We start from the raw sequence: 55120 nt of genomic DNA, 5'->3' as shown, positions 1-55120 counted from the left end.
TTGTCGATCGCGAGGCCCTCGAACTGGTGGAACACCGGGGTGTGCGTCGCGTCGAGCTCGTCGGTGCGGAACACCTTGCCCGGGCACAGGACGTAGATCGGCAGCTCGCGCTCGAGCATCGAGCGCACCTGCACGGGCGATGTGTGCGTGCGCAGGAGCAGGTGGGCCTCGGGCGGCTCGACGAAGAACGTGTCCTGCATCTCGCGCGCCGGGTGGTCGGGCTTGAAGTTGAGCGCGTCGAAGTTGAACCACTCGGACTCGACCTCGGGGCCCTCGGCGATCTCCCAGCCCATGCCCACGAAGATGTCACTCACGCGGTCCTGGAGGGTCGAGAGCGGGTGCCGGGCGCCCGCACGACGGCGGCGCGGGGCCGCCGTGACGTCGACCGTCTCCTCGACGAGGATGCGGGCGTCGTTCTCGGCCTCGAGGACGGCCTGGCGCTCGGCGATGGCCTTGTTGACGCGCCCGCGGGCGCCGCCGACGATCTTGCCGGCCGCGGCCTTGGACTCCTTCGGCAGCGAGCCGATGGCGCGGTTGGCCAGGGCGAGGGGGGACTTCTCCCCCGTGTGCGCGATGCGGGCGGCCTTGAGCCCCTCGAGGTCCCCGGCGGCGGCGATGGCCGCGACGGCGCGCTCGACGGCGTCGGCCACGGCGGCCTCGTCGACGGGATCGGGGACACTCTGGGCGGTCACAGGAACCTCAGACTCGGTGGAAGGCGGTGTTGTCTCGGGCACCCGTCAAGTCTAGTTCACGGCTACGATGCCCCTGTGCGCCTCGGGAGCCGGGCACGGGCCGTGCTCAACACCCTGAACCTCTCGACGCCGCTCGGCCTCGCGCTCGCGGCTGGCTCCCGCACGCGCCTGCGGCGCGGCCCCGAGGGGCTCTTCATCGCCGAGGGCTACCGGCCGAGTCTGCCGGCGGCGGCCGCGTTCGTCGTCGGCAACGTCGTCTTCACCCGCGGGAGCGCGCGCAGCCTCCTCGACCGCCCCGCGCTGTTCGGGCACGAGGCGCGGCATGCCACGCAGTATGCCGCGTGCCTGGGCCTTCCGTTCCTGCCGCTCTACGCCGCGGCCGCCGCCTACTCACTGGCCCGCGCGGGCAATCCGGGCTCGCGGAACCCCTTCGAACGCCACGCCGGCCTCGACGCCGGCGGGTACGCCCCCGCGGTCCGCGGGCCAGGCCGGCCCCGGGCCCGCCGTCGAGCGCAAGGAGAACCATGAACGAGACCCACGGCACGGCCTCCCCCGAGCAGACGACGCCGGGCGGCCCGGGCGGCGCGGTGACCGCCCTCGGCACCGGGACGGCCCAGGCGGTGCCGGACATCGCCGTCGTGCGGGTGGGCACGGAGTCCCGCTCGGCGCGGCTCGGCCACGCGTTCGGCCGGGCCTCGGCGTCGGTGCGGGCCCTCGTCGACGCGGCCCTGGCCGTGGGAGTGGCCCACCAGGATCTCGCGACCACCGGGCTCGGCGTGCGGAGCGAGACGGCCTGGCAGGAGGGGAAGGGCCCGCACGTTGTCGGCTACGTCGCGACGACGGCGATGACCGTGACGGTCCGCGACCTGAACGCCGTCGGCGGGCTGCTGGATGCCCTGGTCGCCGCTGGCGGCAATGACCTGATGATCCATGGGCTCACGCTCGAGCCCTCCGACCCGGCCGCGGCCCTCGCCGCGGCGCACGACGCCGCGTGGCGGGACGCGCTCGGCACCGCCGATCGCCTCGCGCGGCTCGCCGGGCGGCGCCTCGGGGCCGTCATGACCATCGACACGGCCCCGCCTTCGCCGGGCGGGCCGATCCCGCTGCGCCAGGTCACGCTCGCGGCGTCCGCCGAGGCCATGCCTGTGGAGGCGGGCATGACGGAGGTCTCGGCGACGGTGACGGTGACCTGGGAGCTCGTGGACTGAGTCTGCGGCGTGGAGGCTTGACAGGCATTCGAAGATAGATTCGAATACTGGACATGCGATGGAACACGCAGACGGTCGCCGAGCCCCTCCCCGGGGCAGACGGCGGCCTGCCGGCCCAGCCGCCCCTGCTTCCCCTTGCGGGCGCGCTGCGCTCGGTCAGGACGCCGGAGTTCCACGGCATCACCTTCCATGAGGTCGCCGCAAAATCGGCGCTCAACAAGGTCCCGCCGGCGTCCTCCATGCCGTTCCGCTGGACCATCAACCCCTACCGCGGATGCAGCCACGCGTGCGTGTACTGCTTCGCCCGCAAGACCCACACCTACCTCGACCTCGACGCGGGGCTGGACTTCGACAGCCAGCTCGTGGTCAAGGTCAACGTCGCCGAGGTCCTCGCCGCCGAGGTCTCCCGCCCCTCGTGGGGGCGGGAGCATGTCGCGCTCGGCACCAACACGGACCCGTACCAACGCGCCGAGGGCCGCTACGCTCTCATGCCCGGAATCATCCGCGCCCTCGCCGACTCCGGGACGCCGTTCTCGATCCTCACGAAGGGAACGCTCCTGGCCCGGGACATCCCGCTGCTGAAATCGGCCGGGACCCAAGTGCCCATCGGCACGGGCATCTCGCTCGGGCTGCTCGACCATGAGCTGCAGGCCTCCCTCGAGCCGGGCACGCCCGCGCCCGCAGCGCGGCTGCGTCTCATCTCCCGGCTGCGCGAGGCGGGGCTGCCGTGCGGGGTCATGGCGATGCCGATCCTGCCGTGGCTCACCGACTCCGAGGAGCAGCTCGACGCGCTCATGGCCGCCCTCGCCGCGGCGGGCGCGACGGGCGTCACGGCCGGCGCGCTCCACCTGCGCCCCGGCACGAAGGAGTGGTTCCTGGGCTGGCTGGCCAGGACCCATCCGCGCCTCGTGGGCCGGTACCGGCGGCTCTATGGCTCCGGGACCTACGCGTCGGCGGAGTACCGCACGTGGCTCGGCAAGCGGGTCGCGGCCGCCAAGGCGCGGCACGGCTTCGGCCGGAACGAGGGCTTCGGGCACCGCCAGCCGGGGATGCAGGCGGCGGGGGCAGCGTCGGAGCATCCCGCCCCGGCCGCCGAAGCTGCCCAGGAGACCCTGTTCTGATTCCGGCTACGTGTCCCGGGACACCTGGCGCAGGAGAGCGTCGACGATCGGGAAGTCGGCCGGGATCCAGGGCAGGGACGTCAGGGCGTCGGGACCGAGCGCGACCCAGCGCAGCTCGTCGTGGTCCTCGAGCGCCTCGGGCGTGCCGTCGACGACCTCGGCGAGCCACACGCGCATCGCGGCGCGCCCGTTGAGCGGCCACCCCTGGGCGGTGGGGCCGGGGACCTCGTCGCCGAGCTCCACGGCGACGCCGAGCTCCTCGCGCAGCTCCCGGTGCAGGGCCGACGCCGGCTCCTCCCCCGGCTCGACCTTGCCGCCGGGAAACTCCCACAGGCCCGCGAACGCGGGCGGCGCCGTCCGGCGCGCGGCCAGCAGCCGCATGGGGCGAGCGAGCGAGTCGACGAGTGCGCCGCCCACGACCTGCACGACCGCGGCCCCCTGCTCTGGCCGTGCGGCGTCTGCGGCTCTTCCCTCGGCGAGTGTCCCATCGGCCGGTGTCAGGTTCTGCACCGCACCAGTCTAGGCAGACCGCGATCCGGCCTCCCCGCCACCCACGATGCGGGTCACCTCCCAGCGATGCGGGGTCACGTCCCACCGATGCGGGGTCACCTCCCGGGAATGACCTCGCCTCCCGTAGGGTTGTCACAGCATGAGGGCCGACGGCGATCCTCGCCCCGGCGCGCCTGCCACCGGCGCCGCGCCCAGACACCCTCCCAGCAGATCCCGAGGAACGCCACCGTGCCAACCCCCGAACCCACCGTGACCACGCCTGCCCAAACCGTCCCCGCCGCCGCAGGCAGCAGCGCCGTCGGCCCCAGCCGCCTCAAGGCCCCGAGTCAGAGGCTCCTCGCCCCGAGGCCGCTGTTCTGGGCCATGCTCGCCCTGGGCCTGGGAGGCTTCGCGATCGGCACCGTCGAGTTCGCCACGATGGGCCTGCTCAAGGAGATCGAGCGCGGCCTCACGATCGGCACCCCCGAGGCGGGCCAGCTCATCTCCGCCTACGCCCTCGGCGTCGTCGTCGGCGCCCCCGTGCTCGCAGCGGTCGGGGCGAGGCTCCCCCGCAAGTCGCTCGCCCTGGGCCTCATGGGGTTCTATGCGGTGGCCAACCTCGTCTCGTTCGCCGCCGCCGACTACGGCGCGATGATGGCCTCGCGCTTCGCCGCTGGCCTCCCGCACGGCGCGTACTTCGGCACCGCAGCTGTCATCGCGGCCTCGCTCGTGGCCCCCACGAAGCGCGGCTGGGCCATCGCGACGGTCATGTCGGGTCTCACCATCGCGAACGTCCTCGGCGTGCCCGCCGCGACCTGGATCGGCCAGGCCTTCGGCTGGCGCCTCCTGTTCGTGGCCACGGCGGTCATCGCCGCCGCGACGGTGGCGATGATCGCCGCGTTCGTCCCGTTCGAGCCGGCCCACCCCGAGGCGAGCATCCGGCGCGAGCTCTCTGCACTGCGCCGGGTCCAGCTCTGGTTCGCCCTCGCCGTCGGCGTCGTCGGGTTCGGCGGGTTCTTCGCGACCTACACGTACATCGCCCACACGATGACGTTCGTGGCCGGGCTTCCCGAGGCGTCCATCCCGCTCGTCGTGGCCCTCTACGGCCTCGGCATGGTCGTGGGCAACATGGTCGGCGGCCGGCTCGCGGACCGCTCCGTCCTGGGCACCATCTACAAGGCCCTCGCCGCCGTCGCCGTCGTCATGGTCGTCTACGGCCTCGCGGCGCCGTGGTGGCCGGCCGCCCTCGCCATGGCGTTCGTGGTCGGCGGCTCGGGCTCGGTCCTCATCCCCGCCCTCCAGTCCCGCCTACTCGACTCCGCGCCCGGCGCCGCGACCCTCGCGACGTCGCTGAGCCACTCCGCGCTCAACGTCGCCAACGCGCTCGGTGCCTTCCTCGGCGGCGTCGTCATCGCTGCCGGCTGGGGGTTCACCGCGCCGGCCTACGTCGGCGCCGTGCTCGCCGTCCTGGGCCTCGGCATCATGCTCGTCGGCGGCCGGCTCGAGCGCCGCTACCCCGTCGGCTGACAGGGGCGCCCTCCGCGCCACCGCATGGACGACGACGGCGGCCGCCCGGGTGGGCGGCCGCCGTCGTGCGTCTGGTCCCGTGAGCAGCCCGGCTGCTACACGCTTGCGTCCCGGTGGATGTCCGGCTCGAGGTAGATGACCCGGGCGCTCGGGACCTCGGCGCGGATGCGGGCCTCGGTGTCGTCGATGGACCGCGCGATCTCGGCTCCGCTCGCGCCGGGCGCGATGCTGATCTTGGCGCCGACGAGGAGCTCCTCGGGGCCCAGGTGCATCGTGCGCAGGTGGATGATGCGCGTGCCGTCGGACTGGATCGCGGACTCGATGCGGGCGATGTCCCCCGCCGCGGCGGACTCGCCGAGCAGGAGCGAGCTCGTCTCGACGGCGAGGATCGCGGCGATCACGACGAGCAGGAGGCCGATCATCGCGGTGCCCGCCGCGTCCCACACGCCGTCGCCCGTCACGAGCGTCATCGAGACGCCGAAGAGCGCGAAGACGAGGCCCAGGAGGGCGCCGAGGTCCTCGAGCAGGATCACCGGGAGCTCGGGCTGCTTGGCGTTGCGCACGAACGCGACCCACGACTGCGAGCCGCGGACGTGGTTGGACTCGATGATGGCCGTGCGGAAGGAGAAGATCTCGGCGATGATCGCCCCGACGAGCACCGCGACCGGCACCCACCACCACACGCCCTCGATGGCGTGCGGGTGCTGGAACTTCTCCCACGCCTCGTAGAGGGCGAAGAGGCCGCCGACGCTGAACAGGACGATCGAGACGATGAACGCGTAGATGTAGCGCTGGCGCCCGTACCCGAACGGGTGCTCGGGGCTGGCCTGCTTCCTGGCGCGCCTCCCCCCGACGAGCAGGAGGATCTGGTTGCCGGAGTCGGCGACCGAGTGGATGGACTCGGCCAGCATCGAGGACGATGCGGTGAGGATGAACGCGATGAACTTCATCACCGCGATGGACAGGTTTGCGACAAGCGCCGCGACGACGGCCTTGGTTCCTCCGCCAGCAGCCATGGTCTGTGCCTTCCCCGCAGGGGCGCCCCGCTGCGGGCGCCGTGGTCTGTGATCGGTACCAACCTACCCGCTCGCCGCCCCGGCCGAACCGCTCGGCTCGCGGCCCCGCGGGCCGGTGGGCCGTGGCTCAGGGGCGGCGTTGGCTCCGGGCGCTCGCGTAGAGGCAGACGGTCGCGGCGGTGCCCACGTTGAGGCTCTCGGCGGCGCCGTAGAGCGGGACGGCGACACGGTGGTCCGCGAGGGCCTTCTCGGCGTCGTCGAGGCCCTGCGCCTCGTTGCCGAAGAGCCACACCGTGGGGTCCTCGAGCCGGTAGGCGCCGTCCGCGGCGGTGCCCGCGCCGTGAGCGCCGGCGGGGCCGGCGGCGGGGCTGCCGGCCGGGCTAGTTGTGCGGCGGGCGGCCGACTCGTCCTGGAGGGCGTCGAGGTCGAGCGGTCCCCCGCCGTCGGCCGCGAGGATCCCGAGCCCCGCGGCACGGGCGGCGGCGGCGAGCTCCTCCGCCTCGATCCCGAGCACGACGGGGACGTGGAAGAGCGAGCCTGCAGTGCTGCGCACGGCCTTGGGGTTGTAGATGTCCACGCTCGAGGCGGTCAGGACGACGGCGTCGGCGCCGGCGGAGTCCGCGGCGCGCAGGATCGTGCCCGCGTTGCCCGGGTCCTGCACGCGGCACATCGCCGCGAGGAGGCGGGGACGGCGGGCCAGGACGTCCTCGAGCGGGACGTCGAGCATCCGGCACACGGCCACGATCCCCTGCGGGTTCACGGTGTCCGCCATGGCGGCGAGGACGGCGTCGTCCGCTCGGCGCAGGCGGCCGGTGGCCTCGGCGAGTGCGGAGATCTCCGGGTGGCGCTCGAGGCAGGCGTCGCTCGCGTAGAGCTCGTCCACGACGGGCTCGGCGCCCGCCTCCCGCCGTGCGGCGTCGAGGCGGAGAGCCTCGCGCACCGTCTGGGGCCCCTCCGCGAGGAACTGGCGGCGGCGGGTGCGCGCGGAGCGTCCCGCGAGCTTGGCGACGTCGCGCACGCGGTCGGCGCGGGGGTTGGTCATGGTCTCGCTCGGTGTCACGGACCAACTCTAGTCGGCAGGGCGGGACGGGCTCAGACGGCAGGACGCCCGCGCAGCGCTGCTGCACGGGCGTCCCGGAAAGTGGCGGCGCACACGAGGCGCGCGGACGGCTACTACGCCTTGGCGGGCGCGTTGACGTCGGCCGGGAGGGCGTTCTTGGCGACCTCGACCAGGGCCGAAAACGCGGTGGCGTCCGAGACGGCGAGCTCGGCGAGCATGCGGCGGTCAACCTCGACCTCGGCGGCCTTGAGGCCCTGGATGAGGCGGTTGTAGGTCAGGCCGTTGGCGCGGGACGCAGCGTTGATGCGCTGGATCCAGAGGCGGCGGAAGTCGCCCTTCTTCTTGTGGCGGTCCTGGTAGCTGTACACAAACGAGTGCAGCAGCTGCTCCTTGGCCTTGCGGTACAGGCGCGAGCGCTGACCCCGGTAGCCGGACGCGCGGTCCAGGATCGTACGGCGCTTCTTGTGGGCGTTGACCGCCCGCTTCACACGTGCCACGTGCGTACTCCTTCGAAAGATCTCTCCCAGTGACCCGGGCGCCGCGCGCCCGACCGGGATGGCTGTGGTGGCCCGTCAGAGGGCCGGTGAGTGGGAAGAAATCAGATGCCGAGCATCCGCTTGATGACCTTGGCGTCGCCCGGGAAGACGATCTTGTCCGCGGCCAGGCGGCGGGTCAGGGTCGTGGGCTTGTGCTCGAGGTAGTGGCGGCGGTTGGCCTGCTGGCGCTTGAGCTTGCCAGAACCGGTCAGCTTGAAGCGCTTCTTGGCGCCGCTGTGGGTCTTCATCTTCGGCATGGGAACCGATCTCCTAACGTTCCCGCGGCCCGGGGGGCCGCGGCTCTCTCTGGCGGCCCGCTCGCACGGGCCGACTGGTTGCTGCCCGCCCCCGGCCTGCGCCGGCGGCGGTGGACTGGCCTGACCGCCGCGGGAACCGGAGTTCCCGCGGCAGCGGCCGTGTCGGACTAGTTGCCCCGGCGTCCACCCGACGGCCGCGGGGCCGACGGCTTGGGCGCGGAGGGCTTCGGTGCGGCCGCCGACGGGCGGGGTGCACCGGGCTTGGGTGCCGCGGGCTTCGGCGCGCCCGGCTTGGGCGCCGAAGGACGCGCGGCCGACGGCGCGGGGGCCGGGGCCGGGGCGGGCGTCGGCTTGGGCTCCTCCGCCTGCTTGGGCTCCTCCGCGGGCTGCGGCTGGGCCGGCTCCTCGGGAGCCTCGGCAGCCTCGGCGGCCGGAGCCTCCTCGGCAGCAGGGGCGGGAGCCTCCTCGGCAGCAGGGGCGGGTGCCTCAGCCGGAGCCTCGGCGGGCGCCTCGGTCTCGGGAGCCTCAGCTGCCTCCTCGACTGCGGGTGCCTCGGCGGAAGCCTCCGCCTGAGCCTCCTGGTAGGCCGCGGCGGCGGCGAGGAACTCGGCCGGGATCGCGTCCCCGAGCGACTGCGTCATCGGCGCCTGCTCGGCGGTCACGCCCGCAGCCTTCGCGGCCTCGGCCTTCGCCTTGTCCGCGGCGCGCTGGGCCTGGCGCCGGGCCTCGGCCTTGGCCTCCGCCTTGTTCTTGAGCGGGCCGATCACCATGACCATGTTGCGGCCGTCGATCCGTGGGGCAGACTCGACGGCGCCGACCTCGGCCACGTCCTCGGCGAAGCGCTGGAGCAGGCGGATGCCCATCTCGGGGCGCTGCTGCTCGCGGCCGCGGAACTGGATCATGGCCTTGACCTTGTCGCCCGCACCGAGGAAGCGGAGGGCATGGCCCGTCTTCGTCTCGTAGTCGTGCTTGTCGATCTTGAGGCGGAAGCGGATCTCCTTCAGGACCGTGTTGGTCTGGTTCTTGCGCGCCTCACGGGCCTTGACCGCCGCCTCGTACTTGTACTTGCCGAAGTCCATCAGCTTGCACACCGGGGGCTTCGCCTGGGGTGCTACCTCAACGAGATCAAGGTCTGATTCCGCGGCCAGGCGCAGCGCATCCTCGATGCGGACGATGCCGACCTGCTCCCCTGCCGGACCGACAAGGCGCACTTCAGGGACGCGGATTCGCTCATTGATGCGTGGATCGCTAATGTTCAAGCTCCTGTACGTGTCAAGACGTTCCCCGGCAACAAGGAAGGCCCCCGATTGCCGGTGCAATCGGAGGCCTCGGAAGGAGCGCGCCCCCGCAGGGACGCGACGCGCGGAGCCACACATGTGCCGCTCCGGCCAACCTGAGTACCCGGCAGCTCTCCCGGGCTGGGCCCGGACGCCGACAGGTGGGAGAGATCTCCGCTTGCAAACTGTCTGTCAAGTGTACAGGGTGAACGCACGAATGCCCGTAACGGCACACGGCATCAGGCCTGGCATGCTGTCGGGGGGCGTCCACCGCTGGAAACACAGAAATAACGACATCCAGTCGGTCTGTGCCAAGCTTAGCAGCATGAGCAGCACCACCCCGAATCCCCCGTCAGGCACGGCCGCCGACGGCGAGCACCGCCACAGCTTCGACTCCGCCCCCGCGCCAGCGGGGGCCGGCGCCCCGGACGTGAGCGCGCAGGTGCGCGACATCGCCGAGGTCGCCGCCGTCGAGGTCATCACGACCACCGCAGTGCACCTCATGAGCGCAGCCGCCGTGAAGGTCGGCCTCGCGGAGGGCCCGGAGGCGGACGGGCTCAAGGACCTCGACGAGGCGCGCAAGCTCATCACGGCCCTCGCGGGCCTCGTCACCGCCGCGGCGCCGGAGATCGGCTCCCAGCACGCCGGGCCGCTGCGCGACGGGCTCCGCTCGCTCCAGCTCGCCTTCCGCGAGGCCTCCGTCATCCCCGACGAGCCGGGCAAGGGCCCGGGAGAGAAGTACACGGGCCCCGTCAACTGACGGATCCCCGCGCATACCCACGGCGCACGACGGCGGGCACGCACCCGCCGTCGTGCGCCGTTCCTGTGCCCGGCTCAGGTGCCCCGGCTCAGGCGCTCCGGCTCACCGGCCCGGTCGCGACGCGGCTCCGACGCGCGGACTGCACGGCGAGGCCCGCGACGCAGGTGAGCGCGCCGGCGGCGCCGATCCCGGCGAAGCCGGCCCAGGGCCCGAGCGCGTCGACCATCGCACCGGTGAGCGGGGAGCCGACGGCGGTCCCGGCGGTGAGGGCGGAGCCGTACCAGCCCATCGCCTCGCCGCGGCGCTCCTCCGGGACCAGCTCCGCGACGCGCTCTGAGGCGGCCGAGAGGGTCGGGGCGCACACGAGCCCCGGGAGGATTGCGAGGAGGGAGAGCGTGACGGTGTCGTGGGCGAAGCCCATCGGGATCGTCAGCAGGCTCATGACGAGCAGCAGCACGATGGGCGGGACCCGGCGGCGCATCGCCCCGTAGACGATCCCGCCGACGAGCGAGGCGAGGCACCAGAAGAAGAACACGACGCCGAGCGAGGGGCTCTCCCCGTGCCCGCGCAGGAGCGCGACGATGGCCACGTCGGTGCCCGAGAGGACCATGCCGGCGCCCGCGGCGACGGCCATGACGACGCCGACGGCGATCCCCATCCAGCCCGTCCCGGCGCTGCCGCGCGCGCGGCGCACGAGCCGTGCCAGGCCCGAGGCGCCGTCGGCCTGGCCCGCCGCGACCTCGGCGGGGGCGGGCTCCTCGGCGGACTCGAGGCTCGAGGCGAGATCGGCGTCCACGTCCCGGGCAGGGTCCGCGGCGCCGGGCTGGCCCGAGCGGGTGGGCGGGTCGAACCACATGAGCGCGAGGCCGGCGAGGGCGCCCGCGGCCCCGACGGCGGTGAGCCCCCACACGCTCGAGGCCTGGGCCGCGAGCGCGGCGGCGGCCGGGCCGACCATGAAGGTGACCTCGGTGCAGATCGAGTCGAGGGCGAAGGCGCTCCGGCGCTGGGCGCCCTGGGTCATGACGCCGAGGGACTGCCGCACGACCGAGAAGACGGGGAGCGCGAACAGCCCGCCGGCGAACGCGGCGACGAGGAGCCACGGGTAGTTCAAGTGCGGCGCGACGCCCCAGACGGCGGCCTCGGCCACGACGGAGGGGATCAGCGCCTTGCGGAGCCCGGCCGTGTCGACGCGGCGGCCGCGCCACGGGGCGCCCACGGCGATCCCGATCGTCAGGAGGGCGGCGGCCGCGCCCGCGGCGGCGAAGCCCAGGCCGAGGGTCGAGACGACATGCAGGGTCAGGAGGACGCCGGCGGCCGAGTGGGGCAGGCGCGCGACCATCGCCACGAGCAGCAGCTGCCTGATCCGGGGCGTGCGCCACAGCCGGCCGTACTGCCCGAAGTCCATCTCTCCCCCTGCGTGAGTCGCTCCCCGCCCTGCGGCGCGGGAGCCGGGGGCGGATCAGTCCTGCGCCGGGCGGAGCTTGACCTCGAGCGAGTCGACGGCCTCCGCGAAGCGCTTGCTACCGGCGAGTCGGCCGTGGAGCTCTGCCACGGTCTCACGCACCGTCTCCGATGGCAAACCGGGCGCGAGGGCGAGGGTCAGCCGCAGCTCGGGGCCGGGCCCGCCGCCGGCGAGGACCCTGCCGGCGGCGTCCCGCGAGGCCACGCCGGCGCCGGCGGAGATCTCCACGCCGCGCACGGGCGCGAGGCCCTCGACGGCTCGCCCGACCTCGGCGACGAGCTCGGGGTCGGCGTACGACGGTGTCCACGGCCGCTGCTGCGCGAGCGCCCAGACGGCGGGGCGGCGCAGCACGAAGGTGAGCTCGGCCCCGGGGTCGAGCACGAGCAGCTCGGCGCCCTCCGAGACGGCGGAGAGCGCGGCCCGGGGGGCGTAGACGGCCACCGGTCGTGCCTCGGGGTGCCACGCGGCCAGCCGCTCGACGCTCGTGAAGGCCGGGAGGGCCTTCCGACCGTCGGGGGCGGTGAGCGTCACGAGCGCCATGTCCGCCTCCTTGTCCTCGGCGAAGCCGTGCTCGCCGAGGCCGCCCTCGGCCAGAGAGGCGACGACGGCCACGAAGACGCGGGCGGAGGCGAGCGCGCGGTGGACGCCGGCCTCGTCGCCCTCGCCCGCCACGAGCGCGGCCAGCGCTGCGGCTACCCCGGCGTCGACGAGGCCGTTGTCGTCGTCGAACTGGTGCAGGGGGTTGCCCTCCCCCGCGAGGTCGCGGCCGGCCCAGGGCTGTCCCGCGGAGTCCGTGCCGGAGCCGGCCCTGGCCAGAGCGGCGGCGATGTGCCCCGGCAGGTGCCTCTGCTTCTGCCCGTGCCTGTTGTCCCCGTGCCTGTTATCCCCGGGCCGGGGGGCGCCGTCGTGCGCCATGCTCAGCGGCGCCCGGCGACGTCCAGCGCCTCGGGGAGCGTGAACTGGCCGGCGTAGAGCGCCTTGCCCACGATCGCGCCCTCGACGCCGAGCGGGACGAGCTCGCGCAGCGCGCGCAGGTCCTCGAGGCTCGAGATGCCGCCCGAGGCCACGACGGGGCGGTCGGTACGGTCGCAGATCTGCGTCAGGAGCCCGAGGTTGGGCCCGCGCAGGGTGCCGTCCTTGGTCACGTCGGTCACGACGTAGCGCGCGCAGCCGGCGTCGTCGAGCCGTGCGAGCGCCTCCCAGAGGTTGCCGGCCTCCTGCGTCCAGCCGCGGGAGGCGAGGGTCGTGCCGCGCACGTCGAGGCCGACGGCGATCCGGTCGCCGTGGCGGGCGATCGCACGGGCCGTCCACTCGGGGTTCTCGAGCGCGGCGGTGCCGAGGTTGACGCGGGCGACGCCGAGGTCGAGGGCGGCCTCGAGGGAGGCGTCGTCCCGCAGCCCGCCCGAGAGCTCGACCTTGAGCGAGAGGCTGTCGACGACCTCGGCGAGCAGGGCGCGGTTGTCCCCGCGGCCGAAGGCGGCATCGAGGTCCACGAGGTGGACCCACTCGGCGCCGGCCTCCTGCCACGCGAGCGCCGCGTCGAGCGGCGAGCCGTAGTTGGTCTCGCTCCCGGCCTCGCCCTGGACCAGGCGGACGGCCTGGCCGTCCACGACGTCGACGGCGGGCAGCAGCTCGAGGACGGACTCCCCAGCAGTCATGGTGTTCTCCCTCTCGGGTCGGTGCTGCCTCACGCGGGCAGCGTCAGCAGGTAGGCGGCGACGAGCGCCGCGGCGGCGAGCACGCCGAAGCTGATCCAGGTCCACGGGGGCAGGCCCTGGCGCCGGAAGGACACCACGCCGCCCACGAGCAGTCCGGCGAGGCCGAACAGCAGCACGGACCACATCTCTAGGAGGCCGCCTGGCCGGCGGCCTGCGGCGCGGGGTGGGTGCGCAGGGAGTGGACCCAGTTGCGCAGGAGCCGCGCCCCGGCGTCGCCGGACTTCTCCGGGTGGAACTGGGTGGCGCACAGCGGGCCGTTCTCGACGGCGGCGATGAACCGCGCGCCGTGCTCGCTCCACGTCACGAGCGGCGGCGCCATCTTCGGCTGGGCGACCTCGAAGTCCCACGTCTGCACGCCGTAGGAGTGCACGAAGTAGAAGCGCTCGTCCTCGACGCCCGCGAAGAGCTTCGACCCCTCGGGCACCGAGACGGTGTTCCAGCCCATGTGCGGGACGACCCGGGCGGGGAGCAGCTCGACGGTGCCGGGCCACTCGCCGAGGCCCTCGGCCTCGACGCCGTGCTCGATGCCGCGCTCGAACATGATCTGGAGCCCGACGCAGATGGCCAGGACCGGGCGCCCGCCGGCGACGCGGCGGCCGATGATCCGCAGCCCGTCGACGGCCTTGAGCTCCTCCATGACGGTCGCGAACGCGCCGACGCCGGGGACGACAAGGCCGTCGGCGTTGAGCGCGTCCTCGGCCTTCGAGCTCAGCGTGACCGCCGCGCCCGCCCGCTCGAGGGCGCGCACGGCGGAGCGGACGTTGCCGGAGCCGTAGTCGAGCACGACGACGGTCGGGCGGCCCTCGGGGTCCGGGGCCGGGCCGCCGAGGGTGTGCGGGTCGACGACGATCCCGCCGGGCGCGTCGACGGGCGCCGCGGGCAGCGAGTCGTCGGCGGGACCGGTGCTCACAGGGCCCCCTTCGTGGACGGGATCGCGTCGCCGATGCGGGGGTCCGGCTCGACCGCGGCGCGCAGGGCGCGGGCGAAGGCCTTGAACTGGGCCTCGACGATGTGGTGCGGGTCCCGGCCGGCGAGGACGTTCATGTGCAGGCAGATGCCGGCGTGCAGGGTGATCGCCTCGAACACGTGCCGCGTGAGCGAGCCGGTGAAGTGCCCGCCGATGAGGTGGTACTCCTGGCCCGCGGGCTCTCCGCCGTGGACGAGGTAGGGGCGGCCGGAGACGTCGACGACGGCGTGCGCGAGCGCCTCGTCGAGCGGCACCGTGGCCTCGCCGAAGCGCCGGATGCCCGCCTTGGAGCCGAGGGCCTGCTTGAGCACCTCGCCGAAGGTGATGGCGATGTCCTCGACCGTGTGGTGCACGTCGATGTGGGTGTCGCCCGTGGCCTTGACCGTGAGGTCAATGAGCGAGTGCTTGGACAGGGCCGTGAGCATGTGGTCGTAGAACGGGACGCTGCTGGAGATGTCGGAGCGGCCGGTGCCGTCGAGGTCCAGCTCGACGAGAACCGACGACTCGCTCGTCGTGCGCTCCATCCGCGCCGTCCGCTGCGCGGGCAGGGCGGTCTGCAGCTCGATGCTCATGGGTATACGTCCTTCACTGGATGAGGGGGTCTTCCCCCATTCTAGGCGTGGCGGCGTGCCCGCCCCGCCCGGGCCGCTGGCTCGTGCACTCGACCGCCCTATTCGGCGAGGAGCTCCTCGAGCCGGGTCAGGAACGCGCTCGTCTCCGACTCGGTCCCCGCGGTGATGCGCAGGCTGCCGGGGATGCCGACGTCACGGACGATGATGCCGGCCTCCAGGAGGCCCTCCCAGACGCGGCGCGGATCGGCGAAGCCCGAGACGAAGACGAAGTTCGAGTCCGACGCCGCGGGGCGCAGGCCCAGCCGGGTGAGCTCCGCGACGATCCTGTCGCGCTGGCCCTTGATCGCCTCGACCTCGGCCATGAGCGAGCCGCGGTGCCGCAGCGCGGCCAGCGCCGTGGCCTGCGTGACGGCCGAGAGGTGGTACGGGAGGCGGACGAGCCGGAGGGCGTCGATGACCTCGGGCGCCGCGGCGAGGTAGCCGAGGCGGGCGCCCGCGAGGGCGAAGGCCTTGCTCATGGTGCGCGTGACGATGAGGCGCGGGCGGTCCTCGAGGAGCGTCAGCGCGGAGCGCGTGCCGGCCTGGGCGAACTCGGCGTAGGCCTCGTCGACGATCACGACTGTCTGGCTCCCTTCGCCCGCGGCGTACACCTCCTCGACGACGTCGAGCCCGAGCGCGGTCCCGGTGGGATTGTTCGGCGAGCACAGGATGACGATGCTCGGGGCGTGCTCGCGGACCTGCCGGGCGGCAGCCTCGGCGCTGAGGCCGAAGTCGGCCTGGCGCTCGCCCTTGATGTACGCCGTGCCGGTCCCGCTCGCCAGGAGCGGGTACATCGAGTACGTCGGGGGGAAGCTCAGGACGGAGCGGCCCGGGCCCCCGAACGCCTGGAGGAGCTGCTGGAGGACCTCGTTCGAGCCGTTCGCGGCCCAGACGCGGTCGGGGCCGAGCCCGTGGCCGAGGTACTCGGCCAGGGCCTCGCGGAGCTGCGTGAACTCCCGGTCCGGGTAGCGGTTGAGGCCGCCGGCGACCTCGCGGACGGCCTCGACGATCGCCTCCTGGACGTCGGCCGGGACCCCGTACGTGTTCTCGTTGACGTTGAGCTGGATGGGAACGTCGATCTGGGGCGCCCCGTACGGGTGCTGGCCGCGGAGGTCGTCGCGCAGGGGCAGGCGGTTCAAACGTTCGAGCTGGTCGTCCACCGGTCCAGCCTACGCCAGCTCCGCGGGCCGGCCGCATTCATGACCGGGGCCTCCAGGGCTCAGCCGGCGACCGGGACGAGGAGCTGCTCGCCGGGCACGACCCGAGAGCCGCCGAGGTCGTTGAGCTCGCGGATCTGGCCGATCGTGACCCGCGGGTCCTGGCCCGGGGCCGTCCGGGCTGCGATCGTCCAGAGGGACTCGCCGGGCCGGACGGTGACGGTCACCGCCTGGCCCGGGCCGGCCAGTTGCTCGTCGCTGGCATGCGCTGGGGCCATGAGCGCCGCCCACAGGGCGAGGACGGCGAGGGCGAGCAGGCTCAGCGGGATGACGATGAGGACGATGCGGCCCCGGCGGGTGAGCCGCAGCCGGGGCGGCCGAGCGGCCTCGTGGTGGCGGGCGACGGGCGGGATCGCGTGTGCCATGGTCTGCCTTCCCCTGCGTCCGGCCCGCGCCTGCCCCCCGCCAGGAGAACAGGATCCCGATGCTCGAACACAGCTTTTCGAACGGATCTTCGAACGTGATGGACCTTTCTTAGCAGGTGCCGTCGAATCCTGTCCAGACTCGGTCGAACACATGTTTGAAAGGCTCGGCCTCGTGGCCTACGGTGGGAGGAGCACCGGGCCTCCGCCCAGCTGCCGCCCTCCCGGCGGGAACACTGCATCTGATTGCATCGTGCCGAGGGGGTCCGACAGTTCTCGGCGGACCCGGCGCCGGACGGGTGGAAGAGGCCGTGGCGCAGCGCGCGGGCGGCGATCAGGGAGGCAGGACGGATGGCACCACGGACGAAGGCGGCCAAGGGGCTCACGGCGCGCCAGAAGAGGATCCTCGAGACAATCCAGCGTTCCGTCCAGCACGTCGGGTACCCGCCGTCCATGCGCGAGATCGGGGACACGGTGGGCCTCGCGAGCCTGTCCAGCGTGACCCACCAGCTCACCCAGCTCGAGAAGCTGGGCTACCTGCGCCGCGACCCGAAGCGGCCCCGCGCGATGGAGGTCCTCATGCCGCTCACGCTCGACGAGGGCGAGCTCAGCATGGCCGGCGAGGTCCCGGCCGGGCTGCGCGGCGTGGACGGTGTCCCGGTCGAGGAGATGGCCGGGGCCGCGGACACCGCGATGGTCCCGCTCGTCGGCCGGATCGCCGCGGGCGGCCCCATCCTCGCCGACCAGGTCGTCGAGGACGTCATGCCCCTCCCCCGCCAGCTCGTGGGGTATGGCGAGCTCTTCATGCTGCGTGTCAAGGGCGACTCGATGATCGACGCCGCCATCTGCGACGGCGACTGGGTCGTCGTCCGCCGTCAGGGCAGCGCCGAGAACGGCGACATCGTCGCGGCCCTCCTCGACGACGAGGCCACGGTCAAGACCTTCCGCCAGCGGGACGGGCACACGTGGCTGCTGCCGCAGAACACGCGCTACGAGCCGATCCTCGGCGACCACGCCACGGTCATGGGCAAGGTCGTCTCGGTCCTGCGCTCCGTCTGATCCCGCTCCCCGAGAACCTCTTCCCCGAGGACCCGCTCAGCCGGCCGCGGCGAGGCGCTCGAGCGCGCTGAGCACGACCTTGCGGTCGGTCGTGCCCCACAGCGGGGGCAGCGCCCCGCGCAGGAACCCGCCGTAGCGCTCGGTCGCGAGGCGCGAGTCCAGCACGGCAACGACGCCGCGGTCCGCCGTCGAGCGGATGAGCCGCCCCGCGCCCTGCGCGAGCCGTACGGCCGCGTGCGTCGCGGAGACCGACATGAAGCCGTTCCCGCCCGCCTGCGCGACGGCGCGGGAGCGCGCCGTCATGAGCGGGTCGTCGGGCCGCGGGAACGGGATCCGGTCGATCACCACGAGGCGGCACGAGGGGCCGGGCACGTCCACGCCCTGCCATAGCGACATCGTCCCGAACAGGCACGTGTCCGGCTCGGCCGCGAACTGCTTGACGAGCGCGCTCATCGACGAGTCGCCCTGGCACAGGATCTCCGTCTCGAGCCGGCCCCGGAGCTCGTCGGCCGCCTCCTCGGCGGCCCGGCGCGAGGAGAACAGGCACAGCGCCCCGCCCCGGGACGCGCGCAGGAGCGCCTCGAGCTCGTCGAGCGCCTCGGGCGAGACGCCGCGGCCCGGCTTGGGCAGGTGCCGCGCGACGTAGAGCATGCCCTGTTTCGGGTAGTCGAACGGGGAACCGACGTCGACCCCCGTCCAGCTCGGCGCGCCGGGGCCGAGCAGGCCCAGCCCCCCGGCCGTGGGCTCGAACGCCGAGCCGATCGCGAGGGTCGCGCTCGTGAGCACGACCGTGCGGTCGGCGAAGAGCCCGTCGCGAAGCCTTCCGCCCACGCTCAGCGGGGCGATGTTGAGCATTGCCGGGGCGTCCTCGTCCGGCGGCGCGTAGCCGGCGACGGGGTCGAAGGTCCCGGCGCGCGTGACCCAGACGACCTCCCTGTTCGCCTCGGCGTCCAGGATCCGCTCGCACACGTCCACGAGCGCGGCGAGCCGGGAGCGCGCGACCTGCCGCCCGCCGTCGGCCGTGTTCTGCCCCTCGCCCGGTTTCGACTCCGACAGGGCGACTCGGCACGCGTCCCGCACGAGCGCGACGTCCTGCGCCTGCTCCTCGGTGAGCCCGCGCGCGAGCAGCCCGGTCGGCGCGGAGGCGAGCGAGAGCTCGAGGCCGGCGGCCGCGGCGTGGATGGCCTCCACACCGATCCCGCAGTGCTTGCGCGCGCTCGAGGCCGCGGCCGTGACCATGGCGGCCGAGAGCTGGGCGCTCACGGCGCCCGTGACGCGGTCGGCGAGCTCATGCGCCTCGTCGACGACCACGACGTCGTGCTCCGGCAGGACGTTCAGGCCCTCGAAGGCGTTGATCGCGAGCAGCGCGTGGTTCGTCACGACGATGTCCGCCTCGGCGCCGCGCTGGCGCGCGAGCTCGCTGAAGCACTCTGCCGCGAAGGGGCAGCGCTGGGCGCCGAGGCACTCGAGCGCCGAGACGGACACCTGCCGCCAGGCGCGGTCGGACACGCCCGGGACGAGCTCGTCCCGGTCTCCGGTCTCCGTCTCCTCGGCCCACTCGCGCAGCCGCTTGACCTCGCGGCCCAGCTGCGACGTCGGCGCGGCGGCCGGGTGGACGACGCCGGCCTCCTCGCCGAGGCTGAAGAGCGCGCCGTCCGCCGGGTCGTCGGTCGGGAAGCCGCCCTCGAGCTTGTGCCGGCACAGGTAGTTGGAGCGGCCCTTGACGAGGGCGACGTCGACGGGCCGGTCGAGCTGCGGGGTGATCGCCTCGAGCAGCCGCGGGAGGTCCCGGCCCACGATCTGGGCCTGGAGCGCGAGCGTCGCGGTCGCGACGACGGCGGGACGATCGCTGTGCTGGGCGTGCGCGATGAGTGGGACGAGGTACGCGAGCGACTTGCCCGTGCCCGTGCCCGCCTGGACGAGCAGGTGCTCGCCCTCCTCGATGGCGCGCGCGACCTGCCGGGCCATCTCGTGCTGGCCCTCGCGCTGTGCGCCCCCCATGGCCGCGACGGCGGCGTCCAGGAGGCGCACGGCGAGACGTTCGGCGTCGGCCGCGGGCACAGCGTCGGCCGGGGGCACAGCGTCGGCCGGGGTCAAGGCGTCGGCCGGCGCCGGGGCGGGCGCCCCGGCAGCACCGGTCCCGGCCTCAGCCATCGACGGTGAACGGCGCGAGCTCGGCGGCCATCTCCTCGCGGACCACGGCCTCGACGCGCGTGCCCTCCTCGGCGTGCTCGATCGAGCGGATCTCCGCGCTCGACTCGTGCAGCCGGTTGAGCACGTCGCCGCGGCTGTACGGCACGAGCAGGGTCAGGACGACGTCGGGGCGCGGGATCGCCTCGCTGATCGCCTGCCGCAGCTCCTCGATGCCCTGGCCCGTGCGGGCCGAGACGACGACGTGGTTCCGCTCGCGCCGCCGCAGCCCCTCGAGCACGATCGGGTCGGCGGCGTCGGCCTTGTTGAGCACGATGATCTCGGGCACCTTGCGCGCGTCGACCTCGGAGAAGACCTCCCGCACGGCGGCGATCTGCCCCTCGGGGTCGGGGTGCGAGGCGTCGACGACGTGCAGGATGAGGTCGGCGTCCGCGACCTCCTCGAGCGTGGACCGGAAGGCCTCGACGAGCTGCGTCGGCAGCGAGCGGACGAACCCGACCGTGTCGGCGAGCGTGTAGGGGAGCCCATCCGGCGTCTCGGCCCGGCGCACGGTCGGGTCGAGGGTCGCGAAGAGGGCGTTCTCGACGAGCACGCCCGCGTCCGTGAGCCGGTTCAGGAGCGAGGACTTGCCCGCGTTGGTGTAGCCGGCGATGGCGACCGAGGGCACCTCGTTGCGCTTGCGGTTGGCCCGCTTCGTCTCGCGCGCCGGCTTCATGCCGGCGATCTCGCGGCGCAGCTTGGCCATGCGCGTGCGGATGCGGCGCCGATCGAGCTCGATCTTGGTCTCGCCGGGACCGCGGGAGCCGATGCCGCCGCCCGCGGCGCCGACGCGGCCACCGGCCTGGCGGGACATCGATTCGCCCCAGCCGCGCAGGCGCGGGAGCAGGTACTCGAGCTGCGCGAGCTCGACCTGCGCCTTGCCCTCGCGGCTCTTGGCGTGCTGGGCGAAGATGTCGAGGATGAGCGCGGTCCGGTCGATGACCTTGACCTTGACGATGTCCTCGAGGCCACGGCGCTGGGACGGGGCGAGCTCGGAGTCCACGATCACGGTGTCCGCGCCTGTCGCGGCGACGATGTCGCGCAGCTCGAGCGCCTTGCCCGAGCCGACGAACGTGCCCGGGTCCGGCTTGACGCGGCGCTGCACGACGCCGTCGAGCACCTCCGAGCCGGCGGTCTCGGCGAGCGCGGCCAGCTCCCGGAGCGAGTTCTCCGCGTCCTCGAGCGTGCCCTCGGTCCACAACCCCGCCAGCACGACGCGCTCGAGGCGCAGCTGCCGGTACTCGACCTCGGTGACGTCCTCGAGCTCCGTCGAGAGGCCGGCGACGCGGCGCAGGGCGCGCCGCTCATCCAGGTCCCGCTGCTCGCCGTCGTAGTCGCCGTGCTCGGTCGTCAGGTCTGAGATCGCGAGGGCGCGGCCCCCGACGCCGCCCCTGCGGGAGCCGCTCCCGTCGCCGGTGCCGTCGTCCGAGGACCGGCCGTCGTCCGCGGATCCGCCGCGGTCGGGCCGCCCGGCGCCCTTGGCCGCCGCGGCCTCCTCCTTGGCGAGGATGCGGTCGATGACGGCCTGGATGTCGGCCGGGCTGAGGTCCTGGGCGGCGCTGCCGTCGGACGGGACGCGCGGGTCGTGCTGGTTGTCGGTCATGGTCTCCTTAGCGGCGGATGCAGTTCCAGAATAGTGCGGGCGCCCGGCGCCGGCATGGTCAGAGGGAGGGGTCTGTGGAGAGACCCCTTCAGTGGGATGCGGTGTCACGCGGATGCTCCTGGGACGATGTTCTGTGCGCTGCCGGAAAGGGTGCATCGGAGCGCGGGGACGTGCGGGCGGCGGCCGGCCACGGGGGCGGCTTGGGTGCCTCGCGGCGGCGTCGTGGACGGCATGGGCCGGCGACGCCGTGGCGTCAGATGAACAGGAACATGCGTTCCAGTGTACCGGACGCCCCCGGCTGCCTAGCCCCGGCTGCCTAGCCCCGGCTGCCTAGCCCCCGGCTGCGGCCCCGGCGCGCCGGGGGGCATCGGCCGTGACCGGCGGTCGGGTGTGCCGGGGCCGGGCACTACGCTGGATGCCTATGGAGCCAGCGCACTACTTCAACGCCGAGCCGGGCGTCCCCGACGTGAGGCGGCCGCTCGCCGTCGTGCTCGAGGGGCGCGAGCTCACCCTGCGCACGTCGGCGGGCATCTTCAGCCCCGACGGCGTCGACAAGGGCACGGCTGTGCTGCTGGCCGAGGCCCCGGACCCGGCTCCGGAGGGGAACCTGCTGGACATCGGCTGCGGCTGGGGGCCGATCGCCCTGACCCTCGCGATGCGCTCCCCGGGCGCGCGAGTGTACGCGGTGGACGTCAACACGCGCAGCCTCTCGCTGACCGAGGAGAACGCCCGGCTCGCGGGCCTCGGCAACGTCCACGCGTCCCTGCCGGAGGACCTCGACCCCTCCCTGCGGTTCGCGACCATCTGGTCCAACCCGCCCATCCGGATCGGCAAGCAGGCCCTGCACGGGCTCCTCCTGCTCTGGCTTCCGCGGCTCGAGGCGGGCGGGGAGGCGTGGCTCGTCGTGCAGAAGAACCTCGGCGCGGACTCCCTCGCCCGGTGGCTCGCCGAGGAGCTCGGGGACGCGTACGACGTCGACCGGCCGGCGACGTCTAAGGGCTTCCGCGTGCTCCGGGTCACCCGCCGGAGCTGACGCGCCAAGGCGCGCCCGCTCCTTCCCCTCGCCGCGGATCCGTACTAAGACGGGAAGCGTACTGAGACCGGAAGCCGTACCGATCCGTGAGGGGCAGTCCATGCGTCTGAACAACATCGCCATCCCCGTGTCCGACCTCGCCTCCGCCAAGGCCCTGTACTCGACGCTGCTCGGCGCCGAGCCGTACGTCGACGAGCCGTACTACGTCGGCTTCAAGACCGACTCGGTCGAGGTGGGCCTCGACCCGAGCGGCCACCGTGCCGGGCATACGGGACCCGTGGCGTACTGGGCCGTCGAGGACCTGCGGACCGCCCTCGAGGGGCTCGTGGCGGCGGGCGCCGAGGTCCTTGCCGAGCCGCGCGACGTGGGCGGCGGGCGGCTCGTCGCGAGCGTGAAGGACTCGGACGGCAACCCCTTCGGGCTCATCGAGGGCTGAGATGCGCGAGGGGTCCGTCCCGCCGGCCGGCGGGACGGACCCCTCATGCTTCAGCGTCAGGCTCAGCCGAGCGTGCCGTGGGCGACGATGACGGCGGGGCCGGAGAGCTCCACGTGCTCGCGGCCCCCGGACCCGGGCACGAACGCGACGCCGACCGTGCCGCCGGGGACCACCACGTTCCATCGGTCGGGGGCGCCCGCGCCTGCCCAGTGCCGGATGGCGACGGCGGCGGCGCACGCGCCGGTCCCGCAGGACTGCGTCTCGCCGACGCCGCGCTCGTGCACGCGCATCGTGATGGTCCCGACACCGCCGGAGACGAGCGGCTCGGCGGGGACGACGAACTCGACGTTCGTCCCGTGCGGCGGCACCGGGTCGACGGCGGGCGCCGTGTGCAGGCCGAGCCCGGCCAGCTCGGCGTCCGTGGCGAGGGCCACCACGGTGTGCGGGTTGCCCATGCTCACGCTCAGGGCGGGGCGCGGGACGTCGAGCCCGACGGCCGTGACGAGCGAGTCGCCGGCGTCGGCCTCGGCCTGGGCCGGGAAGATGAACTCCCACGGGCCCATGTCCACCGCGAAGCCGCCGTCGCGGCGCTCGATCCGCTTCACGCCGGCGCGCGTGCCGATGGCGAGGATCTCCCCCGGCGCGAGCTCGACGAGGCCCTGGTCGAGCAGGAACGCGACGAACGCCCGCACGCCGTTGCCGCACATCTCGGAGAGCGAGCCGTCAGCGTTGCGGTAGTCCATGAACCACTCGGCCGCGGGCTCCTCGGCGAGGACGGCCCGCCCCTCGGGGAGCTCCGCGGAGCGGATGGCGCGGATGAGCCCGTCGGCGCCGAGGCCCAGATGCCGGTCGCACAGGGCCGCGGCCTCGGCCTCGCCGAGCACCCGCTCGCCCGCGGGGTCGGCGACGAGGACGAAGTCGTTCCCGGTGCCGTGGCCCTTGGCGAACGGCAGTCCCGCGAGCTGCGCGAGGACGGCGGCGCGCTGCGCGGGCGCGGTGGAGGGCGAGGAGGTCGCGGCGGGGGAGCTCATGGGTCCAGCCTACCGGCCGCGTCTCGGGCGTCGGCGTTGACGGCTGCCCGGCGCTGGGCCTCGTCGGCGGCGCGCACGATGTCGAGCGCCCGCCCGGGCGTGTCCGGCGCGAGCGCGTCGAGCCAGTGCACGCGGGGGTCGGCGCGGAACCACGTGAGCTGCCGGCGCGCGAACTGCCGCGTCGCGACGATCGTCTCCTCCGCGGCCTGCTCGACGGTCGACTCCCCGTCGAGGACGCGCAGGAACTGGCCGTAGCCGAGTGCGCGTGACGCTGTCCTGCCCTCCCGGAGCCCCGCCGCGGCGAGCCGGGCCACCTCGGCGGCCAGGCCGGCGTCGACCATGCGGTGCACGCGCTCGGCGAGCCGGGCGTGCAGGACTGGGCGGTCCAGGTCGAGGCCGATCTGGACCGCCGGCGCGGCGTACTGCCGTTCCGGCATGAAGGAGCTGAACGGCCGCCCCGTGAGCTCGTGGACCTCGAGGGCTCGGATGATCCGGCGCAGGTCGCCGAGGCGGTCGGCCGAGACCGGGTCGACCTCGCGGAGGCGCGCCCGCAGGGGCCCCGGCCCGTCCCGCTCGGCCTCGGCCTCGAGCCGGGCCCGCACGGTGCGGTCGGTGCCGGGGAACTCGAGGACGTCGAGGGCCGCGCGCACGTACAGGCCCGAGCCGCCCACGAGGATGGCCCGCCGCCCGCGGGCGTGGATGCCGGCGATGGCCTCCCTTGCCCAGCTTTGGAACGCCGAGACGCTCGCCTCCTCGCGCACGTCGAGGACGTCCAGGAGGTGGTGGGGCACGCCCCGGCGCTCCGCGGGCGCGATCTTGGCCGTGCCGATGTCCATGCCCCGGTAGAACTGGAGCGCGTCGGCGTTCACGACCTCGCCGCCTAGAGCCAGGGCGAGCTCGACCGCGAGGTCGGACTTGCCCGAGCCCGTGGGCCCGACGACGGCGATCACCGGCGGACGCGGGTCGCCCGGGACGGTCGTTGGCTCGGTCCGGGCCGGCTCGCCGGCCGGCGGCATGGCAGCAGCCCGCGGGGGGCCGCCGTCGGACTCCGGGTGCTGGAGCGCCACGGGCGCTAGCGCGCGCGGACGGGCAGCGCGGGCATCCCGAGGGACACGCCCCGGCGGCCCTGGCCGGCGGACGCTGCCGGCGCCGCGGGCATGCCGCACGACTCGGCCTGCGCACGGTCCCAAGCGTCGCCCGCGCGGGAGCGGCGCAGGGCGTACTCGGCCGGGCCCGACGGGTCGGCGATGAGGTGGAACGGTGCCGCGGCCGTCACGGCCACGGTCACGAGGTCGCCCGGCCGGGGCGCCTCGGCGCCCTCGGGGACGGAGAAGTGGACGAGGCGGTTGTCGCGGGCGCGGCCCGAGAGCCGGTGCGTCTCCCCCGCCTTGCGGCCGGCCTGCGCCGTGGCCATGACCTCAATCGTGCGGCCGACCTGGCGCGCGTTCTCCTCGGCCGCGATCCGGTCCTGGAGCGCGATGAGGCGCTCGTAGCGCCCCTGGACCACGGCCTTGGGCAGTTGGTCCGGCAGGTCCGCCGCCGGGGTCCCGGGGCGCTTGGAGTACTGGAAGGTGAACGCGCTGGCGAAGCGGGAGCGCTCGACGACGTCGAGCGTCGCCTGGAAGTCCTCCTCGGTCTCGCCCGGGAAGCCGACGATGATGTCGGTCGTGATCGCGGCGTCCGGGATGGCCGCGCGCACGCGGTCGAGGATCCCGAGGAACTTCGCGGAGCGGTAGGAGCGGCGCATCTCGCGCAGGACCCGGTCCGAGCCGGACTGGAGCGGCATGTGCAGCTGGGGCATGACGTTGGGCGTCTCGGCCATCGCCTCGATGACGTCGTCCGTGAACGCGGCGGGGTGGGGGCTCGTGAAGCGGACGCGCTCCAGGCCCTCGATCTCGCCGCACGCGCGCAGGAGCTTGCCGAAGGCGAGGCGGTCGCCGAACTCGACGCCGTAGGAGTTGACGTTCTGGCCGAGCAGCGTTACCTCGATGGCGCCGTCGTCCACGAGGGCCTGCACCTCGGCGAGGATGTCCCCGGGCCGGCGGTCGCGCTCCTTGCCGCGCAGGCTCGGGACGATGCAGAACGTGCACGTGTTGTTGCAGCCGACCGAGATGGACACCCAGCCGCTGTAGGCGGAGTCCCGCTTCGTGGGCAGGGTCGAGGGGAAGACCTCGAGGGACTCGAGGATCTCGAGCTGGGCGGCCTCGTTGTGCCGGGCCCGCTCGAGGAGCGCCGGGAGGGCGCCGACGTTGTGCGTGCCGAACACCGCGTCGACCCACGGCGCCTTCGCGAGGATCGTGTCGCGGTCCTTCTGGGCGAGGCAGCCGCCGACGGCGATCTGCATCCCGGGGTGGCGCTCCTTGACCGGGCGGAGCTGGCCCAGATGGCCGTACAGGCGGTTGTCCGCGTTCTCGCGGACCGCGCACGTGTTGAAGACGACGACGTCCGGCTCAGACCCGCCCTCGGCGCGGACGTAGCCGGCGGCCTCGAGCAGGCCGGACATGCGCTCGGAGTCGTGGACGTTCATCTGGCAGCCGAAGGTGCGCACCTCGTAGCTGCGCGGCCGGGCCGGGGTGCCGCCCAGGGCGCGGGCGGTGCTCTCGTCGATCGTGGAACTCACCCATCAAGGGTACCCGGGAGTCAATACCAGCCGAGGCTCTCGGAGTGCGCCCACGCGGTGCACGGGCTGCCGTAGCGGCTCCTGATGTAGCCGAGGCCCCACGTGATCTGCGTCCGGTAGTTCGTGAGCCAGTCGGGACCGGCCGTCGAGTACTTCGAGGGCGGGAGGGCCTGCGGGATGCCGTACGCGCCGCTGTAGGGATTGGTCGCGTCGGTGAGCCAGTTCGACTCGCGGTTCCAGAGCCAGACGAGGCACGCGTACTCTCCCCCGCCCCAGCCGTAGGCGGGGAGCTGGGCGGCGGCGTAGGACTTCGCTCCGGCCGGGTCGTTCACCACGCCGCCGACGCCGGGACTTCCCGCCGGCGGCTGTGGCGCGGGCGGCTGGGGCACCAGACCAGGAGCTGGGGCCGGAGGCTGTTGGGGCGGCGGGGCCGGAGCCTGGCCAGCAGGGGGCGGGGCCTGGCCGCCGCCCGGCCTCGCCCCGGCGGGGGCCTGCGGCTCGGCGGGGCCCGGCGCCTGGGCAGGCCCCTGTCCTTGGGAGCCGGCCTGGCCCTGAGTGCCGCCCGGTGCCTGAGCCGCGGCCCGTGCAGCGGCCTCCTCGGCCGCACGGCGCCTGGCCTCCTGGGCGGCGGCGTATGCGGCGAGGGCGTCCTGGCCCTCCCGGTAGCCGGCCTCGGCGGCGGCCGCCGTCGCGTCGAGCTCGGCGAGCTGGGCACGGAGCGTGGCCGACTGGCCCTGGGTCGTGGCCACGGCGTCCTGGGCGCTCCGCTGGGCCGTCCGGGCGTCCGCGAGCCGCTCGCCGGCCTCGGCGGACCGGCGGGAGAGCTCCTCCTCGGCGGCTCGGGACTGGTCCTCGGCCGCCGACGCCGTGTTGGCCGCCGCATGGTAGGCGGCCACGGTGCGGGCCGCGTTGTTGCCGAGGGCCTCGAGCGTGCTGAGGCGGCTGAGCCCGTCGGCGTCACCGAGGACGGCGAGGGCATCGAGCGCCCCCATCGTCGATCCCCCCTTGTAGGCCGTGGACGCGATGCGGCCCGCGGCCCGGCGGCTGGCCTCCCGCTCGCCGACTCGCCGCTCGCGCTCCCGGGCAAGGGCGTCGACCTCCGCCTGCTGGTCGCGCACCGCCTGCTCGGCCCTCGCGTACGCGGCGGCCGCGCCCACCGCGGCCTGCGACGCCTCAGCTGCAGCTGTCTCGACCGTACCCAGGAGCGCGGTGATCCGCTCGACCTGGACGCGTGTGGCATCGGCGCTGCCCTTCGCGGCCTCGACCTCCGCCCACGTCGGGAATCCCGACGGCGGGGCGTCCTCCGCGGAGGCCGCGGGCACGAGGCCGCCCATGGCGAGCACCCAGCCGAGCGAGGCGCCGGCGAGGGCCACGACCCCCCGACGCGCACGGCGTGGGCGAGGGGCTCGGCGCGGGCGCATGATCAGGAGTATCGATGGAGCACTCCTGCCCCGTCTACCCCATGAGCCACATCAGTCGCCGTCGCTGCCATCCTCCGGACACGTCGGATACTCCGCCGCTGGGCCGGCGGTCGCCTCGAGGACCTGGGCGGCGAGCCGGAAGGCGCTGCCCGGGGAGTGGCCCTTGCGGGCCAGCATGCCGACGAGCCGCCTCAGCTCCTTGTCCCGGGCGGCGGGATCCTCGGGGTCGATGCGCCGGACGCGGCGCTCGAGCAGGCGGAGCGCGGCCTCCTCCTCGGCGTCAGGGCTCAGCTCGTCAAGGGCAGCCTCCGCCGCCTCGCCGCGGATGCCCTTCTCGCCGAGCTCGCGCCGCAGGGCGGGTCGGGCCAGCGACTTGCCCGGGCCACGGCTCCGCACCCACTGGCGCGCGAACTCGGCATCGTCGACGAGGCCGACGTCCTCGAACCGGTCCAGGAGGGCCGCGGCGAGCTCGTCCGGCACGCTCCGGTCGCGGAGCTTCCGCTCGAGCTGCGCGCGGCTCCGCGGCCCGAGCGTGAGCTGGCGCAGGAGGATCGCCCGGGCGACCGACTCGGGGTCGGCCTCCGGGTCCTCCTCGGGCGGCGGGGGCTGCCGGTCAGTCCCCGTCAACGGCCTTCAGGCGGGGCTGCTCCTCTGCGGCGGCCTTGACGCCGACGCCGAGCTTCTCCTTGATGAGGCGCTCGAGCTCGTCCGCCAGCTCGGGATTGTCGCGCAGGAAGCGCCGCGAGTTCTCCATGCCCTGGCCGAGCTGGTCGCCGTCGTAGGTGAACCACGACCCCGACTTCTTGATGATGCCGTGCTCGACGCCCATGTCGATGATCCCGCCCTCGCGCGAGATGCCGTGGCCGTAGATGATGTCGAACTCGGCCTGCTTGAAGGGCGGGGCCATCTTGTTCTTGACGATCTTGGCCTTGGTCCGGTTCCCGACCGAGTCGGCGCCCTCCTTGAGGGTCTGGATGCGGCGGATGTCGATGCGGACCGAGGCGTAGAACTTGAGCGCCTTGCCACCGGTGGTTGTCTCGGGCGAGCCGAAGAACACGCCGATCTTCTCGCGCAGCTGGTTGATGAAGATCGCGGTGGTCTTGGTCTGGTTGAGACGGCCCGCGACCTTGCGCAGCGCCTGGCTCATGAGGCGGGCCTGGAGGCCGACGTGGCTGTCGCCCATCTCGCCCTCGATCTCGGCGCGGGGGACGAGCGCGGCGACCGAGTCGATGACGATGATGTCGAGGGACCCGGAGCCCACGAGCATGTCCATGATCTCGAGGGCCTGCTCGCCCGTGTCGGGTTGGGAGACGAGGAGGGCGTCGGTGTCGACGCCGAGCTTCGCCGCGTAGTCAGGGTCAAGCGCGTGCTCGGCGTCGATGAACGCCGCGATGCCGCCGTTGCGCTGGGCGTTCGCCACGGCGTGGAGCGCCACAGTCGTCTTACCTGAGGACTCCGGGCCGTAGATCTCGATGATGCGGCCGCGGGGCAGGCCGCCGATGCCGAGGGCGACGTCGAGCGCGATCGAGCCGGTGGGGATGATCTCCACCGGGGCGCGCGTGTCGTCGCCGAGGCGCATGATCGAGCCCTTGCCGAACTGCTTGTCGATCTGGGCGAGCGCCGCCTCGAGGGCCTTCTCGCGCTCTGGCGAAACTGCCATGGTCCACCTCCGGGATCCGATTGTCGTCGGCGGGGCACCTGTCCGGCCCGCCATGTCCTCCACGCCGCTACGCTACCGGCGCCCACCGACAGCCGTCGCGGCCATCTGCCCCTCTGTGGACAACTCCCCCGTGCCCACGGCGGATTGCGCCGTGAAGAAGCTCTGTGGAGGACATTACCGTGCCCCCGAACACATCTTCGAATCCGTCGCGGCGTGTCGCGGAACTGCCCCAAGCGCGGACTGGCCAGGGCGGTCTGCCTCGGTCGCGGAACTTCCTAGTCGCGGATGGGCCGGTCGCGCCCGAGCCGCCGCTCGGCGGGGACATCCTGCAGGTCGCAGACGGCGATCCAGACCTCGCGCGGGTGCACGCCGGCGCGCAGCGCCTCGTCCGCGGTCCGCCCCCCGACGGCGGCGAGGACGGCCGAGGAGGCGAGGACGTGGGCATAGCCCGACCCGAACTCGTCCTCCATGAGCCGCCAGAAGTCGCTGTTCCGCACCGTCCCATTCTCCCACGCCAGGACTGGCCCCCCTGCCCAGCGCGTGCCCGGGAGGACTGCGCCGCCGCGCGCCTATGATGGGAGCCATGCCCTCCCCCGACCAGCTCGACGCTGCCCTCCAGGAGATCGAGGAGCAGCTCGGCCTCCTGTGGCGTCGCGGCCGGGCCGCGTCCCTGTCCCTCGCGCGCACGCTGCACCCCGAGCTCGACCCCGCGGGGTACGGGCTGCTCGCGATCCTGCACCGCGAGGGGCCCCTGCGCGTGACCGACCTCGCGGCGGCCGTCGGCGTCGGCAAGCCCACCGTGAGCCGGCAGGTGGCCCTCCTCGAGGAGCTGGGGCTCGTGGGCAAGGAGCCCGACCCGCACGACGGGCGCGCCTCCATCCTCTCGCTCACCGAGGCGGGCACTGAACACGTGGACACCTTCCGGCGGCGCCGGCACGCCTTCTTCCGCGAGGCCCTCGGGACGTGGGAGCCGGGCGAGGTCGACGCCCTCGCCCGCTACCTCAACCGGCTCAACGAGGCCCTCGCCGCCGAGCGGCCGACGGAACGCCGCGCCCCCGGGGAGCCTTCCGGAGCCTGACGGGAGCTCGGGCCGAGATCACAACGGCGGCGGGGCCGGGCACTGTGCGTGCCCGGCCCCGCCGGTGTCTGGTTCGGGGGCGATCAGCTGAGGCTGCTCAGCTGGGCGTCCAAGTCGTTGGGGAGGCCCCGGCCGTACCGCTGGGCGAACTCCTGCGGAACGGTGTCCGGGATCGTGATTCCTTCGGCCACTGCCACGCGGTCGCTGACCTCGCGGAGCATGACCGACAGCGGCACGTCCAGTGCGGCGCAGATCGAGGAGAGAAGCTCCGACGATGCTTCCTTCTGGCCCCGCTCCACTTCGCTCAGGTAGCCCAGGGAAACGCGGGCGTTGTGCGAGACTTCACGGAGCGTGCGGCCCTGGCGCTGGCGGACGTCACGCAGGACGTCTCCAATCTCATGACGCAGAACAACCATCGTGCGCTCCTTCTGTTCCTGCTTCGTGCTGCCAGCCAGGCCCGCATCGCGCCAGCGGACTACTCCATTGACGGACACGGGCTGCTTAACCATGTGTATCGACGCGCTCCTCATCATGGGTGCCCCGCGCGCGGGGCTCCGGTCTGACTCATCTTAGTGATGCCGTCGGTGGATGACGACACTATCCACAACTGCTGTGATGGGATCTTTGTTCCCCGGCCGGGGCCTGGCGCAAACGATTCACAGGGGGCTCCCAGCTTCGGCGGCCTTGGGGAAGGCTGTCAGGGCGTGTCGCCGCGCACGGCGCCGAGGAGCGCGGAGAGCGCTGCGCGGGTCGCCGCCGCCCGGATCTCCGCCCGGCTTCCGGCGAAGAGGTGCTCGGAGACACTCGATCCGGCCGGACCGGCGACGGCCACGAACACCGTCCCGACCGGCTTGCCGTCGTGCGGCTCGGGTCCCGCCGCCCCCGTTGTCGCGACGGCGTAGTCGGCCCCGAGCGACTCCCGGGCACCGTGGGCCATCGCCCGCGCCACCTCCGGATCGACCGAGCCGGCCTCGGCCAGGAGCCCCTCGGGGACGCCGAGGAGGCTGGCCTTGACCTCGCTCGCGTAGCTCACGATCCCGCCGCGCAGCATCGCCGAGGCGCCCGGCACCTCCGCGAGGGCGGCCGCTACCTGGCCGGCGGTGAGCGACTCGGCGGTGCCCGCCGTCAGCCCGCGGGCGACGAACTCGGCGACGACCTCGGCGGGCCCCACGCCCGCTGTGCTGCCGTTGTCGGCCATCTCAGCCCGCCGCCCCGCGCGCTGCGGCGCGCAGCCGCAGCGCCTTGACCACGTAGTCCACGCCCGTCGCGACCGTCACGGCCACGGCGGCGAGCATGACCGCGAACGCGACCGCGGGCACGGCCGGCGCGATGTCCCGCAGGGGCAGGAGGTACAGGCCCAGGGCCACGGTCTGGAGGACCGTCTTGAGCTTGCCGCCCGGCGAGGCGGGCATGACGCCGTAGCGGATGACGACGAAGCGCAGCGCCGTGATGCCCCATTCCCGCGCGAGGATCACGATCGTGATCCACCACGGGAGCTCGCCGAGCAGCGAGAGCAGCACGAGCGCGGACCCCGTCAGGAGCTTGTCGGCGATCGGGTCGGCAATCTTGCCGAAGTCGGTCACGAGGTTGCGGGCGCGCGCGATCTGCCCGTCGAGCTGGTCGGTGTACATCGCGACGGCGAAGGCGAGCACCGCGAGCCACCGGAGGGGCCCCTGCTCGGAGCCGTCCGCAGCCATGAACCAGATGAACACCGGGACGAGGGCGATCCGGAACATCGTGAGGATGTTCGGCAGGTTCCAGAGCTGGCTCGGCGGGGCAGACGGCGGTGGGGTCACCGGTTCAGCCTAGCGTCCGGTGAGCTGCCACGCGTCCTCGCCGCCGCCGTCGTCGTCGCCGCCATCGGCACCATCAGTGCCGTCGTAGTACTCCGTGGCCTGCGGCCGTCCGTCCAGGTCGGCCGCGACGAGGTCCTCGGCGTAGGGCGAGGTGGCCTCGTACTCGCCCATGCGGTGGTTCGCGCTCGCGTTGTCGGCAAGTGCTGTCACAGTGTGGTCGGTGGTCCCAGGCGCGGACGACGGCGCCTCCTGGCCCCGGAGCGCGGCGAGCACCGCGGGCAGGTCATCCGGCTTGACCAGGACGTCGCGCGCCTTGGACCCCTCCGAGGGGCCCACGACGCCGCGGCTCTCGAGCAGGTCCATGAGCCGGCCGGCCTTGGCGAACCCGACGCGGAGCTTGCGCTGGAGCATCGAGGTCGAGCCGAACTGGGTCGTGACGACGAGCTCGGTGGCCTGCAGGAGCACCTCGAGATCGTCGCCGATCTCCTCGTCGATCTGCTTCTTCTCGGGCTCCGCGGCGACGTCGTCCCGGTACGTGACCGACAACTGGCCCTTGACGTGCTCGACGACCTGGTGGATCTCGGATTCCGACACCCATGCCCCCTGCACGCGCATGGGCTTCGAGGCGCCCATCGGCAGGAAGAGCGCGTCGCCCTGGCCGATGAGCTTCTCGGCCCCGGGCTGGTCGAGCACGACGCGGGAGTCCGTGACGGACGAGGTCGCGAAGGCCATGCGCGAGGGCACGTTGGCCTTGATGAGGCCCGTGACGACGTCGACGCTCGGGCGCTGGGTCGCGAGGACCAGGTGGATGCCGGCCGCGCGGGCGAGCTGGGTGATGCGCACGATCGAGTCCTCGACGTCCCGCGGGGCGACCATCATGAGGTCCGCGAGCTCGTCGACGATCACGAGGAGGTACGGGTAGGGCCGGACCTTCCGCTCGGAGCCCGGCGGCGGGACGACCTTGCCGGCCCGGACGGCCTTGTTGAAGTCGTCGATGTGCTTGTAGCCGTAGTTGGCGAGGTCGTCGTAGCGGGCGTCCATCTCGCGCACGACCCACTGCAGCGCCTCGGCCGCCTTCTTCGGGTTGGTGATGATCGGCGTGATGAGGTGCGGGACGCCCTCGTACGCGGTGAGCTCGACGCGCTTGGGGTCGACCATGACCATCCGGACCTCGTCCGGGGTCGCGCGCATGAGGATCGAGGTGATCATCGAGTTCACGAACGAGGACTTGCCCGCGCCGGTCGCGCCGGCCACGAGCATGTGCGGCATCTTGGCGAGGTTCGCGACGACGAAGCCGCCCTCGACGTCCTTGCCCACGCCCATGACCATGGGGTGGTCCGTGCGGCGGGCGTTCTGGCTGCGCAGGACGTCGCCGAGGGAGACGGTCTCGCGGTCCGTGTTCGGGATCTCGATGCCGATCGCGCTCTTACCCGGGATCGGGCTCAGGATGCGCACGTCCGAGCTCGCGACGGCGTAGGCGATGTTCTTGCTCAGCGCCGTGACCTTCTCGACCTTGGTCCCGGGCGCGAGCTCGATCTCGTAGCGGGTCACCGTCGGCCCGCGGGAGAAGCCGGTCACCTCGGCGTCGACGTTGAACTGCTGGAGCGTGTTCGTCAGGGCCGCGACGACGGCGTCGTTCGCCTCGGTGCGCTCCTTCGGCGCGCTGCCGTGGACGAGGAAGTCCGAGGCCGGGAGGGTGTACGCGACGTCGCCCGAGAGCTCGAGCTGCTCCGTGCGCTGCGGGATCGGGGTGGGCGGCCCCGCGGGCGGCGGCGGTGTCGAGGGCACGCGCGGCACCGCCGAGCCTGCCGGGGCGCCCGGGAGGTTCGGCGTGGGCAGCCCAACCGTCGGGATGGCCTCGGTCGCACCCTCCGGTGCGCGGGCGCCTTGGCCGGAGCGCCCGGCCTGCTGGGCGGCCCGGATCTTCTCGATCGCGGCCTCGGCCTGCGAGCGCCCGGCCTCGGCTGCCGCGAGGGGGACCGTCGCGGCAGGGTCCTCGACAACGGCCCGCTCATAGGGCTCGTCGCCCGCGAAGCCGTCCGGGGACTCGTCGGGCTGCCCTTCCTCGTCCTTGCCGAAGAGGCGCGGCCTCTTCTTCGTGTTCTTCCTGCGCTCGCGCGCGGCGTCCTGGGCCCTGCGCTCCGAGTCGTAGAGGTAGCTGCGGTCGTGGCCGCCATCCTCGCTGTCCTCGCGCGCGAGGTCCGCGCCCATGAGGTGCTCCCAGGCGGAGCGGAGCCGGCGCGGGATGGCGGCGAACGGCGTCGCCGTGACGATGAGGACTGAGATGAAGGCGAGGCCCCCGTAGAGCACGAGCGGCACCGCGGGGTGGATCTCCGCCAGGAGCGAGGAGGCGAGGAAGCCGAGCATGCCGCCCGCCTCGCGCAGCCCCTCGAAGCCGCCGCCCGCCGTCGGCATCCCGCCGACGACGTGCGCGATCCCCGTGCCCGAGAACGCCATGACGAGGAAGCCGATGCCGACGCGGTTGTTCCCGCGGTGATCCCCCGGCCGGCGGAAGAGCCGCACGGCGCAGACCGCGAGCATGAGCGGGAGCACGAGGGAGATCCAGCCGAACGTGCCGTTGACCACCGCGTAGACGGTGTCGGGGAACCAGCCGTGCCAGCCCCACCAGGCGAACGTGGCGATGAAGACGGCGAGGGCGAGGTTGAACAGGCCGGCGCCGTCGCGCCGCTCCGCGGGGTCGACGTCGCTCACGTCCGTGCCGACGCGGCGGACCCCGCCCCCGATCGCGTGGGCGAGCGCGAGCCACGCGCCGCCCAGGATCTTCGCGAGCCAGGGCTGGCCCGCGTCGGTGCTCGTGACCCCGGAGCGGGTCGTGGTGCTGCCCTTCCCCCCGCGGCCTGAGCCTGCCCGGGCGCCGGACTTCGGGGTGCCGCTGCTGCTGCCGGCCTTGGTGGGACCGGACCTGGCCGACGGAGAGCGTGGCGTGGAAGGGGTACGAGTCGCCATATTCGCCACGGTACCGCGAAGGGCCGCCGTTCCCGCGCACTGACACGGGGACGGCGGCCCTTGCCGCTTTGGGGGCGCTGCCGGGCTACGCCTCGAGGACGACCGGGATGATCATCGGGCGGCGGCGCAGCTTGCGGCTGACCCACGTGCCGATGACCCGGCGCACGACCTGCTGCAGCTGGTACGCGGTGTGGTCCGGCTTGGCGAGGATGGCCTCCTCGAGGGCCGCGTTGACCTTCGGGATGATGTCGTCGAACACGGCATCGTCCTCGGCCACTCCGCGGGCGTGGATCTCGGGGCCCGAGACGACCTTGCCGGTCGAGCGGTTCACGACCGTGATGACGGAGATGAAGCCCTCGTCGCCGAGGATGCGGCGGTCCTTGAGGTCCGCGTCGGTGATCTCCCCCACGCTCGAGCCGTCGACGTACACAAACCCGACCTCGACCTGGCCGACGATCTTCGCGACGCCGCCGGCGAGGTCCACGACCGTGCCGTTGTCCGCGAGGATCACGCTCTCGGGCTCCATGCCGGTCTCGAGCGCGAGGTTGCCGTTGGCGATGAGGTGCCGGGTCTCGCCGTGCACGGGCATCGCGTTGAGGGGCTCGATGATGTTGTAGCAGTACAGGAGCTCGCCGGCCGCGGCGTGGCCGGAGACGTGGACCTTCGCCGTGCCCTTGTGCACGACGTTGGCGCCGAGCTTGAGCAGGCCGTTGATGACGCGGAAGACGGCGTTCTCGTTGCCCGGGATGAGCGAGGACGCGAGGATCACCATGTCGCCCGCCTCGACCTGGACGCGGTGGTCGCCGTTGGCCATGCGGGAGAGCGCGGCCATGGGCTCGCCCTGGGAGCCGGTGGACATGAGGACGAGGCGGTGGTCCGGGATGTCCTCGATGTTCTTCATGTCGACGAGGATCCCCGGGGGGACGTCGAGGTAGCCGAGCTTCGCCGCGATGGCCATGTTCCGCACCATGGACCGGCCCACGAAGGCGACCTTGCGGCCGTGGTGGTGGGCGGCGTCGAGCACCTGCTGCACGCGGTGGACGTGCGAGGAGAACGAGGCCACGATCACACGCTTGCGCGCCTGCCCGAAGAGCCTGTCCAGCGTGGGACCGATCTCCTTCTCGGCCGTGGTGAAGCCGGGGATGTCCGCGTTCGTCGAGTCCGCCATGAAGAGGTCCACGCCCTCCTCGCCGAGACGGGCGAAGTGCCGCAGGTCGGTGATCCGGCCGTCGAGGGGCAGCTGGTCCATCTTGAAGTCGCCCGTGTGCAGCACGCTGCCGCCGGCGGTGCGGATGAACACCGCGAGGGCGTCAGGGATGGAGTGGTTGACGGCGACGAACTCGGTCTGGAAGGGGCCGAAGTCCAGGACCTGGCCCTCCTCCACGACGCGCAGCACGGGCGTGATGCGGTGCTCGGCGAGCTTGGCCTCGACGAGCGCGAGTGTGAGCTGGGACCCGACGAGCGGGATGTCCCGGCGGTGGCGCAGGAGGTACGGGACGGCGCCGATGTGGTCCTCGTGGCCATGGGTCAGGACGACGGCGACGATGTCAGCCATGCGGTCCTCGATGTACGAGAAGTCCGGCAGGATCAGGTCGACGCCGGGCTGCGTCTCCTCGGGGAAAAGCACGCCGCAGTCGACGATGAGGAGCTTGCCCCCGATCTCGAACACGGCCATGTTCCGCCCGACCTCGCCGAGCCCGCCGAGCGGGACGACCCGCAGGGTTCCGGACGGGAGCCGGGGCGGGGCGGTGAGGACGGGCAGGGCACGTTGGGTCATTGCTACTACTTCCTAGGCGAAGTCCATTCCGGCTTCGGCCAGATCGGCTCGGATGAGGGCGAGCTCCGCCTCGCCGGGCTCCACGAGGGGCAGCCGGACTACGGAGTTGGGCAGGACTCCCTGCCATGTGAGGATCTGCTTCGCCGCCACGGCGCCCTGGACGCGGGTCATGACGCCGCGGATGACCGGGTCGAGCTCGAAGTGGACCTTGCGCGCGGTCGCGAAGTCGCCCGCGAGGCACGCGTCGACGAGCTGGCGGAACTGGGCCGTGGCCACGTGCGCGGTGACAGAGACGACTCCGAGCGCCCCCGCGGCCATCCACGGGAGCGTGAGCCCGTCGTCGCCCGAGTAGACCGCGAGGTCCGTCTTGGCGAGGACCTGCGTGATGGCACCGAAGTCGGCCTTGGCGTCCTTGAGGCCCAGGATGTTCGGGTGCTCGGCGAGTCGGAGCATGGTCTCGGTCGCGATCGGGATTCCGGAGCGGCCGGGGATGTCATAGAGCATGACCGGAAGGTCGGTCGCGGACGCGACGGCCTCGAAGTGGGCCTGGACGCCGGCCTGGCTCGGCTTGTTGTAGTACGGGGTGACGATGAGGAGGCCGTCGACGCCGAGCTCCGCGGCGCGGCGCGAGAGGCTGATGGAGTGGCGCGTGTCGTTCGTGCCGGTTCCGGCGATGACCTTGGCCCGGCCGCCGACGGCCTCGAGGACCGCCGAGAACATGCCGAGGTTCTCCTCGTCGGTGAGGGTGGAGGTCTCGCCCGTGGTGCCCGTGACCACGAGGCCATCGCATCCGTCGTCGACCAGCTTCGCTGCCAGCTTGCCCGCCGCGTCGTAGTCGACCTCGCCGTCCTGGGTGAACGGGGTGACCATCGCGGTCAGGAGAGTGCCGAAAGTGCGCGTGCGGATGTCGGAGTCAGCCATGCAAAGAACGTTACCCTGTCGCAACGCGCTTTGGGCAACGGCGCGGGGCCGCCTCCCACCCCGTGGACTCGCCCCGTCGGCGGCCGGTGGGCGGGGTCACACGGGGCGCCGCCACCGCTCGAGCACTGAGCGGAAGAGGAGCGCGGTGACAACTTCGGGGCCGGTCCCCGACGCGTGCACGATGCGGTGCCCGTCCGGGCCCCAGATGCCGCTGTTGCCGCACGAGGGGCCGAGGGCGCTCTCGCCGCCCGCGTTGGCCAGGAGCGCGAAGAAGCGGCTGTCCATGGCCCTGGCGCCGAAGTGCAGGTCGAGGCGGCGCTCCTCGCCCCGCACGTACACGGCGGAGGCGGCGTAGAGGTCCGCGCCGGCGGCGGCCGCCTCTGCGGCGTGGCTCGGCTGGGCGACGTCGAAGCAGACCGCGAGGGCGACGCTCCAGCCGTCGACGTCGACGATGGTCGGCTGCTCGGCGGGCTCGAACAGCTCGGGCTCGCGCCCGTGGAGGTGCATCTTTCCCGCGATGAGCGGGGCCGTGCCGGGGCGGATCATGACGGAGGCGAGGCGGGGGGTGCCGTCCGGCTCGCGCACGGCCGCGCCCACGACGGCGACGATCCCCATCCGCTCGCACGCCACCTGCAGGTCGGACAGCTGGGCGGACGGGCTCGTGAGCCAGTTCGACTCGTCTGCGAGGAGGTCCAGGTCGTAGCCGGTGAGCGACAGCTCGGGGAAGACGACGAGCCGGGCGCCGTGCCCATGGGCGTCCTCGAGGAGGCCCACATGCTCGGTGATGTTCGCGGCCAAGCCGCCGGGACGGGGGACGGACTGCACTGCTGCCACGGTGAGCTCGGCCGACATACCCGCCATCCTAGGACATGCTGCCGGGCCGTCCGGGTTGCCGGGCCTGGGGAGGGGCTGCCGGCCCGACGGCCGTCAGCCCTCCCCCAGCCCAGCATGAGAGCATGTGGCCCATGGGCGTGCAGGGGACACGGAGGCGGGCTGGCGCGGGCACCGCCGGAAGGCATGGCGGCCGGCTCGAGGGCATCGACCTCGCCCGCGGCGCCGCTCTGCTGGCCATGATGGCCACCCACATCATGCCGATCTTCGAGCGAGCCGGCGGCACGGGCGAGTACTCGGCGACGTGGGTCGGCACCGTGTTCTCCGGGCGTGCCGCGGCGCTGTTCGCGGTCCTCGCCGGCGTCTCGCTCACGCTCGGGCGCGTACCGGCCGCGCGCAACCGGCTCGGCCTCTGCCTGCGGGCCGCGGTGATCGCCGCCGTCGGCCTGACCCTCGGCCTCGTCGAGGTCAACGTCGCCGTCATCCTCGTCCACTACGCCGCGCTCTTCGTGTGCGCCCTCGCCGTGGTGGGGCTCGGGCGCCGGGCCCTGGGCCTGCTCGCGGTCGCCTGGCTCCTGCTCTCCCCCATCGCGGCGTTCCTGCTGCGCCCCGCGCTGCTCGGCACGGAGCCGCCGCTCCGGCTCGGGCACAACCCGGTGTGGGAGGACCTGCTCACGCCCCTGACGCTCGTCGCCGACCTCGCAGTGACCGGGATCTACCCGATCCTCCAATGGTTCGGCTACCTGCTCGTGGGCCTGTGGATCGGCCGGGCTCAGCTGGCCCGGGCGGCCACCCAGGTGTGGCTCCTCGTCGGCGGCGCCGCGGCGGCCGCGGCGGCCAAGGCCGCGGCATGGGTCCTGCTCGTCCCGCTCGGTGGCATCAACGCGCTCCTGGCCACCGAGGAGGCGCGCAGGTGGCCCCTTCGGGCCATGCTCGAGGCGAACCTCACCGGGGTCGAGCAGGTCGGGACCGTGTGGTGGCTCGCGACCGCCGCCCCGCATTCGGGGACCCCGCTGGACCTCATCCACTCGTCCGGGACCGCCGCGGCGGCGATCGGCGCCTGCCTTCTCGTCGCGCGGCTGCGCTTCCTCGCGCGCACGGGCCTGCTCGCTCCGCTCGCGGGCGCTGGGGCGATGACCCTGACGCTGTACACGGCGCACGTGTGGGCCCTCGACTGGAGCCACCGGGGCGGCACGCCCGGGCTCACGCCCGAGATGCTGCTCACGGTGCACATCGTCGCGGCTCTCGCGATCGGGCTCTTCGTCAGGGCGAACGGCTGGCGGGGCCCGCTCGAGGCGCTCGCGCACGGCGCGACCCGCCTCGGGGCGCTCAGGTCATCGCGGGGGCCGGCGCGGCCGGGGGCGTCGGGTCAGGGTGGCTGAACCGGGGCCCCGCCGGTCCTACTGCCCCCGGTGGAGCGCGATGGCCCGGCGCATCGCGCCGCGGGCCTGCTTCCGGTCCCCCGCCGCGTCGTAGGCGAGGCCCAACCGGTACCACACGCGCCAGTCGTCCGGGGCCGCCTCGGCCTCGGCGCGGTACCTGCCGAACTCGGCATCGGCGGCCTCCCGCACGATCCGCCCGCCCGGCGTCCGGGGCAGGGTGTCCTCGGGGAGCCCGCCCTCCTCGCCGAGCTGGCGGCCGAGCCGCTCGAGCCGCGCGCCGAACATCAGCTCGCGCACGAGGGCCCACGCGCCGACGACGGGCAGGAGGAGGTAGGCGGCGCCGATGGCCTTGGCGACCGGCTCGGGGTCCGCCAGGAGCAGCCGCGCCCGGTCGAACGTGACGATCAGGTAGAAGACGAGCAGGGCCGCCACGAGGCCGACCCAGATCTTGGTGCGGTTGGCCGTGAACCAGGCGACGAGGCTCACAGGCCGAGGTCCAGGTAGCCGTCGAGCCCGACCGTGAGGCCCGGGTGGCCGGCGACCCCGCGCAGGCCCAGGAGGACCCCGGGCATGAAGGACGCGCGGTCGAACGAGTCGTGGCGGATGGTCAGCTGCTCGCCGGGGCCGCCGAGGAGCACCTCCTGGTGCGCGACGAGCCCGCGGAGCCGCACGGCGTGGATGTGCACGCCGTCGACGACGGCGCCGCGCGCGCCGTCGAGCTGGGTCTCGGTTGCGTCCGGGGAGGGGCCGACGCCGGCCTCCGCGCGCGCTGCCCCGATGAGCTGGGCGGTCCGCACGGCCGTCCCGGAGGGCGCGTCGACCTTCTGCGGGTGGTGCAGCTCGACGATCTCGACGGACTCGAAGTACCGCGACGCCTTCGCGGCGAAGGCCGACGCGAGGACCGAGCCGAGGGCGAAGTTGGGGGCGATGAGCACGCCGACGCCGGGCTGCTCGGCGAGGAGGGCCTCGAGGGCGGCGAGCCGCTCGTCCGTCCAGCCGGTGGTGCCGACGACGGCGTGCAGGCCGTTCTCGACGGCGAAGCGGACGTTCGCCTCGGTCGAGTCCGGGACGGTGAGGTCGACGATGGCCCGGGCCCCGGCGTCGAGCACGCCCTGGAGGGAGTCGCCCCGGCCGAGCGCCGCGACGAGCTCCATGTCCGGCGCCGCCGTCACGGCCTTGACGGCCTCGGATCCCATGCGCCCGTTCGCGCCCAGCACTGCCACCGGAAGTCGTTCTGCCATGCGCTCCAGCCTACCGGCGGCGCTGTGCCCGGGCAGAATCGCGCCCAGGCCCAGAGGCCCGGCCGGCGAGGGGGTCAGCCCAGCGCGGCCACCCATTCGGAGCCGCCGTCGTCGAAGAACTGCTCCTTCCAGATCGGCACCTCGGCCTTGACCCGGTCGACGAGGTCAGAGCAGAGCCGGAAGGCCTCGCCGCGGTGCGCGGACGAGACGGCGCACACGAACGCCGCGTCCCCCACCTTGAGCTCCCCGATCCGGTGGGCGATCCACACCCGCATCGCGCGCTCGGACTCGCCGAACGCGGCGCGGTGCTCGCCGATGACGGCGTCGACGACGCCGCGCAGGGTCGCGGTCGCGCTCGGGTGCGCGGTGTAGGAGAGGCGGTCGACGCCGCGGCCCTCGTCGTGGTCGCGGACCACGCCGGAGAAGAGGACGACGGCGCCGGCGTCGGGCGCGTCGACGGCCTCCCGGGCGGCGCTCTCGTCGAGCGGCTCGAGCGTCACGTCGGCACGGACGATGACGACGGCGGCGTCGGGCGCGGTGCCCCCCGTGGGCCCGGTGCCCTCGGCGCGATTGGTGTTGGGTTCAGTGGCCATGGCTGCCCTCCAGCTGGTCGCAGACGTGCCCGAGGATCGGGTCGAGGACCCCCAGCCCGTCCATGACGCCGGACGGCGAGCCGGGGAGGTTCACGATGAAGGTCCGGCCCGCGGTGCCGGCGTGGCCGCGGGTCAGGACGGAGGCGCGGGTCTTGTGGCTGCCCACCCGGCGGATGGCCTCGATGACGCCGGGGACCTCGCGGTCCAGGAGGGGCAGGGTCTCCTCGGGCGTCGTGTCGTCCGGGCTCAGGCCCGTCCCGCCGCTCGTGATGATGACGGCGGGGTCCATGGCGAGGAGGGCCCGGAGGGCGGCGCCGACGGACGGGCCGTCCGGCACGACGGCCGTGGGGATGATCTCGAAGCCGTGCTCGGCGAGCCAGTCGGCGATGACGGGCCCCGTCTGGTCCTCGTACACGCCCGTCGCGGCGCGGGTCGAGGCGATCACGATTCCGGCGCGCCGGCCCTCGCCGGCGTCCCGGTCGTGCTCGTGGCCGGCGTGCTGGTGGCCGGCGTGCTCGCGGCCGCTGTGCTCGTGCCCGGCGTTCCCGTGCCCGCTCACTGTTCCCCCTCCTGCCCGCTGCGGACTGGCTCTTCGAGCGTCCAGTCCCCGCTCTTCCCGCCGCTCTTGGCCAGCACCTTGACGTCGCTGATGACGGCGTGCCGGTCCACGGCCTTGACCATGTCGTAGACGCCGAGGGCGGCGACGCTGGCGGCCGTGAGGGCCTCCATCTCGACCCCGGTCACGCCGCGCGTCTTCACGGTCGCGAGCACGCGCACGGTGTCCCCGCCGAGCTCGAAGTCGACCGTGACCTTGGAGATCGGGAGCGGGTGGCACAGCGGGATGAGGTCCGGGGTCTTCTTGGCCGCCATGATCCCCGCGACGCGGGCGACGGCGAGCGCGTCGCCCTTGGGCAGGCCGCCCTCGGCGAGGAGGGCGACGACGTCGGGCCGGGTGGCGAGGACGGCCTGCGCGGTCGCCTCGCGGCTCGTCACGGCCTTCTCGGCCACGTCGACCATGTGGGCAGTGCCGTCGGCGCGCACGTGGGTGAGGCGGGCTGCGCTGTCTTCCCTCGCCGCATCCGCTGCGGCGGGATGCGCGGGGCGGCCGTCTGCCGGGGCGCTGCCCTCGTTAGCTGGGGTCACCGGGTCGTTCACGTGAGCCATACTTCCACGTCCGCCCCGGCGGGCAGCTCCGTGACGTCCTCCGGGACCATGACGAGGGCGTCCGAGGCCGCGAGGGCGCCGAGCAAGTGCGAGCCCGGCCCGCCGACGAGCTCGGCCGTAGCGTCCGGGCGCAGCCGGGCTCGCCGGACCTGCAGCTTCCCGGCCGGGGACTCGAGCGGCCCCGCGAGCGGGACGCGCAGGCGGCGCCGTGCTTGGGGCGCGCCGAAGAGCTCGGCGAGGACCGGCCGGACGAGCACCTCCCACGAGATCCAGCAGCTCACAGGGTTGCCCGGGAAGGCGATGACCGGCAGGCCGCGGAACGTCCCGAGGCCCTGCGGCCCGCCGGGCTGCATCGCGAGGTGGGAGAACTCGACGTCGTGCCCCGCGAGCGCGAGCTTGGTCGCCTCGAAGGCGCCCTGGGAGACGCCGCCGGTCGTGATGACGACGTCGGGGCGCCGGCCGGCCTCCGCCTCGGCGAGGTCCGTGAGCTCTGCCAGGAGCTCGGCCGGGTCGTCGCTGCGCACGACGGCCGAGCTGGCCTGCATCCCCGCCTCGGCCAGGGCGGCCCAGAGCAGCGGGCCGTTCGCGTCGTGGATCTGGCCCGGTTCGAGCCGCCCGCCGGGCGGGGCGAGCTCCGCACCCGTGCTGACGATCGCGACACGCAGGGGCACGCGGACGGGGACCCGGGAGAGCCCGAGGCCCGCGGCGAGCCCGATCTGGGCCGGGCCCATGCGGGTGCCGGCGGGGAGCACGATCGCGCCCGCGGACACGTCGCTCCCGGCGCGCCGCACGAAGGTCCCCGGGGACACGTGCGGGAGGGCGACCGTCCCGCCCTCCTCCGGGAAGCGGGAGGGCACTGCCCGCTCGACGGGCACGACGGCGTCGGCCCCCTCGGGCAGCATCGCCCCGGTCATGATCGGGGCGGCCAGGCCCGCGCCGAGCGGCGCCGGGACGGCGCCGGCGGCGATCGGGGCCGTGACCGTGAAGGGCCGCACGCCGTCGGCAGCGTCCCCGGCCCTGCCGCCGCCTGCGGAACCCGCGTGCGCCGCGCTGCCTGCGCCTGGCGAGCCGAAGTCCGCCGATCGGACGGCGAAGCCGTCCATCTGGGAGTTGTCGAACGGGGGCAGGCTCACGGGCGCGGCGAGGTCCTCGCCGAGCGCGGCGCCCAGGGCCTCGTGCAGCGGCCACCGCTCCGGCCCGCGCTGCGCGAGGGGCGCGAGCAGGTGGGCGATCCGGGCACGGTGCTCCTGGACGCTCCGGTGCGCGTGGGCGCCGCGGCGCTCGCCGCGGTGCTCTCCCCGGTGGGGCTGTGGACTCATGTGGCCTCGATCGTGATCGTGTGGTGCCCTGTCGCGCCGTCGGGCGCGGGCGGGGCCGTCCGGTCGGTCTGGAAGGCCCCGGTCTCGTCGGCGGCCCGGACCGTGATCCGGTGGCTTCCCGGACCGAGCTGGACCTCCGAGGCCCATTGGTACCACGTGTCCGTCGAGATCCCGGTGCCGAGCCGCGCGGGCTGCCACGCGCCGTCGTCCACCCTGAGCTCGACGGCGGTGATCCCGCGGTGCTGCGCCCAGGCGACGCCGCCGACGGCCACGGTCCCGGCGGCGACGCGCGCGCCGGGGCGGGGGGTGTCGATGCGCGAGGCCGTCTTGATCGGGCCGCGCTCGCTCCACCCGCGGGTGCTCCAGTAGGCGAGGTCCTCCGCGAAGGTCGTGACCTTGAGCTCGGTGACCCATTTGGTCGCGGAGACGAAGCCGTAGAGGCCCGGGACGACGAGGCGGGCCGGGAAGCCGTGCTCGGGCGGGAGCGGCTCGCCGTTCATGCCGACGGCGAGCAGCGCGTCCCGCCCCGGGTCGGTGAGCGCCTCAAGCGGCGTGCTGGCCGTGAAGCCGTCAACGCTGCGCGAGAGCACCATGTCTGCGCCGGGCCGGGGCACCGCGCGGGCGAGGAGCTCGCGCACGGGCCAGCCGAGCCACAGGGCGTTGCCCACGAGATCCCCGCCGACGGGATTGGACACGCACGCGAGGGTCACATGCCGGGCCACGAGCGGCTGGGCGAGCAGCTCGTCCCACGTGAGCGTGAGCGGCCGCTCGACGAGGCCCGTGACCGTCAGCGTCCACCCGGCGGGCTCCACCGAGGGCACAACGAGCGCCGTGTCGATCCGGTAGAAGTCCCGGTTCGGCGTCACGAGCGGCGCGACGCCGGGCACGCCCAGGTCGGCCCCGGCCGGGACCGCCTCGGCGGGCCGGGCAGGGGCGGGGAGCCTGAGGGCGTCCCGGGCGGCGGCCGCCCGGACCGCGGCGGCGCGCACGGCGGCGGTCAGGGCGCCCACCACCGCGACCGCGACGGCCGTGCCGGTGAGCGCGCGGAGGAAGCCGCGCCGTGGAAGGGCGGCTGGCTCGGGGGGCAGGGGGCCAGGAGGCGGCGGGAGGGACATCGGGGGGCCGGGCGCGCCAGAAGCAGCCGCGCCAGGCGCCGCGGTCTCTCCGCGGAGCCTTCCGACGAGCCAGCGCACGAGGGCCATCGCGACTGCCCCGGCAACGACGGCGCAGGCCCAGGCGCCGGGGGTCGCGAGGGCGCGCGTCGCGACCGCCGCGAGGCCGACGGCGCCGATGGCCCCGGCGAGCCCGACGCCGGCGCCCGGCCGGCGCAGCTCGGCCACGCCCGCGCCCGCGCCGAGGAGCGCGAGCAGGATGCCGATCGAGGCCAGGAGGAAGGCCTTGTCCCCCGTGCCGAAGACGGCGACGGCCCAGTCCTTCGCGGCGGGCGGGGCAAAGTCGACGACGGCGCCGCCCACGGCCGTGACCGGGCTCAGCGAGGGGCTCGCGAAGGCAGCGACGAGCTCGCCCGCGAGGACTCCTGCGAAGGCCGCGACGAGGCCCGCAAGCGCGGCCCAGGCCGCCGCTCGGGCGCGCATCACGGGGGCCTGAGCCGCCGCGGCACGCGGGGCAGTGCCCGGCTCGGGACGGGGATGGCTGGCTGCCATGCCTCCAGCATAGGCTCGGGCTCCGACACCTTTCGCGGTGTCCGGCCGCCGGAATGTGGACGGGGGCAGACCACGGACCGGGTCTCTGTCGTACCTTAGATATATGACAGTTCAGCTCGGCATCCCGGCAGTGCGCGGCGGGGCCGCGCGGGCCACCGGGGCGCCCGCTGCGGGACCCGCCGTCGACCGCCCCCAGCTCTCCGGCCTCGCCGACCGCTACGGCCGCGTCGCCACGGACATGCGCCTGTCGCTCACGGACAAGTGCAACCTCCGCTGCTCCTACTGCATGCCGGCCGAGGGCCTCCCCTGGCTCGCCAAGGATGCCGTGCTCACGGCCGAGGAGATCGTCCGGCTCGTGGGAATCGGCGTGCACCGCCTCGGCGTACGCGAGCTGCGGCTCACGGGCGGCGAGCCGCTCGTGCGCGCGGACCTCGTCGAGATCGTCTCGGCGCTGCGCGCGGAGCACCCGGACCTGCCGATCGCCCTCACGACCAACGGAGTGGGCCTCGACGCCAAGGCCGCGGCGCTGGCGGCCGCGGGCCTGACCCGCATCAACATCTCGCTCGACACCCTGCACCCCGAGACGTTCGCCCAGCTCACCCGCCGGCCGTTCTTCGACCGGGTGCTCGCCGGCATCGAGGCCGCCGACGCTGCGGGCCTCGGCCCGATCAAGATCAACGCCGTGCTCATGCGCGGGATCAACGACGCCGAGGCGCCCGGCCTGCTCGCGTGGTGCCTCGAGCGCGGCTACGAGCTGCGCTTCATCGAGCAGATGCCGCTCGACGCCGACCACGGCTGGACGCGCAACGGCATGGTCACCGCCGAGGAGATCCGCGGGATCCTCGGCCGCCGCTTCCGGCTCTCCCCCGACCCCCGCGCCCGCGACGGCGCCCCCGCCGAGCGCTTCGAGGTCCGCACGCCCGAGGGGCCGGACAGCTCTGGGCCTGCGGACGCCCCGCTGGGCACCGTGGGGATCATCGCCTCGGTCACGGAGCCGTTCTGCGCCGACTGCAAGCGCACCCGGATCACGGCCGAGGGCAAGGTCATGAGCTGCCTCTTCTCCCACGACGAGGTGGACCTGCGCCCCCTCCTGCGCTCGGACGCCGGCGACGAGGCCGTCGCGTCCCTGTGGCAGGACGCGATGTGGCTCAAGCCCAAGGCCCACGGCATGGACCACACGGGCCTCGGGGCCCAGGACTTCGTGCAGCCGGACCGGTCGATGAGCGCGATCGGCGGGTAGGAGAGACCATGCAGATCACCGTGCGGTACTACGCCGCTGCCCAGGCAGCGGCCGGCGTGGCGGAGGAGCCCCTCGAGGCGGCCGACGGCGCGACCCTCGCCGAGGCGCTCGAGGCGGCGGTCGCCGTCGACCGCGTGGCGGCACGCCGAGACAACCCAGCGGCGCCGCCGCTCGCCGACGTGCTGCGGCGCTGCTCGTTCCTCGTGAACGAGGTCGCCGCGAAGGACCGCTCGCGCGCCCTCGCCGACGGGGACGTCCTCGACGTCCTGCCCCCCTTCGCGGGCGGCTAGAGCCTCACAGGAAACTCCCGGGGACAGGATCCCGCCACAGGCGTAGCGTGGAAGCACAGCGTTCGGGAGGTGGCTTGCCATGCGCGGCTGGCGTCGGTGGATCCCCGCGGCGGCCGTGCCCGCCGCGATCGCGGTGGGCCTGCTCGCGGGCGGAGCCTCCGCGGTGGTGGCACCGCCCCCTCCGGCCACGCCCGAGCAGGTGCTCGCCCTCGTCGCGGGCCACGCCACGTCGACCACGGCGCGGCAGTTCTCCGGCACGCTCGAGCAGCGGGCCGACCTCGGCCTCCCGGCCATCCCCGCGCAGACCCTCGGGCCCGGCTCGGGCGGCGCGGCCGCCGGGCCGGAGGCCGCCGTCCTTGAGCTGCTCACGGTCCCGCACACCGGGCGCGTGTACGCCGACGGGCCGGAGCGCGTGCGCGTCCAGGTCATCGACCAGCTCGCCGAGCGCGACCTCGTCCGCAACGGCCGGGACGTGTGGACCTACGACTCCAAGGCCAACGCCGTCACGCACGCCGTGCTCCCGGACCGGGCTCTCTCCCCTGGCTCATCCGGCTCCCCCGGCGCGACGGCTCCGGCCGCGCCCACGGCCTCGCCCGACGACCTCGCCCGCCGGCTCCTCGCCGCGGCCGATCCGAGCACCGAGGTCACGCTCGGCGCGCCCGTCGCCGTGGCCGGGCACAGCGCGTACGCGCTGGTCCTGACGCCCAAGACCGCCGGGACGCTGGTCGACCGGGTCCAGATCGCCGTGGACGCCGCGAGCGGAATGCCGCTCGCCATCGACGTCTACGCCAAGGGCCAGGCCGCGGCGGCCTTCCATGCCGGGTTCACGTCCGTCTCCTTCGGCGCCCCCGACCCGGCGCTGTTCACGCTCGCGCCGCCGCCCGGAGCGACCGTGACCGAGAAGCAGATCCCCGCCGACGCCATCCCGCCGCACCCCGGCACGTCGCCCGGCCAGCATCCGACGCCGGACGCCGGCCACGCCCCCGGCTGGGACGCGATCGCCGTCATCCCCGCGGACAGGGTTCCGCCGGACGTCCTCGCGTCCCCGCTCGTGCAGCAGCTCGCGGTCCCCGCGGCGGGCGGACGGCTGCTCTCCTCGTCCCTCGTGAACATCCTGCTGGCCGACGACGGCCGCATCCTCGCCGGGGCCGTGCCGGCCTCGGCGCTCGAGGCGGCGGCCGCCCGGTGAGCGGTCCGGGGGGCGGCTCAGGGGCCGGCGCGGCCATCCGCACGGACGGGCTGACCAAGCGCTTCGGCGCGCACTCCGCCGTCGAGGGCCTGGACCTCGAGGTGCCGCGCGGGGCGGTGTTCGGCTTCCTCGGCCCGAACGGCTCGGGCAAGACGACGACGATCCGGATGCTCCTCGGGCTCGTCTCCCCGAGCGCCGGGCGCGCCGAGGTGCTCGGCGAGCCCATGCCGAAGGCGCTGCGGCGCGTCCTGCCCCGCGTCGGCGCGCTCGTCGAGGGGCCCGCCTTCTACCCCTTCCTGAGCGGCCGGGCGAACCTCGAGCGACTCGACACCGCGGACCCGCTCGCGCCCCCGCGCACGCGCGCCGCGCGGGTCGCGGCCGCCCTCGAGCGGGTTGGCCTGGGCCACGCGGCGCGCAAGCGCGTCCACGCCTACTCCCTCGGGATGAAGCAGCGGCTCGGGCTCGCGGCGGCGATCCTGCTGCCCCGCGAGCTGCTCGTGCTCGACGAGCCGACGAACGGCCTCGACCCGCAGGGCACGCGCGAGGTGCGGGCGCTCATCCGCTCGCTCGCGGACGACGGGACCACGGTCTTCGTCTCGAGCCACCTCCTCGCCGAGGTCGAGCAGATCTGCTCGCACGCGGCCGTGCTGCGGGCAGGCCGCCTCGTCGCGCAGGCCGAGCTCGGGGTGCTGCGCGAGGGCGCGCGGTTCCGGTTCGAGGTGCGCACGCCGGACGCCGCCGAGGCGGCCGAGGTGCTGCGCCGCTTCGGCGTCGAGCCCGAGCCCGCGGGCCCCGGAATCGTGGCTGGCGTGGCCGCGCATTCCCCGGATGGCGGCGGCGCCGACCGTCCCGCGCACGACGGCGTGCCCCCGGCTGAGGCGGTCGTCGCGGCACTCGTCGCGGCGGGGGTCCGGGTCCGGGGGTTCTCCGCCGGGGCCGGAAGCCTCGAGGAGCGGTTCGTCGAGCTCACGGGCGAGGGCTTCGATGTCGCGGGCTGAGGCGGGGGCGGGCCCCCGGCCGGCGGGCCCCGCGACGCTGCGGCTGCTGGGCTCGGAGCTCGGCATCCTGTTCCGGCGCTGGCGGACGTGGGCGATGTTCGCCGCCCTCGCCGCCGTCCCCGTCCTGATCGGGCTCGCGGTGAAGTTCTCGGGCCGGCCGCCGAGCGGGCGCGGCCCGGCGTTCCTGAACCAGGTCACGGAGAACGGCCTGTTCGTGGGCGTCGTCGCCCTCGTCGTCTGCACGCCCCTGTTCCTGCCGCTGACCGTGAGCGTCGTCTCAGGGGACACCATCGCCGGGGAGGCGAGCCTCGGAACCCTGCGCTACCTGCTCGTCGCTCCCGCCGGGCGGGTGCGGCTGCTCGTGGTCAAGTACGCCTCCACCGCGCTCTTCTGCGTCGCGGCGCCGCTCGTCGTCGTGCTCGGCGGCACGGCGACGGGCCTCGTCCTGTTCCCCCTCGGGCAGGCGACGCTCCTGTCCGGCGCGGTGATCGGCCCGAGCGAGGCCTTCGGGCGCCTGGCGCTCATGGCGGGCTACTCGGCCGTATCGCTCCTCGGGCTCGCCGCGATCGGGCTGTTCGCCTCGACGCTCACGGGGGTGCCGGTCGGGGCGATGGCCGCGACGGCGGTCCTCGCCGTCGTCTCCCAGATCCTTGGCGCGCTCGACCAGCTGGAGTGGCTGCACCCGTGGCTCTTCACGCACCACTGGCTCGGGCTCGCGGACTTCCTGCGGGAGCCGATCGCGTGGGACTCGCTCGGGCAGAACGCCCTGCTCCAGGCCGGCTACGCGGCGTTCTTCGCCGCGCTCGCCTACGGCCGGTTCACAGCGAAGGACATCCTGGCCTGACTAGTCGCGCGGCGTGAGCTGGTGCGCCCGCATCGTGGTGTGGGTCCGGCGCGTCCGGCCGGAGGCGCCGGAATCCTGCCACGGGGCCAGCACGTACAGCGCGTTCAGGCGCACCGTCACCCAGCCGGAATGGTGGGAGACGTTCTCTACCTTGCCGGTCGCGCATCCACCGAGGGGCGTGTCGTACCACTCGACGGTCTGGCCGACGCGGAGTTCGCTCGTTGAAGCCATGATGTTTCACCGTTCCTGTCCTGTACTTGGCGGCAGTGGCCGCTCGTGGGTTGTGCGGATGGTGCCAGGTGGGCCCGGCGCGCCATTGCGCCGGCGCCACACCATCAGGGGCAGCATGTGGGGGCTGGGAGTGTCGGGGAGGCTCAGCCGAGGAACGGGGCGTCGCCGGGCCCAAGCGCGGAGAGGTTCACGTTCAGGTCCGCGCCGCGCTCGATGGCAACCGCTCCCTCGGTCGGGAGAGACATCCAGCCGTCTCCGGAGGGGCGGGGGCTCGGAGCGTGGAATCCGAAGCCGGATTCCATCGAGTGCCGCTGGGCCATCTTCCGTTGTGCGCAGAGCGTTCGAGACTTCATGGTGCTCACCCCTTCGGTTTCCTCCAGTGTGCGCCGCAGATAGTTGATTGTCAACAATTTACTTTCAACTAGCCGACGATCTTTGAGATTCAGCTCACACAGCAGCTGACCCCGCACCGACGGAGTCGGTGCGGGGTCAGCTCCCTACGATGCGGGGTCAGGTCTTAGCGATGCGGGGTCATCCCATCCGGCAGGCCGAAGGTCTCCGTCTCCTCGAAGGGGCCCACGACCGTGACCGTCCGTGGCGACGCGGCCAGGACGCGCGCGAGCTCCTGGACCTCCTCCGCGCTCACGGCGGCGATGCGCGAGAGGGTCTCCTCGATGTCCTGGAACTCCCCCGAGACGAGCTCCGCGCGGCCCAGGCGGGACATGCGCGAGCCAGTGTCCTCCAGCGCGAGGACGATCCCGCCCGAGAGCTGCCCCACGGCCTTGCGCAGTTCCTCCTCGGAGATGCCGTGCTCGGCGAGCTTGGCCAGCTCGGCGTCCATGAGGGACAGCACCTGCGGGACCTTCGCGGGCGAGCAGCCGCCGTAGATGCCGAAGTACCCGGCGTCCGCGTAGGCCGAGGCGAAGGAGTAGGTCGAGTAGACGAGGCCGCGCTTCTCGCGGATCTCCTGGAACAGGCGCGAGGACATGCCCCCGCCGAGGACCGCGTTGAGCACGCTCATGACGTACCGGCGCGGGTCCGTCGCGGTGATGGAGGGGCAGCCCATGATGACGTTGGCCTGCTCGACCTGCCGCCGCACCACCGTGAGGCCGGGCCGGCCGGTGATCTCGGCGGCGGCCGTCGAGCGCCGGGCCACCGGGGGCACGGAGTCCTCGAGGTGCCAGCCCGCGCTCTGGAGGGCCTCGAGGACGAGCCGGCACACGGCGTCGTGCTCGAGGCCGCCGGCCGCCGTCACGACGAGCTCTGACGGGCGGTAGTAGCGGCGGTAGTGCTCCCACACGGAGTCGCGCGGGACGGCGCGGATCGCGTCGGGCGTGCCCCCGATGGGGCGGCCGAGCGGGTGCTCGCCGAGGACGGCGGCGACGAAGTGCTCGTGGGCCACGTCCGTCGGGTCGTCGCTGTCCATCGCGATCTCCTCGAGGATCACGTCGCGCTCCTGCTCGAGCTCATCGGGATCCAGGACGGCCGAGGTGATCATGTCCGCGATCACGTCGATGGCCATGGGCAGGTCCGTGTCGAGCACGCGCGCGTAGTAGCACGTGCTCTCCTTGGCCGTGGCCGCGTTGGACTCGCCGCCGACTTCGTCGAACGCCGAGGCGATCTCGAGGGCCGTGCGGCGCTGGGTCCCCTTGAACAGGAGGTGCTCGAGGAAGTGCGTCGAGCCGTGCTGGCCCTCGGCTTCGTCACGGGAGCCGACGCCCACCCAGAAGCCGATCGCCGCCGACCGCTGGCCGGGCATCGCCTCCGTCAGGACGCGGACGCCCCCGGGCAGGACGGAGCGGCGCACGACGGCGCCGCCCTCCTGTCCGAAGACCGTGGTCGACGCGGGCGCGCCGTCCACGAGCTGGCCAGCGGTCAGCGGCAGTTCGACAGTTGCCATGCCTTAGGCGTCGGCAGCCGCTGTGTTTGCCTGATCGGCGTTCGCCTGATCGGCGTTCGCCTGATCGGCGCCTACCTCGGCGGCGTCGCCCTCGGCGGCATTGGCCTGAGCCGCCTCCTCGGCGATCACCGGGGCGAGGGAGAGCTTGCCGCGGTCGTCGATCTTGGTGATCTCGACCTGGACCTTCTGGCCGACGGAGACGACGTCCTCGACGTTGTCCACGCGCTTGCCGCCCGCGAGCTTGCGCAGCTCGGAGATGTGCAGGAGGCCGTCCTTGCCCGGGGTGAGGGAGACGAAGGCGCCGAACGTCGTCGTCTTCACCACGGTGCCGAGGTAGCGCTCGCCCACCTCGGGCAGCTGCGGGTTGGCGATGGCGTTGATCGCGGCGCGCGCGGCGTCGGCCGAGGAGCCGTCGGTCGCGCCGATGAGCACGGTGCCGTCGTCCTCGATCGAGATCTCGGCGCCCGTGTCCTCCTGGATCTGGTTGATCATCTTGCCCTTGGGGCCGATGACCTCGCCGATCTTGTCCACGGGGATCTTGATCGCGATGATGCGCGGGGCGAACTCGGAAAGCTCGTCCGGGCCCTCGATCGCGGCGTTGATGACCGAGAGGATGTGCAGGCGCGCCTCGCGGGCCTGCTTGAGCGCGGCGGCGAGGACCGAGGCCGGGATGCCGTCGAGCTTCGTGTCGAGCTGGATGGCGGTGACGAACTCGGACGTGCCCGCGACCTTGAAGTCCATGTCGCCGAACGCGTCCTCCGCGCCCAGGATGTCGGTCAGGGCCGCGTAGCGGGTCTGGCCGTCAACCTCGTCGGAGACGAGGCCCATCGCGATGCCCGCGACGGGCGCCTTGAGCGGCACGCCGGCGTTGAGCAGCGACAGCGTCGAGGCACACACGGAGCCCATCGAGGTCGAGCCGTTCGAGCCGAGGGCCTCGGAGACCTGGCGGATCGCGTAGGGGAACTCCTCGCGGGACGGCAGCACCGGCACGATCGCGCGCTCGGCGAGGGCGCCGTGGCCGATCTCGCGGCGCTTCGGCGAGCCGACGCGGCCCGTCTCGCCCGTCGAGTACGGCGGGAAGTTGTAGTTGTGCATGTACCGCTTGTGCGTCTCCGGGGAGAGCGAGTCGATCTGCTGCTCCATCTTGAGCATGTTGAGCGTCGTGACGCCCATGATCTGGGTCTCGCCGCGCTCGAAGATCGCGGAGCCGTGGACGCGCGGGAGGACCTCGACCTCGGCGGTGAGCTGGCGGATGTCCGTCAGGCCCCGGCCGTCGATGCGGACCTGGTCCTTGAGGATGCGCTGGCGCACGACCTTCTTGGTGAGCGAGCGGAAGGCGGCGGAGAGCTCCTTCTCGCGGCCCTCGAACTGCCCGGCGAGCTGGCCGAGGACCTCGTCCTGGAGCTCGTCGGAGGCGGTGTTGCGCGCCTGCTTGTCGGCGATCTGGAAGACCTCGGCGAGCCGGGCGCCCGCGGCGGCCTCGACGGCGTCGTACACGTCGGCCTCGTAGTCGAGGAAGATCGGGAACTCGGCGGTCGGCTTCGCGGCGCGCTCCGCGAGGTCCTGCTGGGCCTCGCACAGGGCGCGGATGAACGGCTTGGCGGCCTCGAGGCCCTCGGCCACGACCTCCTCGGTCGGGGCGGTGGCGCCCTGCTCCTTGATGAGGCTCCAGGAGTTGTCGGTGGCCTCGGCCTCGACCATCATGATCGCGACGTCGTCACCGGCGATGCGCCCGGCAACGACCATGTCGAAGGTCGCGTCCTTGAGCTGCGAGTGCTTCGGGAACGCGACCCACTGCGTGCCCTGCTCGTCGTGGACGAGCGCCACGCGGACGCCGCCGATCGGGCCGGAGAACGGCAGGCCGGCGAGCTGGGTGGACATCGACGCCGCGTTGATCGCGACGACGTCGTAGAGCTCGTCCGGGTTGATCGCGAGGACGGTCACGACGACCTGGACCTCGTTGCGCAGGCCCTTGACGAAGGCCGGGCGCAGCGGGCGGTCCATGAGGCGGCACGCGAGGATGGCCTCGGTCGAGGGACGGCCCTCGCGGCGGAAGAACGAGCCGGGGATGCGGCCGGCCGCGTACATGCGCTCCTCGACGTCCACCGTGAGGGGGAAGAAGTCGAAGCCCTCGCGCGGGGACTTGCCCGCCGTCGTGGCGGAGAGCAGGGCGGTGTCGTCGTCGATGTAGGCCATCGCGGCGCCGGCGGCCTGCTTGGCGAGGCGGCCGGTCTCGAAGCGCACCACGCGCTGGCCGAAGCGGCCGTTGTCGATGACGGCCTCAGAGAACTGGATCTCGGGACCCTCCATGGGAGAGCACCTCCGTTTCCGTTTCAGGGGAGGCTTGCCGGAACCCGGTCTT

General features: G+C 73.7%; 56 protein-coding genes (1 of these 56 running past the window's edge). 15 read left to right on the top strand and 41 right to left on the bottom strand.

Going from position 1 to position 55120, the window contains the following annotated elements:
• Positions 1-692, bottom strand: the 5' portion of a protein-coding gene (gene pheS, locus ACUYMY_RS07010) for a phenylalanine--tRNA ligase subunit alpha (RefSeq protein WP_481702880.1). The gene continues 358 nt to the left of window position 1, outside the view; 692 of the gene's 1050 nt are visible here — the first part of the coding sequence; it begins with the start codon at positions 690-692; the stop codon falls past the left edge of the window.
• A gap of 75 nt (positions 693-767) precedes the next feature.
• Here pheS and ACUYMY_RS07005 point away from each other — a divergent pair, with 75 nt between their 5' ends.
• Genes ACUYMY_RS07005 through ACUYMY_RS06995 form a run of 3 tightly spaced genes read left to right on the top strand, consistent with a single transcriptional unit; the run spans position 768 to position 3021 of the window.
• Complete coding sequence (locus ACUYMY_RS07005; protein ID WP_481702879.1) at positions 768-1220, top strand: hypothetical protein; 453 nt, start codon at positions 768-770, stop codon at positions 1218-1220.
• Complete coding sequence (locus tag ACUYMY_RS07000) at positions 1217-1900, top strand: SIMPL domain-containing protein (RefSeq protein WP_481702878.1); 684 nt, start codon at positions 1217-1219, stop codon at positions 1898-1900. Before ACUYMY_RS07005 ends, ACUYMY_RS07000 begins: the two co-directional genes overlap by 4 nt.
• A 53-nt stretch (positions 1901-1953) precedes the next feature.
• Positions 1954-3021: an Rv2578c family radical SAM protein gene (locus ACUYMY_RS06995; RefSeq protein WP_481702877.1), complete on the top strand. Its 1068-nt coding sequence runs from the start codon at positions 1954-1956 to the stop codon at positions 3019-3021.
• A gap of 6 nt (positions 3022-3027) precedes the next feature.
• On the opposite strand, the gene ACUYMY_RS06990 is transcribed toward ACUYMY_RS06995, so the two are convergent.
• On the bottom strand, positions 3028-3402 hold the full coding sequence (locus tag ACUYMY_RS06990; protein WP_481704993.1) for a (deoxy)nucleoside triphosphate pyrophosphohydrolase: 375 nt from the start codon (positions 3400-3402) through the stop codon (positions 3028-3030).
• A gap of 492 nt (positions 3403-3894) precedes the next feature.
• Between ACUYMY_RS06990 and ACUYMY_RS06985 the strand changes: the two genes are divergently transcribed.
• Positions 3895-5037, top strand: coding sequence for an MFS transporter (locus ACUYMY_RS06985; RefSeq protein WP_481704992.1), 1143 nt, complete (start codon positions 3895-3897; stop codon positions 5035-5037).
• Positions 5038-5132: 95 nt separating this feature from the next.
• Here the strand turns inward: ACUYMY_RS06985 and ACUYMY_RS06980 are convergent, their stop codons facing one another.
• The 5 genes from ACUYMY_RS06980 to infC all read right to left on the bottom strand — a co-directional run bounded on the left by ACUYMY_RS06980 (position 5133) and on the right by infC (position 9117).
• Positions 5133-6053 carry a cation diffusion facilitator family transporter gene (locus ACUYMY_RS06980; RefSeq protein ID WP_481702876.1) on the bottom strand — a complete coding sequence of 307 codons (921 nt, stop codon included), beginning with the start codon at positions 6051-6053 and terminating at the stop codon, positions 5133-5135.
• Between the two features lie 127 nt (positions 6054-6180).
• Positions 6181-7095 (bottom strand): TrmH family RNA methyltransferase, encoded by a 915-nt coding sequence (locus ACUYMY_RS06975; protein ID WP_481704991.1) that lies wholly within the window; start codon positions 7093-7095, stop codon positions 6181-6183.
• 131 nt (positions 7096-7226) lie between these two features.
• Positions 7227-7610, bottom strand: a complete 384-nt coding sequence (rplT, locus tag ACUYMY_RS06970) for a 50S ribosomal protein L20 (RefSeq protein ID WP_481702875.1) — start codon at positions 7608-7610, stop codon at positions 7227-7229.
• A gap of 101 nt (positions 7611-7711) precedes the next feature.
• A complete protein-coding gene (gene rpmI, locus ACUYMY_RS06965; RefSeq protein WP_077489229.1) occupies positions 7712-7906 on the bottom strand; it encodes a 50S ribosomal protein L35 in 195 nt (64 codons plus the stop codon).
• 167 nt (positions 7907-8073) lie between these two features.
• A complete protein-coding gene (gene infC, locus ACUYMY_RS06960; protein WP_481702874.1) occupies positions 8074-9117 on the bottom strand; it encodes a translation initiation factor IF-3 in 1044 nt (347 codons plus the stop codon).
• Between the two features lie 391 nt (positions 9118-9508).
• Between infC and ACUYMY_RS06955 the strand changes: the two genes are divergently transcribed.
• Positions 9509-9943: a DUF1844 domain-containing protein gene (locus tag ACUYMY_RS06955; RefSeq protein ID WP_481702873.1), complete on the top strand. Its 435-nt coding sequence runs from the start codon at positions 9509-9511 to the stop codon at positions 9941-9943.
• Between the two features lie 88 nt (positions 9944-10031).
• On the opposite strand, the gene ACUYMY_RS06950 is transcribed toward ACUYMY_RS06955, so the two are convergent.
• The 8 genes from ACUYMY_RS06950 to ACUYMY_RS06915 form a co-directional block, all read right to left on the bottom strand.
• On the bottom strand, positions 10032-11348 hold the full coding sequence (locus ACUYMY_RS06950) for an MFS transporter (RefSeq protein ID WP_481702872.1): 1317 nt from the start codon (positions 11346-11348) through the stop codon (positions 10032-10034).
• Between the two features lie 54 nt (positions 11349-11402).
• On the bottom strand, positions 11403-12320 hold the full coding sequence (locus ACUYMY_RS06945) for an SseB family protein (RefSeq protein ID WP_481702871.1): 918 nt from the start codon (positions 12318-12320) through the stop codon (positions 11403-11405).
• 2 nt (positions 12321-12322) lie between these two features.
• Entirely contained in the window at positions 12323-13063 is a 741-nt protein-coding gene (priA, locus tag ACUYMY_RS06940; RefSeq protein WP_481702870.1) for a bifunctional 1-(5-phosphoribosyl)-5-((5-phosphoribosylamino)methylideneamino)imidazole-4-carboxamide isomerase/phosphoribosylanthranilate isomerase PriA, read from the bottom strand.
• Positions 13064-13092: 29 nt separating this feature from the next.
• A complete protein-coding gene (locus ACUYMY_RS06935) occupies positions 13093-13239 on the bottom strand; it encodes a hypothetical protein (protein WP_345882941.1) in 147 nt (48 codons plus the stop codon).
• Positions 13240-13250: 11 nt separating this feature from the next.
• Positions 13251-13973, bottom strand: coding sequence for an imidazole glycerol phosphate synthase subunit HisH (gene hisH / locus ACUYMY_RS06930; RefSeq protein ID WP_481704990.1), 723 nt, complete (start codon positions 13971-13973; stop codon positions 13251-13253).
• A 56-nt stretch (positions 13974-14029) separates the two neighbouring features.
• The gene (gene hisB, locus ACUYMY_RS06925; RefSeq protein WP_077489223.1) at positions 14030-14662 is read right to left on the bottom strand and encodes an imidazoleglycerol-phosphate dehydratase HisB; all 633 of its coding nucleotides are present in this window, start codon (positions 14660-14662) and stop codon (positions 14030-14032) included.
• A gap of 98 nt (positions 14663-14760) precedes the next feature.
• On the bottom strand, positions 14761-15861 hold the full coding sequence (locus ACUYMY_RS06920) for a histidinol-phosphate transaminase (protein ID WP_481702869.1): 1101 nt from the start codon (positions 15859-15861) through the stop codon (positions 14761-14763).
• A 59-nt stretch (positions 15862-15920) separates the two neighbouring features.
• Positions 15921-16283 (bottom strand): LysM peptidoglycan-binding domain-containing protein, encoded by a 363-nt coding sequence (locus ACUYMY_RS06915; RefSeq protein WP_481702868.1) that lies wholly within the window; start codon positions 16281-16283, stop codon positions 15921-15923.
• Positions 16284-16631: 348 nt separating this feature from the next.
• Between ACUYMY_RS06915 and lexA the strand changes: the two genes are divergently transcribed.
• Complete coding sequence (lexA, locus tag ACUYMY_RS06910; protein ID WP_481702867.1) at positions 16632-17339, top strand: transcriptional repressor LexA; 708 nt, start codon at positions 16632-16634, stop codon at positions 17337-17339.
• Between the two features lie 36 nt (positions 17340-17375).
• Here lexA and ACUYMY_RS06905 read toward each other — a convergent pair whose 3' ends face one another.
• On the bottom strand, positions 17376-19493 hold the full coding sequence (locus ACUYMY_RS06905; protein ID WP_481702866.1) for an ATP-dependent DNA helicase: 2118 nt from the start codon (positions 19491-19493) through the stop codon (positions 17376-17378).
• Positions 19486-21132 carry a GTPase HflX gene (gene hflX, locus ACUYMY_RS06900; protein WP_481702865.1) on the bottom strand — a complete coding sequence of 549 codons (1647 nt, stop codon included), beginning with the start codon at positions 21130-21132 and terminating at the stop codon, positions 19486-19488. Before hflX ends, ACUYMY_RS06905 begins: the two co-directional genes overlap by 8 nt.
• A 421-nt stretch (positions 21133-21553) precedes the next feature.
• On the opposite strand from hflX, the gene ACUYMY_RS06895 reads away from it, so the two are divergent.
• Complete coding sequence (locus ACUYMY_RS06895) at positions 21554-22165, top strand: class I SAM-dependent methyltransferase (protein WP_481702864.1); 612 nt, start codon at positions 21554-21556, stop codon at positions 22163-22165.
• Positions 22166-22265: 100 nt separating this feature from the next.
• Complete coding sequence (locus ACUYMY_RS06890) at positions 22266-22601, top strand: VOC family protein (RefSeq protein WP_481702863.1); 336 nt, start codon at positions 22266-22268, stop codon at positions 22599-22601.
• Positions 22602-22663: 62 nt separating this feature from the next.
• Here ACUYMY_RS06890 and dapF read toward each other — a convergent pair whose 3' ends face one another.
• The 7 genes from dapF to ACUYMY_RS06855 form a co-directional block, all read right to left on the bottom strand.
• Entirely contained in the window at positions 22664-23632 is a 969-nt protein-coding gene (gene dapF, locus ACUYMY_RS06885; RefSeq protein WP_481702862.1) for a diaminopimelate epimerase, read from the bottom strand.
• Positions 23629-24648 (bottom strand): tRNA (adenosine(37)-N6)-dimethylallyltransferase MiaA, encoded by a 1020-nt coding sequence (gene miaA / locus ACUYMY_RS06880; RefSeq protein WP_481704989.1) that lies wholly within the window; start codon positions 24646-24648, stop codon positions 23629-23631. The genes dapF and miaA overlap by 4 nt, the downstream gene beginning before the upstream one ends.
• A 56-nt stretch (positions 24649-24704) precedes the next feature.
• Entirely contained in the window at positions 24705-26252 is a 1548-nt protein-coding gene (gene miaB, locus ACUYMY_RS06875) for a tRNA (N6-isopentenyl adenosine(37)-C2)-methylthiotransferase MiaB (protein ID WP_481702861.1), read from the bottom strand.
• 20 nt (positions 26253-26272) lie between these two features.
• Positions 26273-27625 (bottom strand): aggregation-promoting factor C-terminal-like domain-containing protein, encoded by a 1353-nt coding sequence (locus ACUYMY_RS06870; RefSeq protein WP_481702860.1) that lies wholly within the window; start codon positions 27623-27625, stop codon positions 26273-26275.
• A gap of 99 nt (positions 27626-27724) precedes the next feature.
• Positions 27725-28300 carry a regulatory protein RecX gene (locus ACUYMY_RS06865; RefSeq protein WP_481702859.1) on the bottom strand — a complete coding sequence of 192 codons (576 nt, stop codon included), beginning with the start codon at positions 28298-28300 and terminating at the stop codon, positions 27725-27727.
• Complete coding sequence (recA, locus tag ACUYMY_RS06860) at positions 28287-29333, bottom strand: recombinase RecA (protein ID WP_077489212.1); 1047 nt, start codon at positions 29331-29333, stop codon at positions 28287-28289. The genes ACUYMY_RS06865 and recA overlap by 14 nt, the downstream gene beginning before the upstream one ends.
• A gap of 275 nt (positions 29334-29608) precedes the next feature.
• The gene (locus ACUYMY_RS06855; protein ID WP_481702858.1) at positions 29609-29830 is read right to left on the bottom strand and encodes a DUF3046 domain-containing protein; all 222 of its coding nucleotides are present in this window, start codon (positions 29828-29830) and stop codon (positions 29609-29611) included.
• 86 nt (positions 29831-29916) lie between these two features.
• On the opposite strand from ACUYMY_RS06855, the gene ACUYMY_RS06850 reads away from it, so the two are divergent.
• Positions 29917-30411 carry a MarR family winged helix-turn-helix transcriptional regulator gene (locus ACUYMY_RS06850; protein ID WP_481702857.1) on the top strand — a complete coding sequence of 165 codons (495 nt, stop codon included), beginning with the start codon at positions 29917-29919 and terminating at the stop codon, positions 30409-30411.
• An 83-nt stretch (positions 30412-30494) separates the two neighbouring features.
• On the opposite strand, the gene ACUYMY_RS06845 is transcribed toward ACUYMY_RS06850, so the two are convergent.
• The 7 genes from ACUYMY_RS06845 to ACUYMY_RS06815 form a co-directional block, all read right to left on the bottom strand.
• Entirely contained in the window at positions 30495-30920 is a 426-nt protein-coding gene (locus ACUYMY_RS06845) for a helix-turn-helix domain-containing protein (RefSeq protein WP_481702856.1), read from the bottom strand.
• Between the two features lie 188 nt (positions 30921-31108).
• Complete coding sequence (locus tag ACUYMY_RS06840) at positions 31109-31609, bottom strand: CinA family protein (RefSeq protein WP_481702855.1); 501 nt, start codon at positions 31607-31609, stop codon at positions 31109-31111.
• Position 31610: 1 nt separating this feature from the next.
• Positions 31611-32207, bottom strand: a complete 597-nt coding sequence (pgsA, locus tag ACUYMY_RS06835) for a CDP-diacylglycerol--glycerol-3-phosphate 3-phosphatidyltransferase (protein WP_481702854.1) — start codon at positions 32205-32207, stop codon at positions 31611-31613.
• 9 nt (positions 32208-32216) lie between these two features.
• The gene (locus tag ACUYMY_RS06830; protein ID WP_481702853.1) at positions 32217-35174 is read right to left on the bottom strand and encodes an FtsK/SpoIIIE family DNA translocase; all 2958 of its coding nucleotides are present in this window, start codon (positions 35172-35174) and stop codon (positions 32217-32219) included.
• A gap of 85 nt (positions 35175-35259) precedes the next feature.
• Positions 35260-36951: a ribonuclease J gene (locus tag ACUYMY_RS06825; protein WP_481702852.1), complete on the bottom strand. Its 1692-nt coding sequence runs from the start codon at positions 36949-36951 to the stop codon at positions 35260-35262.
• 12 nt (positions 36952-36963) lie between these two features.
• The gene (dapA, locus tag ACUYMY_RS06820) at positions 36964-37872 is read right to left on the bottom strand and encodes a 4-hydroxy-tetrahydrodipicolinate synthase (protein WP_481702851.1); all 909 of its coding nucleotides are present in this window, start codon (positions 37870-37872) and stop codon (positions 36964-36966) included.
• 96 nt (positions 37873-37968) lie between these two features.
• The gene (locus ACUYMY_RS06815; protein ID WP_481702850.1) at positions 37969-38724 is read right to left on the bottom strand and encodes a carbon-nitrogen hydrolase family protein; all 756 of its coding nucleotides are present in this window, start codon (positions 38722-38724) and stop codon (positions 37969-37971) included.
• A 113-nt stretch (positions 38725-38837) separates the two neighbouring features.
• On the opposite strand from ACUYMY_RS06815, the gene ACUYMY_RS06810 reads away from it, so the two are divergent.
• Entirely contained in the window at positions 38838-40085 is a 1248-nt protein-coding gene (locus tag ACUYMY_RS06810; RefSeq protein WP_481702849.1) for a heparan-alpha-glucosaminide N-acetyltransferase domain-containing protein, read from the top strand.
• An 18-nt stretch (positions 40086-40103) separates the two neighbouring features.
• On the opposite strand, the gene ACUYMY_RS06805 is transcribed toward ACUYMY_RS06810, so the two are convergent.
• From ACUYMY_RS06805 to ACUYMY_RS06775, 7 genes are all read right to left on the bottom strand, one after another.
• Complete coding sequence (locus ACUYMY_RS06805; protein ID WP_481702848.1) at positions 40104-40571, bottom strand: hypothetical protein; 468 nt, start codon at positions 40569-40571, stop codon at positions 40104-40106.
• Positions 40568-41326, bottom strand: a complete 759-nt coding sequence (gene dapB / locus ACUYMY_RS06800; RefSeq protein WP_481702847.1) for a 4-hydroxy-tetrahydrodipicolinate reductase — start codon at positions 41324-41326, stop codon at positions 40568-40570. Before dapB ends, ACUYMY_RS06805 begins: the two co-directional genes overlap by 4 nt.
• A 74-nt stretch (positions 41327-41400) precedes the next feature.
• Positions 41401-41919 (bottom strand): molybdenum cofactor biosynthesis protein MoaE, encoded by a 519-nt coding sequence (locus tag ACUYMY_RS06795; protein ID WP_481702846.1) that lies wholly within the window; start codon positions 41917-41919, stop codon positions 41401-41403.
• Positions 41909-42367, bottom strand: a complete 459-nt coding sequence (locus tag ACUYMY_RS06790; RefSeq protein WP_481704988.1) for a MogA/MoaB family molybdenum cofactor biosynthesis protein — start codon at positions 42365-42367, stop codon at positions 41909-41911. The genes ACUYMY_RS06795 and ACUYMY_RS06790 overlap by 11 nt, the downstream gene beginning before the upstream one ends.
• A 107-nt stretch (positions 42368-42474) precedes the next feature.
• Positions 42475-43074, bottom strand: coding sequence for a cyclic pyranopterin monophosphate synthase MoaC (gene moaC, locus ACUYMY_RS06785; protein ID WP_481702845.1), 600 nt, complete (start codon positions 43072-43074; stop codon positions 42475-42477).
• Positions 43071-44402 (bottom strand): molybdopterin molybdotransferase MoeA, encoded by a 1332-nt coding sequence (locus ACUYMY_RS06780; protein ID WP_481702844.1) that lies wholly within the window; start codon positions 44400-44402, stop codon positions 43071-43073. The genes moaC and ACUYMY_RS06780 overlap by 4 nt, the downstream gene beginning before the upstream one ends.
• Positions 44399-45997: a molybdopterin-dependent oxidoreductase gene (locus tag ACUYMY_RS06775; protein ID WP_481704987.1), complete on the bottom strand. Its 1599-nt coding sequence runs from the start codon at positions 45995-45997 to the stop codon at positions 44399-44401. Before ACUYMY_RS06775 ends, ACUYMY_RS06780 begins: the two co-directional genes overlap by 4 nt.
• 172 nt (positions 45998-46169) lie before the next feature.
• Here ACUYMY_RS06775 and moaA point away from each other — a divergent pair, with 172 nt between their 5' ends.
• From moaA to ACUYMY_RS06750, 5 genes are all read left to right on the top strand, one after another.
• A complete protein-coding gene (moaA, locus tag ACUYMY_RS06770) occupies positions 46170-47306 on the top strand; it encodes a GTP 3',8-cyclase MoaA (protein WP_481702843.1) in 1137 nt (378 codons plus the stop codon).
• 8 nt (positions 47307-47314) lie between these two features.
• The gene (locus ACUYMY_RS06765; RefSeq protein ID WP_481702842.1) at positions 47315-47596 is read left to right on the top strand and encodes a MoaD/ThiS family protein; all 282 of its coding nucleotides are present in this window, start codon (positions 47315-47317) and stop codon (positions 47594-47596) included.
• A gap of 79 nt (positions 47597-47675) precedes the next feature.
• Positions 47676-48785, top strand: coding sequence for a LolA family protein (locus ACUYMY_RS06760; RefSeq protein ID WP_481702841.1), 1110 nt, complete (start codon positions 47676-47678; stop codon positions 48783-48785).
• A complete protein-coding gene (locus ACUYMY_RS06755; RefSeq protein ID WP_481702840.1) occupies positions 48782-49783 on the top strand; it encodes an ABC transporter ATP-binding protein in 1002 nt (333 codons plus the stop codon). The genes ACUYMY_RS06760 and ACUYMY_RS06755 overlap by 4 nt, the downstream gene beginning before the upstream one ends.
• Positions 49770-50627, top strand: a complete 858-nt coding sequence (locus ACUYMY_RS06750; RefSeq protein ID WP_481702839.1) for an ABC transporter permease — start codon at positions 49770-49772, stop codon at positions 50625-50627. Before ACUYMY_RS06755 ends, ACUYMY_RS06750 begins: the two co-directional genes overlap by 14 nt.
• On the opposite strand, the gene ACUYMY_RS06745 is transcribed toward ACUYMY_RS06750, so the two are convergent.
• The 3 genes from ACUYMY_RS06745 to ACUYMY_RS06735 all read right to left on the bottom strand — a co-directional run bounded on the left by ACUYMY_RS06745 (position 50628) and on the right by ACUYMY_RS06735 (position 55068).
• The gene (locus tag ACUYMY_RS06745; RefSeq protein ID WP_481702838.1) at positions 50628-50858 is read right to left on the bottom strand and encodes a hypothetical protein; all 231 of its coding nucleotides are present in this window, start codon (positions 50856-50858) and stop codon (positions 50628-50630) included.
• Between the two features lie 517 nt (positions 50859-51375).
• Positions 51376-52758: a M16 family metallopeptidase gene (locus tag ACUYMY_RS06740; protein WP_481702837.1), complete on the bottom strand. Its 1383-nt coding sequence runs from the start codon at positions 52756-52758 to the stop codon at positions 51376-51378.
• Positions 52759-52761: 3 nt separating this feature from the next.
• On the bottom strand, positions 52762-55068 hold the full coding sequence (locus tag ACUYMY_RS06735; protein WP_481702836.1) for a polyribonucleotide nucleotidyltransferase: 2307 nt from the start codon (positions 55066-55068) through the stop codon (positions 52762-52764).
• Between the last annotated feature and the right edge of the window lie 52 nt (positions 55069-55120).

Source organism: Sinomonas sp. T428B, assembly GCF_056780155.1.
The sequence above is the reverse complement of the archived record's forward strand: the minus strand, read 5'-3'. Positions and strand labels throughout refer to the sequence as shown.

Bases quoted from the DNA above. Each gene is read 5' to 3' on its own strand.
- ACUYMY_RS07000 (WP_481702878.1), top strand. From the start codon at position 1,217: ATGAACGAGACCCACGGCACGGCCTCCCCCGAGCAGACGACGCCGGGC.
- ACUYMY_RS06995 (WP_481702877.1), top strand. From the start codon at position 1,954: ATGCGATGGAACACGCAGACGGTCGCCGAGCCCCTCCCCGGGGCAGAC.
- ACUYMY_RS06990 (WP_481704993.1), bottom strand. From the start codon at position 3,402: ATGCGGCTGCTGGCCGCGCGCCGGACGGCGCCGCCCGCGTTCGCGGGC.
- ACUYMY_RS06985 (WP_481704992.1), top strand. From the start codon at position 3,895: ATGCTCGCCCTGGGCCTGGGAGGCTTCGCGATCGGCACCGTCGAGTTC.
- ACUYMY_RS06980 (WP_481702876.1), bottom strand. From the start codon at position 6,053: ATGGCTGCTGGCGGAGGAACCAAGGCCGTCGTCGCGGCGCTTGTCGCA.
- ACUYMY_RS06975 (WP_481704991.1), bottom strand. From the start codon at position 7,095: ATGACCAACCCCCGCGCCGACCGCGTGCGCGACGTCGCCAAGCTCGCG.
- rpmI (WP_077489229.1), bottom strand. From the start codon at position 7,906: ATGCCGAAGATGAAGACCCACAGCGGCGCCAAGAAGCGCTTCAAGCTG.
- ACUYMY_RS06955 (WP_481702873.1), top strand. From the start codon at position 9,509: ATGAGCAGCACCACCCCGAATCCCCCGTCAGGCACGGCCGCCGACGGC.
- ACUYMY_RS06950 (WP_481702872.1), bottom strand. From the start codon at position 11,348: ATGGACTTCGGGCAGTACGGCCGGCTGTGGCGCACGCCCCGGATCAGG.
- ACUYMY_RS06945 (WP_481702871.1), bottom strand. From the start codon at position 12,320: ATGGCGCACGACGGCGCCCCCCGGCCCGGGGATAACAGGCACGGGGAC.
- priA (WP_481702870.1), bottom strand. From the start codon at position 13,063: ATGACTGCTGGGGAGTCCGTCCTCGAGCTGCTGCCCGCCGTCGACGTC.
- hisB (WP_077489223.1), bottom strand. From the start codon at position 14,662: ATGAGCATCGAGCTGCAGACCGCCCTGCCCGCGCAGCGGACGGCGCGG.
- ACUYMY_RS06915 (WP_481702868.1), bottom strand. From the start codon at position 16,283: ATGGCACACGCGATCCCGCCCGTCGCCCGCCACCACGAGGCCGCTCGG.
- lexA (WP_481702867.1), top strand. From the start codon at position 16,632: ATGGCACCACGGACGAAGGCGGCCAAGGGGCTCACGGCGCGCCAGAAG.
- ACUYMY_RS06905 (WP_481702866.1), bottom strand. From the start codon at position 19,493: ATGGCTGAGGCCGGGACCGGTGCTGCCGGGGCGCCCGCCCCGGCGCCG.
- hflX (WP_481702865.1), bottom strand. From the start codon at position 21,132: ATGACCGACAACCAGCACGACCCGCGCGTCCCGTCCGACGGCAGCGCC.
- ACUYMY_RS06895 (WP_481702864.1), top strand. From the start codon at position 21,554: ATGGAGCCAGCGCACTACTTCAACGCCGAGCCGGGCGTCCCCGACGTG.
- ACUYMY_RS06890 (WP_481702863.1), top strand. From the start codon at position 22,266: ATGCGTCTGAACAACATCGCCATCCCCGTGTCCGACCTCGCCTCCGCC.
- dapF (WP_481702862.1), bottom strand. From the start codon at position 23,632: ATGAGCTCCCCCGCCGCGACCTCCTCGCCCTCCACCGCGCCCGCGCAG.
- miaA (WP_481704989.1), bottom strand. From the start codon at position 24,648: ATGCCGCCGGCCGGCGAGCCGGCCCGGACCGAGCCAACGACCGTCCCG.
- recA (WP_077489212.1), bottom strand. From the start codon at position 29,333: ATGGCAGTTTCGCCAGAGCGCGAGAAGGCCCTCGAGGCGGCGCTCGCC.
- ACUYMY_RS06850 (WP_481702857.1), top strand. From the start codon at position 29,917: ATGCCCTCCCCCGACCAGCTCGACGCTGCCCTCCAGGAGATCGAGGAG.
- ACUYMY_RS06845 (WP_481702856.1), bottom strand. From the start codon at position 30,920: ATGGTTAAGCAGCCCGTGTCCGTCAATGGAGTAGTCCGCTGGCGCGAT.
- ACUYMY_RS06840 (WP_481702855.1), bottom strand. From the start codon at position 31,609: ATGGCCGACAACGGCAGCACAGCGGGCGTGGGGCCCGCCGAGGTCGTC.
- ACUYMY_RS06830 (WP_481702853.1), bottom strand. From the start codon at position 35,174: ATGGCGACTCGTACCCCTTCCACGCCACGCTCTCCGTCGGCCAGGTCC.
- ACUYMY_RS06825 (WP_481702852.1), bottom strand. From the start codon at position 36,951: ATGACCCAACGTGCCCTGCCCGTCCTCACCGCCCCGCCCCGGCTCCCG.
- dapA (WP_481702851.1), bottom strand. From the start codon at position 37,872: ATGGCTGACTCCGACATCCGCACGCGCACTTTCGGCACTCTCCTGACC.
- ACUYMY_RS06815 (WP_481702850.1), bottom strand. From the start codon at position 38,724: ATGTCGGCCGAGCTCACCGTGGCAGCAGTGCAGTCCGTCCCCCGTCCC.
- ACUYMY_RS06810 (WP_481702849.1), top strand. From the start codon at position 38,838: ATGGGCGTGCAGGGGACACGGAGGCGGGCTGGCGCGGGCACCGCCGGA.
- dapB (WP_481702847.1), bottom strand. From the start codon at position 41,326: ATGGCAGAACGACTTCCGGTGGCAGTGCTGGGCGCGAACGGGCGCATG.
- ACUYMY_RS06795 (WP_481702846.1), bottom strand. From the start codon at position 41,919: ATGGCCACTGAACCCAACACCAATCGCGCCGAGGGCACCGGGCCCACG.
- ACUYMY_RS06780 (WP_481702844.1), bottom strand. From the start codon at position 44,402: ATGAGTCCACAGCCCCACCGGGGAGAGCACCGCGGCGAGCGCCGCGGC.
- ACUYMY_RS06775 (WP_481704987.1), bottom strand. From the start codon at position 45,997: ATGCGCGCCCGAGCGGCGGCCTGGGCCGCGCTTGCGGGCCTCGTCGCG.
- moaA (WP_481702843.1), top strand. From the start codon at position 46,170: ATGACAGTTCAGCTCGGCATCCCGGCAGTGCGCGGCGGGGCCGCGCGG.
- ACUYMY_RS06765 (WP_481702842.1), top strand. From the start codon at position 47,315: ATGCAGATCACCGTGCGGTACTACGCCGCTGCCCAGGCAGCGGCCGGC.
- ACUYMY_RS06760 (WP_481702841.1), top strand. From the start codon at position 47,676: ATGCGCGGCTGGCGTCGGTGGATCCCCGCGGCGGCCGTGCCCGCCGCG.
- ACUYMY_RS06750 (WP_481702839.1), top strand. From the start codon at position 49,770: ATGTCGCGGGCTGAGGCGGGGGCGGGCCCCCGGCCGGCGGGCCCCGCG.
- ACUYMY_RS06745 (WP_481702838.1), bottom strand. From the start codon at position 50,858: ATGGCTTCAACGAGCGAACTCCGCGTCGGCCAGACCGTCGAGTGGTAC.
- ACUYMY_RS06740 (WP_481702837.1), bottom strand. From the start codon at position 52,758: ATGGCAACTGTCGAACTGCCGCTGACCGCTGGCCAGCTCGTGGACGGC.
- ACUYMY_RS06735 (WP_481702836.1), bottom strand. From the start codon at position 55,068: ATGGAGGGTCCCGAGATCCAGTTCTCTGAGGCCGTCATCGACAACGGC.